Origin of the sequence: Streptococcus sp. SR1 (genome assembly GCF_000526075.1) — a bacterium.
Classification (GTDB): domain Bacteria; phylum Bacillota; class Bacilli; order Lactobacillales; family Streptococcaceae; genus Streptococcus; species Streptococcus halitosis.
On record NZ_JATR01000029.1, the window covers coordinates 1 to 55,047 of the forward strand.

Annotated in this window: 70 protein-coding genes and 1 riboswitch (1 of these 71 only partly in view); of the genes, 64 read left to right on the forward strand and 6 right to left on the reverse strand. The window is 42.0% G+C overall.

All coding sequences use genetic code 11. The features are described from left to right. Positions 1-243: IS3 family transposase (locus tag HMPREF1518_RS10075; protein ID WP_156025224.1), on the forward strand; the 243-nt coding region annotated here is incomplete at its 5' end. 66 nt (positions 244-309) lie between these two features. Here HMPREF1518_RS10075 and HMPREF1518_RS10080 read toward each other — a convergent pair. From HMPREF1518_RS10080 to HMPREF1518_RS10100, 5 genes are all read right to left on the reverse strand, one after another. Next, entirely contained in the window at positions 310-573 is a 264-nt protein-coding gene (locus tag HMPREF1518_RS10080) for a SemiSWEET family transporter (RefSeq protein ID WP_033585832.1), read from the reverse strand. Positions 574-678: 105 nt separating this feature from the next. Then, on the reverse strand, positions 679-1,713 hold the full coding sequence (locus tag HMPREF1518_RS10085) for a S66 family peptidase (protein WP_033585833.1): 1,035 nt from the start codon (positions 1,711-1,713) through the stop codon (positions 679-681). Between the two features lie 161 nt (positions 1,714-1,874). Further along, positions 1,875-2,222, reverse strand: coding sequence for a TfoX/Sxy family protein (locus tag HMPREF1518_RS10090; RefSeq protein WP_000331822.1), 348 nt, complete (start codon positions 2,220-2,222; stop codon positions 1,875-1,877). A 15-nt stretch (positions 2,223-2,237) separates the two neighbouring features. Beyond that, a complete protein-coding gene (locus HMPREF1518_RS10095) occupies positions 2,238-2,915 on the reverse strand; it encodes a DUF1129 domain-containing protein (RefSeq protein ID WP_033585834.1) in 678 nt (225 codons plus the stop codon). Between the two features lie 11 nt (positions 2,916-2,926). Then, positions 2,927-3,871, reverse strand: coding sequence for a magnesium transporter CorA family protein (locus tag HMPREF1518_RS10100; RefSeq protein ID WP_033585835.1), 945 nt, complete (start codon positions 3,869-3,871; stop codon positions 2,927-2,929). A gap of 136 nt (positions 3,872-4,007) precedes the next feature. Here HMPREF1518_RS10100 and uvrA point away from each other — a divergent pair, with 136 nt between their 5' ends. The 56 genes from uvrA (at position 4,008) to HMPREF1518_RS10375 (ending at position 47,259) form a co-directional block, all read left to right on the forward strand. Beyond that, a complete protein-coding gene (gene uvrA, locus HMPREF1518_RS10105; RefSeq protein ID WP_033585836.1) occupies positions 4,008-6,839 on the forward strand; it encodes an excinuclease ABC subunit UvrA in 2,832 nt (943 codons plus the stop codon). Continuing rightward, positions 6,832-7,893, forward strand: coding sequence for a M24 family metallopeptidase (locus HMPREF1518_RS10110; protein WP_033585837.1), 1,062 nt, complete (start codon positions 6,832-6,834; stop codon positions 7,891-7,893). The genes uvrA and HMPREF1518_RS10110 overlap by 8 nt, the downstream gene beginning before the upstream one ends. 53 nt (positions 7,894-7,946) lie before the next feature. Then, positions 7,947-8,097: riboswitch (M-box (ykoK) riboswitch) on the forward strand. Positions 8,098-8,292: 195 nt separating this feature from the next. Then, the gene (gene mgtA, locus HMPREF1518_RS10115; RefSeq protein WP_033585838.1) at positions 8,293-10,953 is read left to right on the forward strand and encodes a magnesium-translocating P-type ATPase; all 2,661 of its coding nucleotides are present in this window, start codon (positions 8,293-8,295) and stop codon (positions 10,951-10,953) included. Positions 10,954-11,087: 134 nt separating this feature from the next. Then, entirely contained in the window at positions 11,088-11,486 is a 399-nt protein-coding gene (gene spx / locus HMPREF1518_RS10120) for a transcriptional regulator Spx (protein ID WP_000591165.1), read from the forward strand. A 66-nt stretch (positions 11,487-11,552) separates the two neighbouring features. Next, positions 11,553-12,122: an SP0191 family lipoprotein gene (locus HMPREF1518_RS10125; protein ID WP_007518958.1), complete on the forward strand. Its 570-nt coding sequence runs from the start codon at positions 11,553-11,555 to the stop codon at positions 12,120-12,122. Between the two features lie 86 nt (positions 12,123-12,208). Continuing rightward, positions 12,209-12,475: an IreB family regulatory phosphoprotein gene (locus HMPREF1518_RS10130; RefSeq protein WP_000507059.1), complete on the forward strand. Its 267-nt coding sequence runs from the start codon at positions 12,209-12,211 to the stop codon at positions 12,473-12,475. Positions 12,476-12,478: 3 nt separating this feature from the next. Then, a complete protein-coding gene (ruvX, locus tag HMPREF1518_RS10135) occupies positions 12,479-12,898 on the forward strand; it encodes a Holliday junction resolvase RuvX (protein ID WP_002876031.1) in 420 nt (139 codons plus the stop codon). A gap of 15 nt (positions 12,899-12,913) precedes the next feature. Next, on the forward strand, positions 12,914-13,219 hold the full coding sequence (locus HMPREF1518_RS10140) for a DUF1292 domain-containing protein (RefSeq protein ID WP_000017624.1): 306 nt from the start codon (positions 12,914-12,916) through the stop codon (positions 13,217-13,219). Positions 13,220-13,525: 306 nt separating this feature from the next. Beyond that, a complete protein-coding gene (locus HMPREF1518_RS10145) occupies positions 13,526-14,776 on the forward strand; it encodes a bifunctional folylpolyglutamate synthase/dihydrofolate synthase (RefSeq protein WP_033585839.1) in 1,251 nt (416 codons plus the stop codon). Between the two features lie 87 nt (positions 14,777-14,863). Continuing rightward, positions 14,864-15,322, forward strand: coding sequence for an SP_0198 family lipoprotein (locus HMPREF1518_RS10150; protein ID WP_033585840.1), 459 nt, complete (start codon positions 14,864-14,866; stop codon positions 15,320-15,322). Positions 15,323-15,507: 185 nt separating this feature from the next. Continuing rightward, positions 15,508-16,659, forward strand: a complete 1,152-nt coding sequence (locus HMPREF1518_RS10155; RefSeq protein ID WP_000190430.1) for an iron-containing alcohol dehydrogenase — start codon at positions 15,508-15,510, stop codon at positions 16,657-16,659. Between the two features lie 87 nt (positions 16,660-16,746). Then, on the forward strand, positions 16,747-18,015 hold the full coding sequence (locus HMPREF1518_RS10160) for a glycosyltransferase (protein ID WP_025170437.1): 1,269 nt from the start codon (positions 16,747-16,749) through the stop codon (positions 18,013-18,015). A 3-nt stretch (positions 18,016-18,018) separates the two neighbouring features. Next, entirely contained in the window at positions 18,019-18,999 is a 981-nt protein-coding gene (locus tag HMPREF1518_RS10165) for an NAD-dependent epimerase/dehydratase family protein (RefSeq protein WP_000757309.1), read from the forward strand. Next, positions 18,974-19,789, forward strand: a complete 816-nt coding sequence (locus HMPREF1518_RS10170; protein ID WP_000034628.1) for an MBL fold metallo-hydrolase — start codon at positions 18,974-18,976, stop codon at positions 19,787-19,789. Before HMPREF1518_RS10165 ends, HMPREF1518_RS10170 begins: the two co-directional genes overlap by 26 nt. Continuing rightward, the gene (locus HMPREF1518_RS10175) at positions 19,767-21,029 is read left to right on the forward strand and encodes a F390 synthetase-related protein (protein ID WP_000724372.1); all 1,263 of its coding nucleotides are present in this window, start codon (positions 19,767-19,769) and stop codon (positions 21,027-21,029) included. Before HMPREF1518_RS10170 ends, HMPREF1518_RS10175 begins: the two co-directional genes overlap by 23 nt. A gap of 14 nt (positions 21,030-21,043) precedes the next feature. Then, complete coding sequence (locus HMPREF1518_RS10180; RefSeq protein WP_033585841.1) at positions 21,044-21,988, forward strand: 3-oxoacyl-[acyl-carrier-protein] synthase III C-terminal domain-containing protein; 945 nt, start codon at positions 21,044-21,046, stop codon at positions 21,986-21,988. A 135-nt stretch (positions 21,989-22,123) separates the two neighbouring features. After that, the gene (gene cls / locus HMPREF1518_RS10185; protein WP_033585842.1) at positions 22,124-23,656 is read left to right on the forward strand and encodes a cardiolipin synthase; all 1,533 of its coding nucleotides are present in this window, start codon (positions 22,124-22,126) and stop codon (positions 23,654-23,656) included. Positions 23,657-23,731: 75 nt separating this feature from the next. Then, complete coding sequence (locus HMPREF1518_RS10950) at positions 23,732-23,875, forward strand: hypothetical protein (RefSeq protein ID WP_000933182.1); 144 nt, start codon at positions 23,732-23,734, stop codon at positions 23,873-23,875. 35 nt (positions 23,876-23,910) lie between these two features. Beyond that, positions 23,911-25,428, forward strand: a complete 1,518-nt coding sequence (locus HMPREF1518_RS10190) for a hypothetical protein (protein WP_033585843.1) — start codon at positions 23,911-23,913, stop codon at positions 25,426-25,428. A 128-nt stretch (positions 25,429-25,556) separates the two neighbouring features. Then, complete coding sequence (nrdD, locus tag HMPREF1518_RS10195) at positions 25,557-27,764, forward strand: anaerobic ribonucleoside-triphosphate reductase (protein WP_033585844.1); 2,208 nt, start codon at positions 25,557-25,559, stop codon at positions 27,762-27,764. An 11-nt stretch (positions 27,765-27,775) separates the two neighbouring features. After that, entirely contained in the window at positions 27,776-27,916 is a 141-nt protein-coding gene (locus HMPREF1518_RS10200; protein WP_000521625.1) for a hypothetical protein, read from the forward strand. Positions 27,917-27,959: 43 nt separating this feature from the next. Next, on the forward strand, positions 27,960-28,460 hold the full coding sequence (locus HMPREF1518_RS10205; protein ID WP_033585845.1) for a GNAT family N-acetyltransferase: 501 nt from the start codon (positions 27,960-27,962) through the stop codon (positions 28,458-28,460). Between the two features lie 4 nt (positions 28,461-28,464). Next, positions 28,465-29,061: an anaerobic ribonucleoside-triphosphate reductase activating protein gene (gene nrdG, locus HMPREF1518_RS10210; RefSeq protein WP_033585846.1), complete on the forward strand. Its 597-nt coding sequence runs from the start codon at positions 28,465-28,467 to the stop codon at positions 29,059-29,061. Then, positions 29,058-29,684, forward strand: a complete 627-nt coding sequence (locus tag HMPREF1518_RS10215) for a uridine kinase family protein (RefSeq protein WP_033585847.1) — start codon at positions 29,058-29,060, stop codon at positions 29,682-29,684. Before nrdG ends, HMPREF1518_RS10215 begins: the two co-directional genes overlap by 4 nt. Positions 29,685-29,949: 265 nt before the next feature. Continuing rightward, positions 29,950-30,258, forward strand: coding sequence for a 30S ribosomal protein S10 (rpsJ, locus tag HMPREF1518_RS10220; RefSeq protein ID WP_001284513.1), 309 nt, complete (start codon positions 29,950-29,952; stop codon positions 30,256-30,258). 82 nt (positions 30,259-30,340) lie between these two features. Beyond that, complete coding sequence (rplC, locus tag HMPREF1518_RS10225; RefSeq protein WP_033585848.1) at positions 30,341-30,967, forward strand: 50S ribosomal protein L3; 627 nt, start codon at positions 30,341-30,343, stop codon at positions 30,965-30,967. 24 nt (positions 30,968-30,991) lie between these two features. Continuing rightward, complete coding sequence (rplD, locus tag HMPREF1518_RS10230) at positions 30,992-31,615, forward strand: 50S ribosomal protein L4 (RefSeq protein ID WP_000024537.1); 624 nt, start codon at positions 30,992-30,994, stop codon at positions 31,613-31,615. After that, positions 31,615-31,911 carry a 50S ribosomal protein L23 gene (locus tag HMPREF1518_RS10235; protein WP_001055347.1) on the forward strand — a complete coding sequence of 99 codons (297 nt, stop codon included), beginning with the start codon at positions 31,615-31,617 and terminating at the stop codon, positions 31,909-31,911. The genes rplD and HMPREF1518_RS10235 overlap by 1 nt, the downstream gene beginning before the upstream one ends. Positions 31,912-31,928: 17 nt before the next feature. Beyond that, positions 31,929-32,762, forward strand: a complete 834-nt coding sequence (gene rplB / locus HMPREF1518_RS10240; protein WP_033585849.1) for a 50S ribosomal protein L2 — start codon at positions 31,929-31,931, stop codon at positions 32,760-32,762. Between the two features lie 102 nt (positions 32,763-32,864). Next, a complete protein-coding gene (gene rpsS, locus HMPREF1518_RS10245) occupies positions 32,865-33,146 on the forward strand; it encodes a 30S ribosomal protein S19 (RefSeq protein WP_000533766.1) in 282 nt (93 codons plus the stop codon). 11 nt (positions 33,147-33,157) lie between these two features. Further along, positions 33,158-33,502: a 50S ribosomal protein L22 gene (gene rplV, locus HMPREF1518_RS10250; protein WP_000818137.1), complete on the forward strand. Its 345-nt coding sequence runs from the start codon at positions 33,158-33,160 to the stop codon at positions 33,500-33,502. Positions 33,503-33,514: 12 nt separating this feature from the next. After that, positions 33,515-34,168 carry a 30S ribosomal protein S3 gene (gene rpsC, locus HMPREF1518_RS10255; RefSeq protein ID WP_000529936.1) on the forward strand — a complete coding sequence of 218 codons (654 nt, stop codon included), beginning with the start codon at positions 33,515-33,517 and terminating at the stop codon, positions 34,166-34,168. Positions 34,169-34,171: 3 nt separating this feature from the next. Beyond that, positions 34,172-34,585 carry a 50S ribosomal protein L16 gene (rplP, locus tag HMPREF1518_RS10260; protein ID WP_000960947.1) on the forward strand — a complete coding sequence of 138 codons (414 nt, stop codon included), beginning with the start codon at positions 34,172-34,174 and terminating at the stop codon, positions 34,583-34,585. Positions 34,586-34,594: 9 nt separating this feature from the next. Further along, positions 34,595-34,801 carry a 50S ribosomal protein L29 gene (gene rpmC, locus HMPREF1518_RS10265; protein WP_000772918.1) on the forward strand — a complete coding sequence of 69 codons (207 nt, stop codon included), beginning with the start codon at positions 34,595-34,597 and terminating at the stop codon, positions 34,799-34,801. Positions 34,802-34,825: 24 nt separating this feature from the next. Continuing rightward, positions 34,826-35,086, forward strand: a complete 261-nt coding sequence (gene rpsQ, locus HMPREF1518_RS10270; protein ID WP_000440801.1) for a 30S ribosomal protein S17 — start codon at positions 34,826-34,828, stop codon at positions 35,084-35,086. A gap of 25 nt (positions 35,087-35,111) precedes the next feature. Then, on the forward strand, positions 35,112-35,480 hold the full coding sequence (gene rplN / locus HMPREF1518_RS10275; RefSeq protein ID WP_000616547.1) for a 50S ribosomal protein L14: 369 nt from the start codon (positions 35,112-35,114) through the stop codon (positions 35,478-35,480). Positions 35,481-35,557: 77 nt separating this feature from the next. After that, entirely contained in the window at positions 35,558-35,863 is a 306-nt protein-coding gene (gene rplX, locus HMPREF1518_RS10280; protein WP_000497691.1) for a 50S ribosomal protein L24, read from the forward strand. A gap of 23 nt (positions 35,864-35,886) precedes the next feature. Continuing rightward, positions 35,887-36,429 (forward strand): 50S ribosomal protein L5, encoded by a 543-nt coding sequence (rplE, locus tag HMPREF1518_RS10285; protein WP_000013542.1) that lies wholly within the window; start codon positions 35,887-35,889, stop codon positions 36,427-36,429. 17 nt (positions 36,430-36,446) lie between these two features. Beyond that, positions 36,447-36,632 carry a type Z 30S ribosomal protein S14 gene (locus HMPREF1518_RS10290; RefSeq protein ID WP_001085697.1) on the forward strand — a complete coding sequence of 62 codons (186 nt, stop codon included), beginning with the start codon at positions 36,447-36,449 and terminating at the stop codon, positions 36,630-36,632. Positions 36,633-36,845: 213 nt separating this feature from the next. After that, positions 36,846-37,244 (forward strand): 30S ribosomal protein S8, encoded by a 399-nt coding sequence (gene rpsH / locus HMPREF1518_RS10295; RefSeq protein ID WP_000245504.1) that lies wholly within the window; start codon positions 36,846-36,848, stop codon positions 37,242-37,244. 187 nt (positions 37,245-37,431) lie between these two features. After that, positions 37,432-37,968: a 50S ribosomal protein L6 gene (gene rplF / locus HMPREF1518_RS10300; RefSeq protein ID WP_033585850.1), complete on the forward strand. Its 537-nt coding sequence runs from the start codon at positions 37,432-37,434 to the stop codon at positions 37,966-37,968. 83 nt (positions 37,969-38,051) lie between these two features. Next, positions 38,052-38,408: a 50S ribosomal protein L18 gene (rplR, locus tag HMPREF1518_RS10305; protein WP_000624044.1), complete on the forward strand. Its 357-nt coding sequence runs from the start codon at positions 38,052-38,054 to the stop codon at positions 38,406-38,408. 17 nt (positions 38,409-38,425) lie between these two features. Beyond that, complete coding sequence (gene rpsE / locus HMPREF1518_RS10310; RefSeq protein WP_000874204.1) at positions 38,426-38,920, forward strand: 30S ribosomal protein S5; 495 nt, start codon at positions 38,426-38,428, stop codon at positions 38,918-38,920. A gap of 13 nt (positions 38,921-38,933) precedes the next feature. Continuing rightward, positions 38,934-39,116, forward strand: a complete 183-nt coding sequence (rpmD, locus tag HMPREF1518_RS10315; RefSeq protein WP_000057241.1) for a 50S ribosomal protein L30 — start codon at positions 38,934-38,936, stop codon at positions 39,114-39,116. Positions 39,117-39,259: 143 nt separating this feature from the next. After that, positions 39,260-39,700, forward strand: coding sequence for a 50S ribosomal protein L15 (gene rplO / locus HMPREF1518_RS10320; protein ID WP_000766089.1), 441 nt, complete (start codon positions 39,260-39,262; stop codon positions 39,698-39,700). A 12-nt stretch (positions 39,701-39,712) separates the two neighbouring features. After that, positions 39,713-41,023: a preprotein translocase subunit SecY gene (secY, locus tag HMPREF1518_RS10325; RefSeq protein WP_000465390.1), complete on the forward strand. Its 1,311-nt coding sequence runs from the start codon at positions 39,713-39,715 to the stop codon at positions 41,021-41,023. Between the two features lie 156 nt (positions 41,024-41,179). After that, the gene (locus HMPREF1518_RS10330; protein ID WP_001050425.1) at positions 41,180-41,818 is read left to right on the forward strand and encodes an adenylate kinase; all 639 of its coding nucleotides are present in this window, start codon (positions 41,180-41,182) and stop codon (positions 41,816-41,818) included. Between the two features lie 116 nt (positions 41,819-41,934). Further along, on the forward strand, positions 41,935-42,153 hold the full coding sequence (gene infA / locus HMPREF1518_RS10335; protein ID WP_001029883.1) for a translation initiation factor IF-1: 219 nt from the start codon (positions 41,935-41,937) through the stop codon (positions 42,151-42,153). A 24-nt stretch (positions 42,154-42,177) separates the two neighbouring features. Next, positions 42,178-42,294, forward strand: coding sequence for a 50S ribosomal protein L36 (gene rpmJ, locus HMPREF1518_RS10340; protein WP_001808836.1), 117 nt, complete (start codon positions 42,178-42,180; stop codon positions 42,292-42,294). Between the two features lie 17 nt (positions 42,295-42,311). Beyond that, the gene (rpsM, locus tag HMPREF1518_RS10345) at positions 42,312-42,677 is read left to right on the forward strand and encodes a 30S ribosomal protein S13 (protein WP_000090786.1); all 366 of its coding nucleotides are present in this window, start codon (positions 42,312-42,314) and stop codon (positions 42,675-42,677) included. 17 nt (positions 42,678-42,694) lie between these two features. Continuing rightward, a complete protein-coding gene (gene rpsK / locus HMPREF1518_RS10350) occupies positions 42,695-43,078 on the forward strand; it encodes a 30S ribosomal protein S11 (protein ID WP_001118385.1) in 384 nt (127 codons plus the stop codon). Between the two features lie 42 nt (positions 43,079-43,120). Next, entirely contained in the window at positions 43,121-44,056 is a 936-nt protein-coding gene (locus tag HMPREF1518_RS10355) for a DNA-directed RNA polymerase subunit alpha (RefSeq protein WP_000568983.1), read from the forward strand. Positions 44,057-44,067: 11 nt separating this feature from the next. Further along, on the forward strand, positions 44,068-44,454 hold the full coding sequence (gene rplQ, locus HMPREF1518_RS10360; protein WP_000331493.1) for a 50S ribosomal protein L17: 387 nt from the start codon (positions 44,068-44,070) through the stop codon (positions 44,452-44,454). A gap of 263 nt (positions 44,455-44,717) precedes the next feature. Beyond that, positions 44,718-44,984, forward strand: coding sequence for an ACT domain-containing protein (locus tag HMPREF1518_RS10365; protein WP_000644114.1), 267 nt, complete (start codon positions 44,718-44,720; stop codon positions 44,982-44,984). A 9-nt stretch (positions 44,985-44,993) separates the two neighbouring features. Next, on the forward strand, positions 44,994-46,331 hold the full coding sequence (locus tag HMPREF1518_RS10370) for a PFL family protein (protein ID WP_000354874.1): 1,338 nt from the start codon (positions 44,994-44,996) through the stop codon (positions 46,329-46,331). Positions 46,332-46,566: 235 nt separating this feature from the next. Continuing rightward, on the forward strand, positions 46,567-47,259 hold the full coding sequence (locus HMPREF1518_RS10375) for a histidine phosphatase family protein (protein WP_033585851.1): 693 nt from the start codon (positions 46,567-46,569) through the stop codon (positions 47,257-47,259). Between the two features lie 296 nt (positions 47,260-47,555). Here the strand turns inward: HMPREF1518_RS10375 and HMPREF1518_RS10380 are convergent, their stop codons facing one another. Then, positions 47,556-48,119, reverse strand: coding sequence for a methyltransferase family protein (locus tag HMPREF1518_RS10380; RefSeq protein WP_033585852.1), 564 nt, complete (start codon positions 48,117-48,119; stop codon positions 47,556-47,558). 168 nt (positions 48,120-48,287) lie between these two features. Between HMPREF1518_RS10380 and leuS the strand changes: the two genes are divergently transcribed. From leuS to HMPREF1518_RS10415, 7 genes are all read left to right on the forward strand, one after another. Next, entirely contained in the window at positions 48,288-50,789 is a 2,502-nt protein-coding gene (leuS, locus tag HMPREF1518_RS10385) for a leucine--tRNA ligase (protein ID WP_033585853.1), read from the forward strand. Positions 50,790-50,962: 173 nt separating this feature from the next. Beyond that, positions 50,963-51,376 (forward strand): YjdF family protein, encoded by a 414-nt coding sequence (locus HMPREF1518_RS10390; protein ID WP_033585854.1) that lies wholly within the window; start codon positions 50,963-50,965, stop codon positions 51,374-51,376. 499 nt (positions 51,377-51,875) lie between these two features. Continuing rightward, entirely contained in the window at positions 51,876-52,742 is an 867-nt protein-coding gene (locus HMPREF1518_RS10395) for an ABC transporter ATP-binding protein (RefSeq protein WP_033585855.1), read from the forward strand. Then, positions 52,742-53,584, forward strand: a complete 843-nt coding sequence (locus HMPREF1518_RS10400) for an ABC transporter permease (RefSeq protein WP_033585856.1) — start codon at positions 52,742-52,744, stop codon at positions 53,582-53,584. The genes HMPREF1518_RS10395 and HMPREF1518_RS10400 overlap by 1 nt, the downstream gene beginning before the upstream one ends. Before the next feature lie 18 nt (positions 53,585-53,602). Next, entirely contained in the window at positions 53,603-54,058 is a 456-nt protein-coding gene (locus HMPREF1518_RS10405) for a LytTR family DNA-binding domain-containing protein (RefSeq protein WP_009729708.1), read from the forward strand. A 9-nt stretch (positions 54,059-54,067) separates the two neighbouring features. Continuing rightward, positions 54,068-54,487: a DUF3021 domain-containing protein gene (locus HMPREF1518_RS10410; RefSeq protein WP_000825486.1), complete on the forward strand. Its 420-nt coding sequence runs from the start codon at positions 54,068-54,070 to the stop codon at positions 54,485-54,487. A gap of 93 nt (positions 54,488-54,580) precedes the next feature. Then, positions 54,581-55,047, forward strand: partial view of a GNAT family N-acetyltransferase gene (locus HMPREF1518_RS10415; protein ID WP_033585857.1) — the 5' portion only. Its footprint extends 229 nt past the window's final position; only the first 467 of its 696 coding nucleotides appear in the window; it begins with the start codon at positions 54,581-54,583; the stop codon falls past the right edge of the window.

Below are 55,047 nucleotides of genomic sequence, written 5' to 3' on the forward strand. Positions count from 1 at the left end.
GAGAGTAAGGGAATTCAAGCATCTATGTCCCGCAAGGGCAACAGCCCAGACAATGGGATGATGGAGTCCTTCTTTGGCATTTTGAAATCCGAAATGTTTTACGGCTATGAGAAGTCGTTTCAGTCGCTTAAGCAATTGGAACAAGCCATTGTAGACTATATCAATTACTACAACAATAAAAGAATTAAAGTCAAACTAAAAGGACTTAGTCCTGTGCAGTACAGAACTAAATCCTTTCAATAATTATTTGTCTAACTTTTTGGGGTCAGTACAATTCCTCTCAGCTTTTTATACATACTATTAGATTTGTTAAAGTGAAGTCAAAAAAGTGATTCCACCTAAAATAACACCAGCTGAATTTGGAATGATTAGTATCCAATCCTTCTTAGGTTCTTTTGTCCATCCATAAATAACCCAAATTAAACAAGATACTGCTGCGGATAAAGGCTGGAATGGTTGAGCTTTGTTGCCTTGTAAATTGGCAAAAATTTGTGGGATGTAGGCGATAAATACAATAATTCCAATAAAGGCCCCGATTGAACCGACAATTCGATTAATTTTTTGTTTTGTCATATATACCTCCTTTAAAAAGATATCATAGAAATTAGCGAAATGCAATAAATTCAGACACAAATTGTAACGAAAATCAATACAAAAGCACAAAAATGGAGAAATTGTTTATTTTTCGTTATAGTCAAAGCGAATGACTTGCTCTTTTGCATCCACATAAGCATAGACGCCAAAGGGCACAATAGCTCTTGGTGTGGCGTGCCCAACGTTTAGATTATAGACAATCGGGATATTGCTATCAATGATGTCCATTAGTGCCTCCTTATAGTCGTCATAGAAGGTTTCATCCATAGGTTTCCCGACCAAGAGTCCACTGATGACCTCAAATACCCCAGTTTCTTTCAAAGCCTGTAACATTCTTTTGAAGTCTTCCGGTTCAGGCTTTTCTTCACTTGTTTCTAGCAAGAGGATCTTTCCTTCCCAGTCGGATAAGTCAGGGAAGAGTTTGTATTTTTGGCAGAGCTCCGTGCTGTCTGCGTATCGAGAATTGTCAAAGATATCATAGAGGGACTCAAGACAACCACCGAGGATTTCTCCCTCAAACTGAGCATTTCCTTGTAACAAGTCAAAGCCTGTATTTACATGACTGATACGAGCTGTTCCCAGAGCCTTGGGACTAAAGTCAGTTCGTTCTTCATACCAAAGGTTGCTAGGGCGGATTTCTGAGATTCTCCCAGTCTCGATCAGTTCTTTAAAGTAGTGAAGGCTATAGGATAACATCTCCTTGTCCAATTCACAAATGTCTGCTAGAAAGGATTGTCCATAAAAAGTCTTGATTCCTAGTTTATGCAACATAAGGTGGTTCATAGTGGTATCCGAGAAACCAAGAAAAATCTTTTGTTTGATAACTTTTTGTAGTTGGTCATTTTCAAAAAGATAAGGTAGCAAGCGATAGGTATCATCTCCACCGATGGCGCAGAGGATCATGTCGATGCTATCGTCCGAAAAGGCCTGCATCAAATCCTCTGCACGCGCCTCAGGATGGTCCTTGATAAAGTCTAATCCTTTTTGCGAATGAGGCAAAAAGATAGGGTTGAGTCCCAGATCCTTGAGACGCTGGACACCTAGCTCCACTTCGTGTTTGACAAAGTCTTCTCCGATAATGCCACTAGACAAGCTCACGATACCAATAGTAGAAACCATATCTCATCCTCCTAGAAATAGATTGAGCCTATTTTATCACAAATGGTGAGAGAAAACTACAAGAATGAGACTCAGAAGTTCTGTTGGATCTTAAGAAAGCAAGTGAAAAAGCAACCGCCTATGCAGTTGCTTTTCGTTTTTCTAATCTCGCTAGATATGAGTTACTTGGTCAACTCTTGATTATAGGAGAGAGCTAAATCAATCCAGTAAGGAAGTTCTTTTTGACCTTCTATATCTAGGTCTATATAGCCATGATAAGGTCTCCCTCTCATCAATGTAGTATGAGCTCCTGTTCGGGGTAGAACTTGCTTTTCTATTTCTTTGCCAATTCTCACCATAACCAGCTCGTCCTTTCTGGAACTGACTGTAAGGACCATTTTCCCACGAATCATAAAGGCAAGACCACCAAACAGCTTCTTTTCTTCTAGCTCTTCTTCGAAAATTTGGGGAGGAAGTTTGAGTGCTAGGATTTTTCGAATCTGCTGAGCTAAGGATTGACTATATGCCATAGCTTTTCACTTTTCTTAATAACGTGATGGGCCCGCGCTTGCACTTCGGATATTGAAACGTTTCTTGAGATAGAAGCGAAGGGCGAGAAGGGCTGCTCCCAGGATAGCCAAAGGCAGTGGAGCAAGGACTGGATTGAGGTTTGCTGGTAGGAAGCTTGTTGCAAAGAAGACAACCAACCAGAGAACCATAGAGGCCAGGATGACGAGGATTGATTTCCAGAAAGGAGGGCGCTGGCTACGATCTGTGTCTGGTCCATAGTACTGGTAGACAAAGTAGTACATCAAGTAGAAGGCAAGTCCTCCTACAAGTCCAACCAACAAGAGGGTAATCAACCCATAGCCAATAGCCTGATCTGTAGAGAAGAAGGTAGTCAGAGCGCTAACCAATGCAAAGAGACTGGTGATAAAAAGGGCTGAGTCCATAATCATGAGTTTTGGATCATCATTTTCTTTTGGATGCTCTTTTTCATATTGCTCCTTGGCAGTGAAGCTGTGAGCCCAGTGGGTTGGAGCTCCATAGAGGGAACGAGCGGTCGTTCCTTTGGCTTGTTCTTCAAGGATTTTAGGAATGACTTCCTCAAAGACAGCCTTGATTTCAGCGTCTGTTTTACCATCTTTGATGAATTGTTGGGTAGCGATGTGGATAAACTCTTGGTTTTTCTTGGTTAGTTTTTGTAAATCAATCTGAGACATAGGGATTCCTCTTAGAACCATTTTTTATGGATGAGATAGAGAGTGAGCGAAACACTCATAGCAAAGGCGATAAAGACGATTAACCAGAAGGCGTGAGGCTCACCGTTCAAAGGGATTTCATTATCCTTGAAGTTCATCCCATAGGCTGAGAAGATCATGGTTGGGATAGACATGACAATGGTTACGAGAGCCAGAGTTTTCATGATGTTGTTCTGGTTATTGGAAATGATGGAGGCAAAGGTCTCTGTCATAGAGTGAAGGACATTCCCATAGATATCTGCCATCTCGATGGCCTGTTGGGTTTCAATCAGGGTGTCTTCGAGTAGGTCTTCGTCTTCTAGGTATTTCTTGATATTGCTAGTTGCGCTAGTCAATTTCTTGATCACGCGCTCATTTGTCTTAAGTGAGGCCTTGAAATAGACGATGGTCTTTTCCAATTCCATGAGCTCGATCAGTTCTTCGTTTCGAGTGGACTTGTGAAGTTGACTTTCAATTTGTTCACTCTTACGGTCAATCGAACGAAGGGCAGTCAGGTAAAGCTCAGCATTGCGATAAAGGAGTTGAAAGATAAAGCGTGACCGCATGAAAGTATAGAAGTTACGCAGTTTGCGGTTGATGAAGACATCGAGAACAGGGAGGGATTCCAAGCAGGTAGTGATAATGGTTTCCTCGGTGATGATAATCCCCAGCGGAATCGTTACGTAGTAGGTGCGGTTGTTTCTCTCCTCTGTGATGGGGACGTCCACGATGATCAAAGTATACTCGTCTTCGATGGTAATACGAGACATTTCTTCCGCATCGAGTGGTGCTCGAAGGTCGGCGATATCAATGTCAAAGGCATTAGCAATTTCCAACGATTCATTTTGTGTAGGATTGACGAGGTTGATCCAAGTACCCGGTTCAAGCGTGTCGATCTCTTTAAATTCAGTTGTTGTTGAGAGAAAAACTTGTTTCATATCCCCTGTCCTTTCCTACTATTCAGTGATTCATTTTTTGCACCGTACTATTATACTACAAAATCAGCTTTTTGGGTAATAGAATTTCACATTTTTTGGTATAATGGAAAGCAATAATGGACTAGAAAGAACAAAGATGCAAGATAAAATTGTGATTCATGGGGCGCGTGCCCATAACTTAAAAAATATCGATGTGGAGATTCCGCGAGACAAGTTGGTTGTCGTAACGGGCTTGTCAGGTTCTGGGAAATCCAGTCTGGCCTTTGATACCCTCTATGCGGAGGGGCAACGTCGCTATGTAGAGAGTCTATCAGCCTATGCTCGACAATTCTTGGGCAATATGGAAAAACCAGATGTGGATGCCATTGATGGCCTCAGCCCAGCTATTTCCATCGACCAGAAAACCACCAGCAAAAACCCTCGCTCGACCGTGGGAACCACGACTGAAATTAATGATTATCTGCGTCTCCTCTACGCACGTGTGGGGACGCCTTACTGTATCAACGGGCATGGAGCTATCAAGGCTTCTTCTGTAGAGCAAATCGTGGATAAGGTCTTGGAATTGCCAGAACGCCAACGTCTGCAAATATTAGCTCCTGTCATTCGTAAGAAAAAAGGGCAACATAAGAGTGTCATTGAAAAAGTTCAGAAAGACGGCTATGTTCGTGTTCGTGTGGATGGGGAAGTTTATGATGTGACCGAAGTGCCAGAGCTGTCCAAGAGCAAGCAACACAATATTGATGTTGTGGTTGACCGTATTGTCATCAAGGAGGGCATCCGTAGCCGTCTCTTTGACTCAATCGAGGCTGCCCTTCGTATCGCAGAAGGATATGTGATTATCGACACTATGGACGATTCGGAGTTGCTATTCTCTGAGCACTATGCCTGTCCAGTTTGTGGTTTTACTGTTCCAGAGTTAGAGCCACGTCTCTTCTCCTTTAATGCTCCGTTTGGCTCTTGTAGTGAGTGTGACGGTTTGGGCATCAAGCTGGAGGTTGATACTGACTTGGTAGTGCCAGATGCCGGCAAAACGCTACGTGAGGGGGCTTTGGCACCTTGGAATCCTATCTCCTCCAACTACTATCCAAATATGCTGGAACAAGCCATGACAGCCTTTGGAGTGGATATGGATAAGTCATTTGAAGACTTGTCAGAAGAAGATAAGAACTTGATTCTCTACGGCTCGGATGGCAAGGAATTCCATTTTCACTATGAAAATGAATTTGGCGGTGTGCGCGATATTGATATTCCTTTTGAGGGGGTTGTCAATAATATCAAGCGCCGTTACCATGAGACTAACAGTGACTACACGCGCACCCAGATGCGCCTCTACATGAATGAGCTGACCTGTGGAACCTGTCATGGCTACCGTCTCAATGACCAGGCCTTGTCTGTCCGTGTGGGTGGCGAGCAAGGGCCACATATCGGAGAAATCTCAGACCTGTCTATCGCAGACCATTTGGAGTTGGTGAGTCAGCTGACCTTGTCTGAAAATGAAGCCATCATTGCTCGGCCCATTCTCAAGGAAATCAAGGATCGCTTGACCTTCCTCAATAATGTGGGACTCAACTATCTGACTCTGGCGCGTTCGGCAGGAACCCTATCAGGAGGGGAGAGTCAGCGTATTCGCTTGGCTACCCAGATTGGATCCAACCTCTCAGGTGTCCTCTATATATTGGATGAGCCGTCAATCGGTCTTCATCAGAGGGATAATGACCGCCTGATTGCCAGTCTAAAAAAGATGCGTGACTTGGGCAATACTCTCATCGTGGTGGAACACGATGAAGATACCATGCGTGAGGCGGATTATCTGATTGACGTTGGTCCGGGTGCCGGTGTTTTTGGTGGCGAGATTGTTGCTGCAGGAACGCCCAAGCAGGTGGCTCGCAACAGCAAATCTATCACTGGTCAGTACTTGTCAGGAAAAAGAGCGATTCCAGTGCCAGCAGAGCGCCGTTCCGGAAATGGTCGCTTTATCGAGGTGACGGGAGCGCGTGAGAACAACTTGCAAAATATTACCGCTCGCTTCCCACTAGGAAAATTCATTGCAGTGACGGGGGTGTCAGGCTCAGGGAAGTCGACCTTAATCAACAGCATCCTCAAAAAAGCCATTGCCCAGAAACTAAACCGCAATTCAGACAAACCTGGTAAGTTTAAGACGATTACAGGGATTGAGCATGTAGACCGCTTGATTGACATTGACCAGAGCCCTATCGGACGGACTCCAAGGTCTAACCCTGCTACCTATACAGGAGTTTTTGACGACATCCGTGACCTCTTTGCCCAGACAAATGAGGCCAAGATTCGAGGCTACAAGAAGGGCCGTTTCAGTTTCAACGTCAAGGGTGGTCGTTGTGAAGCCTGCTCAGGTGACGGGATTATCAAGATTGAGATGCACTTCTTACCAGATGTTTACGTGGCTTGTGAAGTCTGCCACGGAACCCGCTACAACAGTGAAACCCTTGAAGTTCACTACAAGGAAAAAAATATCTCGCAGGTTTTGGATATGACGGTTAATGATGCGGTGGAATTTTTCCAACACATTCCGAAAATTCAACGCAAACTTCAGACCATCAAGGATGTGGGGCTGGGCTATGTGACGCTAGGGCAACCGGCTACTACCCTTTCTGGAGGAGAAGCTCAGCGTATGAAGTTGGCTAGCGAACTCCATAAACGCTCGACAGGAAAATCTTTCTACATTCTGGATGAGCCGACGACAGGACTTCATACGGAGGATATCGCTCGCTTGCTTAAAGTCTTGGCTCGCTTTGTTGACGATGGCAATACCGTCCTCGTTATCGAGCACAATCTGGATGTCATCAAGACGGCAGACCATATTATTGATTTGGGACCTGAGGGCGGTGTCGGTGGTGGAACCATCATCGCAACAGGAACACCAGAGGAAGTAGCGGCCAATGAAGCCAGCTACACAGGACACTATTTGAAAGGAAAGTTACATCATGAATAAACGCGTGCAAGCATTTCTAGCTAAAATGCAAGAAAAAGAACTAGATGGCATCATCATCAACAACCTTAAAAACGTCTATTATTTGACTGGCTTTTGGGGCTCAAACGGGACTGTTTTTATCAGTCGTGACCGTCAGATTTTGGTGACAGACTCTCGCTATATCATTGCAGCCAAGCAAGAAGTGACAGGTTTTGAGATTGTGGCTGACCGTGATGAGTTGACTGTCATTGCAGGCATTGTCAAGGATATGGACTTGTCTCGTATCGGTTTTGAGGATGAGATTTCGGTCTCTTATTACCACCGTATGCAGGCTGCCTTTGCGGGAATCGACTTATTGCCACAGACTCAGTTTGTTGAAGCTCTTCGTATGATTAAGGATGAGAAGGAGATTGCGACTATTCGCAAGGCTTGTTCTATCTCAGACCAAGCTTTCCGCGATGCGCTTGACTTTATCAAACCTGGAAAGACCGAGATTGAGATTGCCAACTTCCTTGACTTCCGTATGCGGGAGCTAGGAGCATTTGGCTTATCTTTTGACACGATTCTAGCCAGTGGTATCAACTCTTCCAAACCACATGCCCATCCAATGCACAAACCAGTAGAGCTGGGAGAAGCCATCACCATGGACTTCGGCTGTCTCTACGACCACTATGTCAGCGATATGACACGGACCATCTATCTAGGACATGTCAGTGACGAGCAGGCAGAGATTTACAATACTGTCCTGAAAGCCAACCAAGCTCTGATTGACCAAGCCAAGGCAGGTCTAGGTTTCCGTGACTTTGACAAAATCCCTCGTGATATCATTGTGGAAGCAGGCTATGGAGAATACTTTACACATGGTATCGGACACGGTATCGGACTGGACATCCACGAAGAACCCTACTTTAGCCAAACTTCCAAAGAAGTCATTAAATCTGGTATGGTCTTGACTGATGAACCGGGCATTTATATTGAAGGTAAATACGGGGTTCGTATTGAAGATGATATCCTAATTACAGATAACGGTTGTGAGTTATTGACACTTGCTCCAAAAGAATTGATTGTTATCTAAAAAATGAGATAAATCGTTGACTTTTATATTTTAAAGGTTTATACTGATAGACGAAAACGGTAGGTGAGGCTACCATAGGGATACGGATGACTACCGCAAAGCAGTGGAGACACTACTCGTTGGTCAACAGTCCTGGTCGTGAAGGCCAAGACTAAGCTCATTTCATTGCCCTATGGAGTTAAAGCTTGAACGAAAAACAGATAATTAGTTTTTTAATCCTGCTATTTTATGGCAGGATTTTCTACTGTTTTAGAACAGGGAAAGGAGACAGACGATGCAAATTGACGACCACCCAGAACCGCACATACACAGCCAATCGCTGATTTGTGTCGTTCTGCCCTTATAAAGTGATTGGTCTCTGTGTATGAAACACATCATTCATACGGATAGGAGAAACCAATGAAAACTACAAAAGAAAGATTAGCAGCAGCTATTCATACACCTTTAAACGAAACTCTATCTTTTTACAAGACAAGTCTAACAGGCTTAACTGAGGAACAGATAGAAAAGAATCGTGATTTATATGGTGAAAACACCATCACCAAGGGTCAAGAAGACAGTATCCTCAAAAAGATTTACGAATCTATTATCAATCCATTTACAATCATCCTTCTTGTCATCGCTATGATTTCCATGGTGACCAATGTCTGGTTGGCGAAGCCTGGGCAAGAAGACCCGACGACCTCTATCATCATCGTCGTTCTCGTTCTAATCTCTGGTGGCATACGCTTTGTCCAAGAATTGCGGAGTGACAAAGCCGCGACCAATCTTTCAAAAATGATTGTGAATACAGCTACGGTTATTCGCGAAGGCCAGAGTTTAGAGGTCGCAATTGAAGATTTGGTCGTTGGAGATATAGTCAAATTAAGTGCTGGGGATATGATACCAGCAGATCTCCTTTTGATTGAATCACGTGATTTCTTTGTCCAACAGTCTGGCTTGACGGGTGAAAGTGATTCGGTTGAAAAATTGGCTTTGTCAAAAATGAGTCAATCAAATTTTGATAGTCTGCTAGAAGCAGAAGCGCTCGCCTTTATGGGAACCAACGTGATATCAGGAAGTGCCAAGGCTTTGATTCTAGCGGTCGGTGATGACACCATGATGGGAGAGATCGAGCAGACTCTCAATACTTATGACGAGCCCACCTCTTTCGAACGGGATATGAACAGTATCTCCTGGCTTTTAATCCGTTTGATGTTGGTCATGGTTCCCATCGTATTTCTTTCCAATGGTTTGACGGATGGAGATTGGTTAGAAGCTGGCGTATTTGCTTTGAGCGTGGGTGTCGGGCTTACACCTGAGATGCTTCCCATGATCATCACGGCCAGTCTAGCAAAAGGCTCCATTATCATGGCCAAGGAAAAAGTCGTCATCAAAAAACTCAATGCCATACAAGATCTAGGTGCTATTGATATCCTGTGTACGGATAAAACCGGAACACTTACCCAAGACGAAATTGTCCTGGAATATCCTTTGGATATACATGGGGATTTGGATTTGTCTGTGTTGAGACGAGCCTACCTCAATTCCTACTTTCAAACCGGTTTGAAAAACTTGATGGACCGTGCCATTATCAGTAGAACCGAAAAAGAAGCTAAAGAACACGCTATTCTACAAAATTTGGATACTAGCTTCCAAAAAATAGATGAATTGCCCTTTGATTTTGAACGTAGACGGATGAGTGTCATCGTCAAGGATGAGAACGAAGCTGTTAGTTTGGTAACCAAGGGTGCCCTAGAGGAAATGCTTGCGATTTCAACCCATGTGGAATATCAAGATCAGATTAGCCCTCTGACGGATGATATCCGAGTGGAAATCTTAAAAGAAGTAGACCAACTCAATCAACAGGGCTTACGAGTCTTGGGAGTCGCTTATAAAACAGGCTTAAAGGAAGGTTTTGCTTACTCTGTTGAAGATGAAAAGGAGATGATTCTAACAGGATATCTTGCCTTCCTAGATCCACCAAAACCATCTGCAGCCCCTGCTATCCAAGCTTTATTAGAGTATGGTGTTCAAACCAAGATCTTGACTGGGGATAATGAGAAGGTAACCCAAGCAGTATGCGAAAAAGTTGGTTTAGACGTTGATCAAATCTTGTTGGGTTCTGATATTGATGCCATGACGGACGAAGAGTTGGCCCAAGCGGTCGAGAAGGTGACTGTATTTGCCAAACTCTCTCCGGATCAAAAAGCACGAATCATTTTACAAATCAAATCTAATGGGCACTGTGTCGGCTATATGGGAGATGGGATCAATGATGCCCCTTCTATGAAAGTAGCAGATGTGGGGATTTCTGTTGATACAGCAGTAGATATTGCCAAAGAGACAGCTGATGTCATTTTGCTAGATAAGGATTTGATGGTGCTTGAAAAAGGTCTGGTTGAAGGACGAAAAGTCTATGCCAATATGACCAAATATATCAAGATGACGGTCAGCTCTAATTTCGGGAATATTCTGTCACTCTTAGTGTCTGGTATCTTTTTACCTTTCCTCCCTATGGCTCCGATTCACTTGATTGTGTTAAACCTCGTCTACGACCTTTCTTGCATTGCCTTGCCATTTGATAATGTGGATGAAGACTTTTTGAAACATCCTCATAAGTGGGAAGCCAAGTCTATTACTCGCTTTATGATTTGGATGGGTCCGATTTCGTCTGCTTTTGATATTTTGACCTTTATCTTGCTCTATTTTGTCATTGTCCCAATGACGACAGGTCAAGCCTATGTTCATGGAGCAGAGTCTGCAACGGGCTTTATCATCCTGTTCCAGACAGGTTGGTTCATTGAATCCATGTGGTCCCAAACCATGGTCATCCATATGCTTCGTTCAGCAAAACTCCCTTTCTTACAAAGCCGTCCGTCATGGTTGGTTCTTGGGACAACCTTGCTAGCAGCCAGTTTTGTGACCTTCCTTCCTTATTCTGCAATTGCTAACCTCCTTCGTTTAACCCCTTTGAAACCAATTTATTTCCTCTTTTTGCTTTTGATAATTATTCTTTATATGATAAGTGTTACAGTTGTGAAACGAATCTATATCAAAAAATTTAGAAGTTGGTTATAAATTGAATTTGTCAAGAAAAAAGTACGAAAATCGTGAAAAAAGTTAAATTTTTTTAAAAATAGGTCGCAAGTCGGATGTTTTTTATGGTATAATAGACTAAACTGATAGTAACATGTAGCGAAAGGGGTAGGTACATGATCAAAATTTATACAGTCTCAAGTTGTACTAGCTGTAAAAAAGCGAAAACCTGGCTCAATGCCCACCAGTTAAGTTATAAAGAACAAAATCTCGGTAAAGAAGGAATTACAAGAGAAGAGTTATTAGATATTCTCACGAAAACAGATAATGGAATTGCCAGTATCGTTTCGTCAAAAAACCGCTACGCTAAAGCACTTGGAGTTGACATCGAGGATTTGAGTGTCAATGAAGTGCTCAACTTAATCATGGAAACACCACGGATCTTAAAGAGTCCGATTCTCGTTGACGAGAAGCGCCTGCAAGTCGGCTATAAAGAAGATGATATCCGTGCCTTCTTGCCACGCTCTGTCCGTAATGTAGAAAATGCAGAAGCACGTTTACGTGCAGCTCTATAAAACATCAAGGCTGGGAGTGACTCCTGGCCTTGTTTTCTCTTTTATTTCAAAATCATGTGAGGAATTATGAAAAAGTTACTAATTGCTAGTTTTGCCCTCCTCTTTTTGCTTGCGGGATGTGGGCAAAAAAAGGAAACCCCTGCTGCTTCTACAACAGCATCTGACCCCATCCAATCAAACCTTCCCGTTTTGGACAATGCCGAAAAGAATACGGTTGTTACCAAGACCTTATTGATGCCGAAGTCAGAAAATGGAACGCAGCAGATTCAGACTATTACCTATAAAGGTAATCAATTTTTGACCTTGACCATTCAGCAAAAACGACCTGTCGGGGATGAACTCAAGAACTTTATCTCTGAAAATGGCCTAGAGGAGACGCAAAAAGCGCTTCAAGAAGCTGAAGAGAAGGATGAGACCATCCAAGAGGCACGCAAACTAGCAGGATTTACACTGGAAACCAAGCTACTCAGCGAGACCGAAATCCAGACAACAACGACTTATGATTTTCAAGTATTGGATGTCAAAAAGGCATCTCAGATCGAATATTTAAAAAATATAGGTCTTGAAAATCTCTTAAAAAACGAACCTAGCCAATATATTGCAGACAGAGTGGCAAATGGGGCGACAGAACAATAGAAAATCCAAATTAATAGACTGACTTATTTGTAGAACGTCAGGGAATGTGCTATAATAGTACTATTCTAAAGAAAGAGGGTGTTAGAATGGGATTTACTGAAGAAACTGTACGGTTTAAATTGGATGATTCCAATAAGAAAGAAATTAGCGAAACGTTGACAGATGTTTATGCTTCTTTGAATGACAAGGGCTACAATCCGATTAACCAGATCGTCGGTTATGTATTGAGTGGAGACCCTGCCTACGTTCCTCGTTACAACAATGCACGAAATCAAATCCGTAAGTATGAGCGTGATGAAATTGTTGAAGAACTGGTACGCTACTACCTTAAAGGACAAGGAGTCGATCTATAATCTATGAGAATTATGGGATTGGACGTCGGTTCAAAAACAGTAGGGGTGGCTATTAGCGATCCCCTAGGCTTCACCGCTCAGGGACTTGAAATCATCCAAATCAATGAGGATCAAGGCCAGTTTGGTTTTGACCGTATCAAGGAATTGGTTGACAGCTATAAGGTAGAACGCTTTGTAGTAGGTTTGCCAAAAAACATGAACAATACCAGCGGTCCGCGAGTAGAAGCCAGTCAAGCTTACGGAGCAAAATTAGAAGAACTCTTTGGTTTGCCAGTAGACTATCAGGATGAGCGCTTGACGACCGTTGCTGCGGAACGTATGTTGATTGAACAAGCAGATATCAGCCGTAACAAACGCAAGAAAGTTATTGATAAGTTGGCTGCTCAGCTGATTTTGCAAAATTATTTAGATAGAAAATTTTAAGACAGAGGAGAAACTATGTCACACGATCACAACCATGACCACGAAGAACGTGAATTGATTACACTAGTAGATGAGCAAGGAAATGAAACCTTGTTTGAAATTCTTTTGACCATCGATGGGAAAGAAGAATTTGGTAAAAACTATGTTCTGCTAGTGCCAGTTAATGCAGAAGAAGATGAAAATGGTGAAGTTGAAATCCAAGCTTACTCATTCATCGAAAATGAAGACGGAACAGAAGGCGAATTGCAACCAATCCCAGAAGACTCAGAAGACGAATGGAACATGATTGAAGAAGTCTTCAACAGCTTTATGGAAGAGTAAAAATGTCCGGGGGACATTTTTAGTTCTGCGCCAGAAATTAGAAACGCAGGAATGTCCGGGGGATATTTTTAGCCCAGTTCCTTAAAATAAGAGAGAACTGGTTTGTTCAGTGAACATTTTTACCCTTACGCTAAAAATAAAGACCGTAAGTAATTCCGGGGGGCGTTTTTAGCCCACGTTGAAATTCATAGTAGCTAGTGATTAGCTAACCAGGTAAGAGGTCGGGATTTTAGTCCCAACCTCGCTTTTTATTTGTAATCATACTTTGATGTGGTAGTTGATTGGACTTTTGTTAAGGAGACATGTATGTTTGAAGTAGAAGAATGGCTGCATAGTCGGATTGGTTTAAACTTTAGATCTGGTCTTGGACGAATGCAGCGAGCTGTGGATTTGCTGGGGAATCCTGAGAAGACTTATCCGATTATCCACGTAACAGGGACTAACGGTAAAGGATCAACTATTGCCTTTATGAGAGAGTTGTTTGTTGCTCATGGTAAAAAAGTTGGTACTTTCACCTCTCCTCATATCATCAGTCTCCATGATCGAATCTGTATTAATGGGCAACCAATCGCTGGTGAAGACTTTGTCCGTATAGCTAACCAAGTCAAGGAGATGGAAAAAACTCTCTTAGAAACACATGATCAATTGTCTTTCTTTGAGTTGTTGACCCTGATTGCTTTGCTTTACTTTAAAGAGCAGGGAGTGGATCTAGTCCTGCTAGAGGTGGGAATTGGTGGTTTGCTTGACACGACTAATGTCGTAACAGGCGAGATTGCAGTTATTACTTCGATTGGTCTAGATCATCAGGAGACCTTGGGCGATAGTCTGGAGGAAATAGCCGAGCAGAAAGCCGGTATTTTCAAGGCTGGAAAGAAGGCGGTCATTGCTAAGCTCGCTCCAGAAGCTGAGCTTGTCTGTCAAAAAAGAGCAAGAGAGTTAGATGTTGAACTTTATCAAGCTGGGCGAGACTTCACTTTGAAAGCTGGGAATTTTTCAAGTAAACTAGCAAGCTTTTCCCAGCTTGAAATCGGGTTGGAAGGTGCTTATCAGCAAGAAAATGCTTCCTTGGCTTTACAAACTTTTCTTCTGTTTATGACGTCAAGAGAGGAAAAAGTCGAAGAAGAGCTTGTCAGACAGGCTTTGAAGGAGACACACTGGGCGGGTCGATTAGAACGGATTCGCCCGCAGATTTACCTAGATGGGGCTCACAATCTTCCAGCTTTAACTCGTTTGGTCGAGTTTATCCAGGGGGAAATCCAGCAAGGATACCAGGTTCATGTCCTTTTTGGCGCTCTTAAACGCAAGGATTACCAAGGGATGTTAGCCTATCTAACAGAGCAGTTGCCTCAGGTGGAACTTAAGGTAACAGGCTTTGACTACCAAGGATCTCTAGAAGAAAGCGATGTTTCTGGTTATAAACTGGTTGACTCTTATCGCGATTTTATCAGCGAATTTGAAGAAAATGCCAACAATCAGGACTTGCTTTTTGTGACGGGCTCTCTCTATTTTATCTCGGAAGTACGAGCGGGTTTGGTGGGAGATCATGAGATTAGTTGACCTTCTAGACTTAAGTTGCTATACTGGGGATAGGAAAACTCGCAAACGATTTCAGAAATACATTAGCACAAAAGAAAGGAAGTCGCTATGAAAACGAAAACATTCACACTTTCTATTGCTTCTTTAGCAATTCTTAGTCTTTTAGCAGCTTGTGGACCTAAGGAACAAGCATCTACCCAGCCATCTGCTCAACAATCATCTACTCAACAAGAATCATCTTCTAGTGCGGTTACCAGTGCTAGTCAACCACAGGCGTCCTCAAGCCAGGACACCGCTGCGGCAGCTCAACCGACTAATATTGATGGTACCTATACTGGAAAAGATGAGAACGACCAGATCACTCTTGTTGTAACAGGCAAAACTGGTACATGGACTGAGGTCGAACCAGGTGGAGATAAGGAAATTAAGCAAGTCACCTTTGAGCCAGAAAATCAACGTGTCATTATCGGAGATGATATTAAAATTTATGCGGTTAATGGTAATCAAATGATTATCGATGACATGGACCGAGAGGCAGCTGACCGAGTAGTCTTAACGAAGCAATAATGATTAAGTAAAAGTTCCAATGAGATGAAAGATATCTTTTTGGAGCTTTTTTTCTTGGAAAAGTAGCTGGCCGTTCTTTACTAACTTTTTACTTAAAACGCTTACAAATATTTGTAAAACTTCTTATAAGGTCGTATACTTATGGTAAATAATCAAATAGCGCAGAGGCGCAGGAGGAAAAGCATATGGCTACATTTTACGTTCCATCAGTTAACCTTATTGGTAAAGGTGTTGTAAATGAAGTAGGTCCGTATATCAAGGAACTGGGGTATAAGAAGGCCCTTTTGGTGACAGACAAGTTCATCGAGGGCAGCGATATTTTACCTAAGGTTCTAAAACCACTAGATGCTGAAGGGATCGAATATGTGATCTTTAGCGATGTGGAGCCAAATCCGACTTGCAAGAACGTCACAGACGGAGTGGCTGCCTTGAAAGAGCATGGATGTGACTTCATCATCAGTCTTGGAGGAGGATCTCCTCAGGATGCGGCTAGCTGTATCTCTATCATCGCTACAAATGGTGGAAAACCACAGGACTATGAGGGTCTCCACAAGTCTGCTGAAAAAGGGTTGCCAGTGGTTGCGATCAATACAACAGCTGGAACTTCTGCAGAAATTACGATTAACTATGTCATTACTGACGAAGAACGCAAGGTCAAGATGGTAATGGTTGATAAGAACAGCCTCGCCCTCATCTCTGTCAATGATCCAGAACTTATGCTTTCAAAACCGAAAGGATTGACAGCGGCGACAGGTATGGATGCTCTTACTCACGCTGTTGAAGCCTTGGTAACACCAGGTGCTTATAATGTGACTAAGAAACTCTCTATCGGAGCTATTGAACTCATCAAGGAGTATCTTCCTCGTGCTGTGGCAAATGGCCAAGATATTGAAGCGCGTGAGGCGATGGTCAATGCCATCTTCCTCGGTGGTATGAGCTTTAACAATGCTGGTTTGGGATATGTTCATTCTATGGCTCACCAACTCGGTGCGGTATATAACTTGCCACATGGTGTCTGCTGTGCCATGCTTCTTCCAGTTGTAGAGCGTGAAAATGCCAAGCGTGTACCAGAAGCTTTTCGCAATGTGGCCAAGGCCTTGGGACTCCATGTTGAAGGGAAAACAGACCAAGAATGTGCTGACTATGCTATTGCTGAAATTGAGAAACTGTCTGAAACAGTAGGTATTCCGAAGAAACTAACTGAACTCGGTATCCAAGAAAAAGACTTTGACTTTGACTACCTTTCTAAGAATGCTTTGATCGATGCCTGTGCACCTGGAAATCCATTTATGCCAACCTTAGAAGAAACTATTGCACTATACAAAGAACTCTTCTGATTCATAAAGTGAAAAAGAAGCTAAATAATGCTGGAAAGAACTATCATTTTGGTAGTTCTTTTTTTAAAAATTTGCTATCCTAGACATATGAGAAAAATCAAAATTGATGTGGTTGTAGTTCCCTTGAGTGGGCATCTCTTCCCAACACTGAATTTACTTGCCCCCTTGTTGAAGGATCCCTTGTATGAGATTCGATTATTTACAGGACCGCAACGAAAAGCTGTCGCAGAGGAGATGGGCTTCCGGGTGATTCCCATTTTAGAAAATTGTGTAGATGAGTTTGAGCGTGTAGCCAACAATGAAGGGCAGTTAAACCTTATTTCTGCTTATCGACAGTTGTCAGCTAGTCTTGATTTGATCAATGTGGTTTCAGATCAATTAGTGCAAGAGTGGCAGGAAAATCGACCTGATATTGTGATTGCGGACTTTATAACCCTCTCTGGAGGACTAGTGGCGGAACAGTTGGATATTCCTTGGATAACCACAATGGCGACACAGTTTGCCATTGAAACGACAGATGGACCGCCTTGTTTCTTTGGAGGAATGGGCAGTCCAAAAACATCTTTCCAATCTGCTCAGCAATGGTTAGGAAGAAAAGGAACTCGTTTAGGGAAACGAATCGTAAGCTTTTTATTGAGAGAACGATTGAAACGTTACAATTTTAAACTCTACAATCAGAAGAATCAGGAAACCATTTATTCACCCTATTCCATCTTGGGAATTGGGATGAAAGAGTTGGAGCTGAAAAGTGGTTTTCCAGAGCACTATCTTTGGGTGGGACCTTTTGGCTCTTCGATTGAGAGGGCAGAAAATTATCCCCTCGATTTGTCTCCTTATGCAGGTTATAAGAAGATCCTTGTATCCTGCGGCACTCAGCTAGCATGGGCCAAAGACAATCTCCTCTATCAGACACAACAATTGGCAGAAGTACATCCAGATTGCCACTTCTTTGTGACTCTGGGGTTTGGTGGACAAGACTTCCGATGTGAGGAGCTCATGGACAATGTTTCTGTGGTATCTTATCTTCCCTATAAGGAATACATTCCCCAGATGGACTATGTGATTCATCATGGCGGTGCGGGCATTTTTTACCAATGTATCATCTATGGCAAGCCTGCCTTGATTCTCCCCCATGACTATGATCAGTATGACTATGCGGTTCGTGGCTTAGAGGCAGGGATTGCCCTGACTGCTAAACGAGAGGATACAGAAGCGATTGGACGCGCTTTTGATGAGTTGTTGGATAGAGATGATTGGTCAGACTTGAACAAACTCAGTCGCGCAGCTCAAATCTATCAGCCAACAGAGATTCTGAAGAGCGAAATACATAGACTCTTAGGGGACAAGGAGAAGTAAAAAATGAAGAAAGTATTGGTAACAGGTGCTACGGGCTTTCTAGGTAAGTATGTTGTTGAAGAGCTCAGTCAGTCGGGCTATCAGGTACGCGCTTTTGGACGCAATCGCAAGATGGGTCAGTCTTTAGAAACTTCTACTGTGGCATTTTTTCAGGGAGATTTGACCAAACAAGAGGACTTAGCTCAGGCTTGTCAAGAGATGGACATGGTTGTGCATGCGGGTGCTCTTTCTACCGTTTGGGGACCTTGGGAGGACTTCTACCAGACAAATGTCTTGGGAACCAAGTATGTTCTGGATGCTTGTCGGGAGGCGGGGATTCAGCGTTTGGTTTATGTATCATCGCCGAGCATCTATGCTGCTCCTCGAGATCAGCTAGCTATCAAAGAAAGCGATGCGCCTCAGGAAAATAATCTGAACAACTACATTCGTAGTAAGCTGGCTTCGGAGAAGCTGTTTAAGGATTATCCCGATGTTCCGAGCATTATCTTACGACCTCGTGGGCTTTTTGGGATTGGGGATACCAGTATTTTGCCCCGAGTTCTCAAACTCAGTCAGAAGATTGGTATTCCCTTGATAGGGGACGGTCGTCAGCTCATGGATATGACCTGTGTGGAAAATGTCGCTCTGGCAATTCGCTTGGCTCTAGAGGCTCCTCAAGCTAGTGGCGAAGTCTATAATATTACCAATGGGGAACCAAGAGCCTTTAAGGATTTGATAGAAGAAACCCTGAGAGGACTGGGCTATCCGATAACATACAGAAAAGTGCCAGCTCCTCTTATTTCAGTTATTGCCAGTAGTTTAGAGTTTCTTTATCAGACCTTGAAACTTAAAGGTGAGCCGGCTCTGACACGCTATACCTATTATTTGCTGCGGTATAGCCAGACGCTGGACATCAGCAAGGCGGAGCTAGACTTGGGGTATCGCCCTCAAATCAGTATTTCGGAAGGGATTGAACAATATGTCCAAGATTATCGAAAGCATTGATTATTTCCCAGCAGGCTACTGTACTAGCTATACAGGTTTGCTATTCAAGGGAGTCAAGAATAAAAAGATGACCTTTCCAGCTGGTGTCTTTCTGATTAAACACAGAGACAAGGGCTATTTGCTATATGATACTGGCTATCACTATGATATTAAGACGAAGCTTCGCTATGGTTTTTATCGTCTAGGAACACCTGTTCAAATGACGGAAAAGGACCAGATTTCATATTTGCTAGAAGCGAAGGGAATCAAACCAGAAGAAATTAACTATGTCCTTCTATCACACCTACATCCAGATCATCTGGGAGGAGCTAGCTTCTTTCCTCATGCAACCTTTATCCTGACAAAAGAAGTGTATGAAGTTTATCAAAAACCCAAGTTGAAAGACCTGATTTTCAAGGAATTTCTACCAACTTCTTTTGAAAAAAATCTAACCATTATCAGAGCTGACCAGCAAGATTCAACCTTTCCCTATCGTCCGATTTGTGATCTTTTTGGAGATGGCAGTATCCTAGTTGCTTCTGTTGACGGGCATGCTAGGGGGCAAGCCTGTCTGTATCTTCCAGACTTTAACCTCCTCATTGCAGCAGATCTTTGTTGGGGAATTGACCTTTTGCCTTACACCAAACAGATGCATCTGATTCCTTCCTTGGTTCAAGATAACAAGGTGGACTATATCAAGGGGACAGAGTTTCTGGAGGAAGTCTTAAAGGACAGTATTGAGGTGCTTGTTAGTCATGACCCTGTAGAAAGGATAGAGTCAATCTTATATGAAAAAAATAACCTTTCTTAAAACCTTTATCCAAACTCGTTGGCTTCATAACTTCAAATCTCGAGAGGCTGTAGAGAGCTATCAGAAAAAGCAATTATCCAACTATATGGATTTTTTAAAGCGAGAGTCTCCCTACTTTAAAAATGGGGTGCCTAGCGACTTTGACCATATGGACAAAGCTTTTATGATGGAACATTTCAACGAACTCAACACCCAAGGAGTGGATCGTGAAGAAGCCTTATCCTTAGCTATTGAAAGTGAGAAAACCCGTGATTTCAGTGAACTTAAAGGCGAAGTAGCAGTCGGTCTGTCTTCAGGGACATCTGGACATCGGGGACTCTTTATCACAACAGAGAAAGAGCGAAGTATGTGGGCGGGAGCTATCTTGGCAAAGATGTTGCCCAAGGGTCAGCTTTTTGGACACCGCATCGCCTTTTTCCTGAGAGCCGATAATGAACTCTATCAGACCATCAATACGGCGCTCATTCGTCTAGAGTATTTTGATATTTTCAAACATACAGATGAGCATATAGAGCGTCTCAATAGCTACCAACCAACTATTGTGGTGGCGCCAGCCTCTATGTTGATTGAATTGAGCAAGCGCCTCAAGGATGGAGAGTTAGCTATTCACCCACAAAAAATCGTTTCGGTGGCGGAAATCTTGGAAGATAGTGATAGGGAACGCATCGCAGAGGCCTTTTCTCTGTCCATCATTGACCAAGTTTATCAGGCAACTGAAGGTTTCCTAGCCTGCACTTGCTCAGTTGGTAATCTGCATCTCAACGAAGACATTATCTTTGTGGAAAAGCGGTATCTGGATGACCGCCGTTTTTATCCAGTGATTACGGACTTTAAGCGAAGCAGTCAGCCTGTTTATCGCTACCAGCTCAATGATATCTTGGTTGAAAATCCGGAGCCTTGTCCCTGTGGCTCCTACTATACACGGATTGACAAGGTCGAAGGACGCTCTGACGATATCTTCTACTTTGAAGGGCAGGATGGGGGACAGGTAACGATCTATCCAGACTTTATCAGGCGTTGCATCCTCTTTGTGGAGAATGTAGGAGATTACCAAGTTAAGCAACATTCCGAGAAATTAGTGGAAGTTTGTCTAAGCCGACGAGATGAGGACGTAGAGACAGCTATTCTAGTTCAGTTTCATCTCTTGGCCCAGCAAAAAGAGTTCATAGTTCCTCAAATCCAATTTTCAGATTATCACTGGGATACTAGCCGTAAACTCAAACGTATCCAACGTTTATGAAAGGAAGAAAGACAATGACAGAAGTAAAAAGACATGTAGAAATCGCAGGTTATGGCATTTGCCTTCCAAAGCATACCGTCCAATTCAAAGACCAAACCCGTTATCGTGTAGTTGAAAATGAAGAAACGCAACTCGACTTGGCAGAAGGAGCTATCCACCGTGCACTTGAACATGCAAATTTGGATATTAAAGATATCGATTGCCTTGTATCAGCTAGTGCAGTTGGTGTTCAGCCTATTCCTTGTACGGCTGCCTTGATTCATGAGCGCGTGGCAAAAGGACTCTCAATTCCAGCAATGGACATCAATACGACCTGTACCAGCTTTATTTCTGCTCTATCGACTATGTCCCACTTGATTGAGGCGGGCGAATACGGTCGTGTCTTGATTGTATCCAGTGAGGTTGGTAGTTTAGGGCTCAATCCCAAGCAAAAAGAAAGTTTTGAACTCTTTAGTGATGGGGCGGCAGCCTTTATTTTCCAAAAAAGTCATCAGGAAAAAGGGGTCATTGCTAGTCTCCAACGTACTTGGTCGGAAGGAGCTCACGATACGGAGATTCGTGGAGGTCTGACTTCTTTTCAACCAAAAGAGTACTCTGAAGCGACTAAGACCAACTATATGTTTGACATGAAGGGGAAGAAAATCCTCCTCTTGTCTGCTCGCAAGATCCCAGTCATGTTTGAAGAGTTTCAAGAAAAAACACGGCTAGCCTTGGCAGACGTGGACTATATCATTCCTCACCAAGCAAGTCGTGCTCTTCCTCTGGTCATGGAAAAACTAGGTGTGGCCGAGGATCAGTACCTCAATCTCGTCACTGACTATGGAAATATGGTGTCAGTCTCTGTACCGTTTGGATTGGCTTATTCTTTAGATCATGGGCTGGTCAAGGAGGGAGATGTCATCTACCTTATGGGGACTGCAGCTGGTATGACGGTCAATATGTTGGCTCTAAAATTGTAACAATTATCTAAATACGGAACGGCTGGAACTTTAGAAAAGGTAAAAGGTTGCCATCTACCCCTGAACTGAGGTATACTAGTAGAAAGATTAGTTTATCAAGCGGTGAGGGAGAATGTTAGAAAAGGAAGGGGATGTATGACAACTAGAAAAATGCAGCTACTCATGTCCAAATATGGTTTTAGTATTACTATCATGTTGGCAGAGTTGTTTATCGTCTTTGGTTTATTTCTCTATCTAGGGCAGATGGCACCGATTATCTGGATTATCCTAGTCATTTTAGTGAGCTTAGCGACCATCGTATCGATTGTCAATCGGTCTATGAATCCTGAGAGTAAGGTGACATGGCTGTTAGTAGCCTTTGTGCCAGTATTTGGTCCCTTGCTCTATATCATGTTTGGAGAACGCCGTTTATCTAAAAAAGAATTGAAGCAACTAAAGCAGCTCCAATCAATGGTTGATAGAGAGGACAATAGCAGAGCTCTCCGTTTGGAGTTAAAAGAACAAGACAAGTCGGCTTACGGAGTTATCAAATCTCTCCTCAGCATGGACACGAATGCAGATGTCTATAATCAAACGGATACCCAATTTTTTGCATCTGGTAAAAGCATGTGGCATCAGATGCTAGAGGATCTCAAGAAAGCAGAGAAGTTTATCTTTCTCGAATACTATATCATCGAAGAAGGTTTGATGTGGAATAGTATTTTGGAGATTTTGGAAGAAAAGGCGGCTCAAGGGGTAGAAGTGAAGCTCCTCTATGATGATATTGGTTGTATGGCAACCTTACCTGGAGATTACACCATCCAGCTTCGTGGTCGAGGGATTGAAGCTCATAAATTTAACAAGGTGATTCCACGTTTGACTGTTGCCTATAACAACCGTGACCACCGTAAAATCATGATTATCGATGGTCAAATTGCCTATACAGGTGGTGCCAATCTGGCCGATGAGTATATCAACCATATCGAACGCTTTGGTTACTGGAAGGATAGCGGTATTCGCCTGGATGGATCGGCGGTTAAGGCTTTTACTAGACTCTTTTTGTCAACCTGGTATATCAACCGTGGGGAAATTAGCGACTTTGACCAATACCATCTCGAAAATCAACCCAAAGATGGGATGGGGCTCTGTATTCCCTATAGTAGTGGACCAAAACCCATCTACCGAGCCCAGGTTGGAAAAACGGTCTATCAAAACCTTATCAATCAATCCACAGACTATGTTTATATCACGACTCCCTATCTGATCGCTGACTATGATCTAACTGAAAGTATCAAAAATGCGGCTCTGAGAGGGGTAGATGTGCGAATTGTGACTCCTTGTATCCCAGATAAGAAGGTTATTCAGTTAGTTACTCGGGGAGCCTATCCAGATTTGTTATCTGCAGGAGTTCGTATTTATGAGTACAGCCCGGGCTTCCTTCATAGCAAGCAAATGCTTGTTGATGGAGAGGCAGCTACTGTGGGGACGATTAATTTTGACTATCGGAGTTTGCTTCATCACTATGAAAATGCCGTCTTGCTTTATAGAACGCAGTCCATCATCGATATTGAAAGGGACTTTGAAGAGATTTTTAAAGTTTCTCAAGAAATTTATCCCCACACCATCAAAACAAGCTGGTATCAAAGCCTGATCAAGGAAATTGTCCAGTTGTTTGCGCCTATGCTTTAACTATCCATCAAGATCTAGCCCAAGGCTGGATCTTATTTTTTTCTTCTTACGAATAGATAAGTAAAGGAGAGAACCATGCTTAATCTAGAAGATGATGATTTTATCAGAGAGTATAGAAATAGTCGATTTCACCGTTTTCGTGAAATCGAACGCTTTGCGATTTTGGATAAGAAATTCAGCAAATATCAATCCCAAGCTGACATTCCTGTAAGATTTTGATATACTAAAACAGATAAACTTAGAGGAGAAATTGAATGAACGTATACGGGAAAATAGATGAGAAACAAGAAGAATCTCATTACCAAGACTGGTCAGTACCAGAAAAACGAGAAGGAGCTCCCATTCCCTTTTTTAGTATTTTGCTTTGGAGTTTAGTGGCCACAGCCATTTCGGTTGCCCTGCCTATTATTTTTGGTGTAGTCAGTCCGCAACAAACTCAGGATCTCTATACCGGTTGGGCCTTGCATCAAAACGGTCAAATGTATACAGATTACTTTGGAACGAATGGATTGCTCTATTACTTGCTAACCTATCTTTCTCTAGGAAGTATTCTGCTTGCTTTGGTTGAGTGGTTGGCCTTGTTTGGAGCAGGAGTTTTTCTTTTTAAGGCTGCGGATACTCTTGCCGGCCAAGAAAAGGAAGCGAAGCGAGTTGTCTTTATTTTATACTTGCTTGTAGCAGGCCTCGCTTTTGGTGGTGGTTATGCTCTCTTGCTAGCCCTACCTTTCCTATTTTATTCATTGAGTATCGTTACAAATTATCTAGCTTTTCCAAAGGATGACAAAGGATTTGTACGAGTGGGGATGAGCCTTGCTCTCGCTTTCTTCCTTGCGCCAATCCCAACAGCCTTATTTGCAGCTACACTAGCCTTGGGCATCATCGGCTTTAACTTAGGAAAAGGTCACTTTGTTCATGGTTTATATCAATTTTTTGCGTCAGCCTTAGGGTTCTCACTCTTATTCTATCCTTTAGGGTACTATACAGTATTAACAGGTAGTTTTGGGGATGCCATTAGCCAGACCTTGTATCCGGTAAATACTCTTAGCCTCTTTTCAAATGCACATTTGCTTGAAAATGCAGCCTTCTATGGCTTACTTGCCATTGGGCTAGGTTCCCTTACTTTGCTCTTTTCTGGTTTATTCCAGTCAAAACCAGCTAAGCAGTATTCCCTATCAATTGCTGCTAGTTTGGGCTTATTGCTTTCTTTGGGGCTCTTGATTTTCTCAAAAGAACCTGTCAACGGTACTCATCTCGTTGCTCTTCTTCCTTTCTTGACTTTGCTCCTTCTGACAGGGATCAAAGAGAATGTTTCTGATGGAGGCAGTCGTCGTAGAAGAAGACGTGAGAACAAAGCCTCTTTCCTCAAAGGAAATTTCTATCTACCACTGATTGCCCTTGCCTACCTTATTGTTCTTCCTATCGTGAGTCGCTACCTTTCTCACCCAGTGACTTATCAGGAGAGAGAACGTCTTGCTGGCGTGGTCAAACAACAAACGAGTTCTGAGGATCGTGTCTATGCTTGGGATGATCGTCCTGATTTCTACCGTGCAAGTGAACGCTTGGCGCCGACTTCTCTATCAACTCCAACACTCTATACTGCAAGCGATGAAAATAAAACCAAACTGATGAATGACCTGAAAGAAAATCAACCGAAGATGATTGTGGTCAATCAAAAAGTTGCCTTGTGGTCAGATGTAGAGAGCTGGCTCAGTGAAAACTATGAGCTTGTTCAGACAGATACTAGCGAGTTTAAACTTTATAAATCAAAATAACAAAAATCAATATCTTGTGTAATTTTAAAAATTTTAGGATTTTTGACACAAGATATTGATTTTTATTTTTAGAGTGGTATAATACTGAATATAAACTATTCAACAACATTTTAGAAAAGAGCATGGATATGATTGTATTAGAAGAAAAGCTTGCAACCGTTCCCACCTTGTTCGTTGAAAAACGAGATGGTAGACGTGTGGTGTTTGATGTAGACAAGATTGACAAGGCTCTCCACAAGGCGGCGGAAAAGGTTATGGACGTTACGCCTCTAGTAGAAAAACGCCTAAATGGTCTAGTTGAAAGAATCGTGACTGAAATTCACAGCCGCTTCCCTCAAGGTGTCAAGATTTACGAAATTCAAAATGTCGTAGAACATGAACTCCTTGAAGCCAAAGAGTATGGGCTGGCTGAGGAGTATATCACTTATCGGACTCAAAGGGATTTTGAGCGCTCAAAAGCGACAGATATCAACTTTAGTATCCATAAACTTCTCAATAAAGATCAGGCAGTTGTCAATGAAAATGCCAATAAAGACAGTGATGTCTTTAATACCCAGCGTGATTTGACAGCAGGGATTGTTGGGAAATCAATCGGACTGCAAATGCTTCCTAAGCACGTAGCCAATGCTCATCAAAAAGGGGATATCCACTATCATGACTTGGACTACAGCCCCTACACTCCGATGACCAACTGCTGTTTGATTGATTTTAAAGGCATGTTGGAAAATGGTTTTAAGATTGGAAATGCAGAGGTAGAGAGTCCCAAGTCTATCCAGACTGCGACAGCTCAGATTTCACAAATCATTGCTAACGTTGCTTCTAGCCAGTACGGGGGCTGCTCAGCTGACCGTATCGATGAAGTATTGGCGCCATATGCAGAGAAGAATTATCAAAAACACCTCAAGGATGCGGAAGAGTGGGTCTTGCCCGAAAAACGGGAAGATTACGCTTGGAAAAAAACCCAAAAAGACATCTACGATGCCATGCAATCTCTTGAGTATGAAATCAACACTCTCTTCACTTCAAATGGACAAACACCTTTTACTTCACTAGGTTTTGGTCTAGGAACTAGTCGTTTTGAACGGGAAATTCAAAAAGCTATCTTGACCATCCGAATCAAGGGACTTGGTTCAGAACACCGTACAGCTATCTTCCCTAAACTCATCTTTACATTGAAAAGAGGACTCAACTTAGAGGAAGGTTCACCTAACTACGACATCAAACAGTTGGCCCTCGAGTGTGCAACCAAGCGGATGTACCCAGATGTCTTGTCCTACGATAAGATTATTGAGTTGACAGGCTCCTTCAAGGTTCCTATGGGCTGCCGTTCTTTCCTTCAAGGCTGGAAAGATGAAAATGGTGTTGAGGTCAATTCAGGCCGTATGAATCTAGGTGTTGTGACAGTCAATCTGCCTCGTATCGCCCTCGAGTCTGAAGGAGATCTGAATAAGTTCTGGGAAATCTTCAATGAGCGGATGAATATCGCGGAAGATGCCTTGGTTTACCGTGTGGAAAGAACCAAGGAAGCAACACCAGCGAATGCCCCTATCCTCTATCAGTACGGAGCCTTCGGTCGCCGTCTCGGAAAAGAAGAAAGTGTTGACCAACTCTTTAAGAATCGCCGTGCGACAGTTTCGCTGGGCTACATCGGTTTGTACGAAGTGGCTACTGTCTTCTTTGGCAACAGCTGGGAAAGCAATCCTGAAGCCAAGGAATTCACTCTGGATATCATTCGCGATATGAAACGTCGTGTGGAAGAGTGGTCTGACCAATATGGTTACCATTTCTCTATCTACTCCACACCGTCTGAAAGTCTGACAGACCGCTTCTGTCGCTTGGATACAGAGAAGTTCGGCTCTATTCCTGATATTACAGACAAGGAATACTACACCAACTCGTTCCACTATGATGTCCGTAAAAATCCAACACCGTTTGAAAAACTGGATTTTGAAAAAGTTTATCCAGAAGCAGGTGCGTCAGGTGGTTTCATCCACTATTGTGAGTATCCAGTTCTTCAACAAAATCCTAAGGCCCTGGAAGCTGTCTGGGACTATGCCTATGACCGTGTCGGCTATCTAGGAACCAATACTCCGATTGATCGTTGCTACAAGTGCGACTTTGAAGGGGATTTTGAACCAACTGAGAGAGGATTTGCTTGTCCCAACTGTGGCAATAGCGACCCTAAAACAGTAGATGTGGTCAAACGTACGTGTGGTTATCTGGGCAATCCTCAAGCACGCCCGATGGTTAACGGACGCCACAAGGAAATCGCTGCGCGTGTCAAACACATGAATGGCTCTACTATCAAAACAGCTGGACATGAAGTAACAAATTAGAAGGAAACGGAATGGGGAAATACCAATTAGACGATAAGGGACGCGCACAAGTGACCCGTTATCACGAGAAACACTCTAAAGGTGGGACAGGTAAAAAAGAACGCTTGCTCAACCTCAGAGAACAGTTTTTAAACAAGAACAAGAAAAAATAAAAGTGAGAGTCCGCTCTCGCTTTTCTCTTAGCGGGAGGTAAGGATGGAATTACGTAGACCAAGATTAGCAGATAAAGAAACAGTTTTAGAGATGATGGCAGAGTTTGAACAGACTCAATCAGCCCACGATGGCGGATTTTGGGATGCTGAGAATTTTGTTTATGAAGAGTGGCTAGAAGAAAATCTTCAAGCGGAAGCGGGACTCAATATTCCTGAAAACTGGGTTCCTGCTATCCAGCTGGTTAGTTTTGACGTAGCAGGCCAGGCTCTTGGCTTTCTCAACCTTCGTCTCCGATTAAATGACTACTTACTAGAAAATGGGGGCCATATTGGCTACTCCATTCGTCCATCTGAAAGAGGTAAGGGTTATGCCAAAGAATCCCTCCGACAAGGTCTACAAGTTGCCAAGGAGAAGAACATAAAAAAAGCACTTGTGACCTGTAGTACGGAAAATCCTGCTAGTAGGGCGGTGATTGTGGCAAATGGTGGGGTGTTTGAGGATGTTCGCAATAGTGTAGAACGTTACTGGATAGATTTGGAGTAAAAGGATGACATGGAATACACCAAAACCAGGTGAATGGAAAAGTGAGGAACTTAGTAAAGGGCGTATCATTGATTATAAGGCCTTTAACTTTGTCGATGGAGAAGGTGTGCGAAACTCTCTCTATGTATCAGGTTGCATGTTTCACTGCGAGGGGTGCTATAATGTTGCGACTTGGTCTTTCAATGCAGGGATTCCTTATACGGCAGAATTAGAAGAACAAATCATGGAAGACCTTGCCCAACCCTATGTTCAAGGATTGACCCTGCTGGGAGGAGAACCTTTTCTTAATACAGGTATCCTCTTACCTCTCGTTAAGCGCATTCGAAAGGAATTGCCAGACAAAGACATCTGGTCCTGGACGGGCTACACGTGGGAAGAAATGATGCTGGAGACTCCAGACAAATTGGAACTCTTGTCGCTGATTGACATCCTTGTCGATGGACGGTATGATAAAAGCAAGCGCAATCTCATGCTCCAGTTTCGAGGTTCGTCCAATCAACGGATTATTGATGTGCAAAAATCCCTCAAAAGAGGGCAAGTGGTGATTTGGGACAAGCTTAATGACGGAAAAGAAAGCTATGAACAGGTGAAGAGAGAATGAAGAAAAAAGACCTGATAGAACAACTGGTTTCAGAGATCGAAACGGGAGGAATTAGGACGCTGGGAATATACGGTCATGGAGCTTCAGGCAAGTCATCCTTCGCTCAGGAATTATATCAAGCCCTAGATTCTACTAGAGTAAATTTGCTAGAAACAGATCCCTATATCACTTCAGAACGTCACCTGGTAGTGCCAAAGCAAGCGCCAGATCAAAAGGTGACAGCTTGTCTGCCAGTGGCGCATGAACTGGCAAGTTTGCAGAGAGATATTCTCGCCTTGCAGGCAGGTATGGATATCTTAACAATCGATGAACCTTGGAAGGCTAGCGAGATCTTATCTGGAGCCAAACCGATTCTGATTGTTGAAGGGATGTCTGTGGGTTTTCTAACCAAGGAACTCTTTGACAAAACCATCTGTTTCTACACGGATGAAGAAACAGAATTAAAGAGGCGCCTATCTCGAGATACGATTATGAGAAATCGAGATGCTTCCTTTGTGTTAGCTAGCCATCAGATGAGACGGGAGCAGTATCTGCAATACTACAGAGAAACCGAGTCTAAAGCAGATATCTTAGTGGATCAATCAGAAGATAAATTCAAAGTCAAAATGACTCGTATTATATAGAAGAAAAGATTGGTTTTAATAGTCGTAAATTAGTAATTGTATGAAGATGAAATAGGAAAACAGTTTCATCCCCAAAAAACGAAAAAAAGCTCACAAATCCCTTGCAATCGCAGGGGCTTTGTGTTATTCTATTATGGTGCTGTAAATTACAGCCTTAGCTTTGATGCAAGAGGTTGCGACACGCTCGGTTGCATTGCCACGCAACGCGCGTCGGTTTTCTTGTGGAGCTAGCCTATTATCTTAAATAGACGAAAAGGAGAAAAAGATGGCAAACAAAAAAATCCGTATCCGTTTGAAAGCTTACGAACACCGTACGCTTGACACAGCGGCTGCTAAAATCGTAGAATCAGCTACTCGTACAGGTGCACAAGTTGCGGGTCCAATCCCACTTCCAACTGAACGTAGCCTCTACACAATCATTCGTGCGACTCACAAATACAAAGACTCTCGCGAACAATTCGAAATGCGTACACACAAACGTTTGATCGATATCGTTAACCCAACTCAAAAAACAGTTGATGCGTTGATGAAATTGGATCTTCCAAGTGGTGTAAACGTAGAAATCAAACTTTAATCCAAAGTTTGAAACCTTGAGCATGAAAAACGCTCGTTAAAAACTTTTTGAATAAAAAATATAGAAAAGGAACTATTTTCTCATGACAAAAGGAATCTTAGGGGAAAAAGTGGGAATGACTCAAATCTTCACTGAAGCTGGCGAATTGATCCCTGTAACAGTTATTGAAGCAACTCCAAACGTTGTTCTTCAAGTTAAAACTGTAGAAACAGACGGATATAACGCTATCCAAGTTGGTTTCGATGACAAACGCGAAGTATTGAGCAACAAACCTGCTAAAGGACATGTAGCGAAAGCTAACACGGCTCCTAAGCGCTTCATTCGTGAATTCAAAAACGTTGAAGGCTTGGAAGTTGGTGCTGAAATCACAGTTGAAACATTCGCAGCTGGAGACGTTGTTGATGTAACTGGTACTTCTAAAGGTAAAGGTTTCCAAGGTGTTATCAAACGCCACGGACAATCACGTGGACCAATGGCTCACGGTTCTCGTTACCACCGTCGTCCAGGTTCTATGGGACCTGTTGCGCCTAACCGCGTATTCAAAGGTAAAAACCTTGCAGGACGTATGGGTGGCGACCGCGTAACAATTCAAAACCTTGAAGTTGTACAAGTTGTTCCAGAAAAGAACGTTATCCTTATCAAAGGTAACGTACCAGGTGCTAAGAAATCTCTTATCACTATCAAATCAGCAGTTAAAGCTGGTAAATAATAAAGAAAGGGGAAATCAGTCACAATGGCAAACGTAACATTATTTGACCAAACTGGTAAAGAAGCTGGCCAAGTTGTTCTTAACGATGCAGTATTTGGTATCGAACCAAATGAATCAGTTGTGTTTGATGTAATCATCAGCCAACGCGCAAGCCTTCGTCAAGGAACACACGCTGTTAAAAACCGCTCTGCAGTATCAGGTGGTGGACGCAAACCATGGCGTCAAAAAGGAACTGGACGTGCTCGTCAAGGTTCTATTCGCTCACCACAATGGCGTGGTGGTGGTGTTGTCTTCGGACCAACTCCACGTTCATACGGCTACAAACTTCCACAAAAAGTTCGTCGCCTAGCTCTTAAATCAGTTTACTCTGAAAAAGTTGCTGAAAACAAATTCGTAGCTGTAGACGCTCTTTCATTTACAGCTCCAAAAACTGCTGAATTTGCAAAAGTTCTTGCAGCATTGAGCATCGATTCAAAAGTTCTTGTTATCCTTGAAGAAGGAAATGAATTCGCAGCTCTTTCAGCTCGTAACCTTCCAAATGTGAAAGTTGCAACTGCTACAACTGCAAGTGTTCTTGACATCGCAAATAGCGACAAACTTCTTGTCACACAAGCAGCTATCTCTAAAATCGAGGAGGTTCTTGCATAATGAATTTGTATGATGTTATCAAAAAACCTGTCATCACTGAAAGCTCAATGGCTCAACTTGAAGCAGGAAAATATGTATTTGAAGTTGACACTCGTGCACACAAACTTTTGATTAAGCAAGCTGTTGAAGCTGCTTTCGAAGGTGTTAAAGTTGCCAATGTTAACACAATCAACGTAAAACCAAAAGCAAAACGTGTTGGACGTTACACTGGTTTTACTAACAAAACTAAAAAAGCTATCATCACACTTACAGCTGATTCAAAAGCAATCGAGTTGTTTGCTGCTGAAGCTGAATAATCTAAGGAGGAAATATCGTGGGAATTCGTGTTTATAAACCAACAACAAACGGTCGCCGTAATATGACTTCTTTGGATTTCACTGAAATCACAACAAGCACTCCTGAAAAAACATTGCTTGTTGCTTTGAAGAGCAAGGCTGGTCGTAACAACAACGGTCGTATCACTGTTCGTCACCAAGGTGGTGGACACAAACGTTTCTACCGTTTGGTTGACTTCAAACGTAACAAAGACAACGTTGAAGCAGTTGTTAAAACTATCGAGTACGATCCAAACCGTTCTGCAAACATCGCTCTTGTACACTACACTGACGGTGTGAAAGCATACATTATCGCTCCAAAAGGTCTTGAAGTAGGTCAACGTATCGTTTCAGGTCCAGAAGCAGATATCAAAGTCGGAAACGCTCTTCCACTTGCTAACATCCCAGTTGGTACTTTGATCCACAACATCGAGTTGAAACCAGGTCGTGGTGGAGAATTAGTTCGTGCAGCTGGAGCTTCTGCTCAAGTATTGGGTCAAGAAGGTAAGTACGTTCTTGTTCGTCTTCAATCTGGCGAAGTTCGTATGATTCTTGGAACTTGTCGTGCTACAGTTGGTGTTGTCGGTAACGAACAACATGGACTTGTGAACCTTGGTAAAGCAGGACGTAGCCGTTGGAAAGGTATCCGCCCAACAGTTCGTGGTTCTGTAATGAACCCTAACGATCACCCACACGGTGGTGGTGAAGGTAAAGCACCAGTTGGTCGTAAAGCGCCATCTACTCCATGGGGCAAACCTGCTCTTGGTCTTAAAACTCGTAACAAGAAAGCGAAATCTGACAAACTTATCGTTCGTCGTCGCAACGAGAAATAATAGTAAACTAGTCGCCTAAGCAACTAGGAAATCCGCCAGCTCGGTAGCGCTCTATGTGAGCGCAAGCCGCTGTGGTACAACATTTAAAGGAGAAAATATAAAATGGGACGCAGTCTTAAAAAAGGACCTTTCGTCGATGAGCATTTGATGAAAAAAGTTGAAGCTCAAGCTAACGACGAAAAGAAAAAAGTTATCAAAACTTGGTCACGTCGTTCAACGATCTTCCCAAGTTTCATTGGTTACACTATCGCAGTTTATGACGGACGTAAACACGTACCTGTTTACATCCAAGAAGACATGGTAGGTCACAAACTTGGTGAATTTGCACCAACTCGTACTTACAAAGGTCACGCTGCAGACGACAAGAAAACACGTAGAAAATAAGGAGAACATAAATGGCAGAAATTACTTCAGCTAAAGCAATGGCTCGTACAGTACGTGTTTCACCTCGTAAATCACGTCTTGTTCTTGACAACATCCGTGGTAAAAGCGTAGCCGATGCTATTGCAATCTTGACATTCACTCCAAACAAAGCTGCTGAAATCATCTTGAAAGTTTTGAACTCAGCTGTAGCTAACGCTGAAAACAACTTTGGTTTGGACAAAGCTAACTTGGTAGTATCTGAAGCATTCGCAAACGAAGGACCAACTATGAAACGTTTCCGTCCACGTGCGAAAGGTTCAGCTTCACCAATCAACAAACGTACAGCTCACATCACTGTGGCTGTTGCAGAAAAATAAGGAGGTAACATCGTGGGTCAAAAAGTACATCCAATTGGTATGCGTGTCGGCATCATCCGTGATTGGGATGCCAAATGGTATGCTGAAAAAGAATACGCGGATTACCTTCATGAAGATCTTGCAATCCGTAAATTCGTTCAAAAAGAACTTGCTGACGCAGCAGTTTCAACTATCGAAATTGAACGCGCAGTAAACAAAGTTAACGTTTCACTTCACACTGCTAAACCAGGTATGGTTATCGGTAAAGGTGGTGCTAACGTTGATGCACTCCGTGCAAAACTTAACAAATTGACTGGAAAACAAGTACACATCAACATCATCGAAATCAAACAACCTGATTTGGATGCTCACCTTGTAGGTGAAGGAATTGCTCGTCAATTGGAGCAACGTGTCGCTTTCCGTCGTGCACAAAAACAAGCAATCCAACGTGCAATGCGTGCTGGAGCTAAAGGAATCAAAACTCAAGTATCAGGTCGTTTGAACGGTGCAGATATCGCCCGTGCTGAAGGATACTCAGAAGGAACTGTTCCACTCCACACACTTCGTGCAGATATCGATTACGCTTGGGAAGAAGCAGATACTACATACGGTAAACTTGGTGTTAAAGTATGGATCTACCGTGGTGAAGTTCTTCCAGCTCGTAAAAACACTAAAGGAGGTAAATAACCAATGTTAGTACCTAAACGTGTTAAACACCGTCGTGAATTCCGTGGAAAAATGCGCGGTGAAGCAAAAGGTGGAAAAGAAGTAGCATTCGGTGAATACGGTCTTCAAGCTACAACTAGCCACTGGATCACTAACCGCCAAATCGAAGCTGCTCGTATCGCCATGACTCGTTACATGAAACGTGGTGGTAAAGTTTGGATTAAAATCTTCCCACACAAATCATACACTGCTAAAGCTATCGGTGTGCGTATGGGATCTGGTAAAGGGGCACCTGAAGGTTGGGTAGCACCAGTTAAACGTGGTAAAGTGATGTTCGAAATCGCTGGTGTATCTGAAGAGATTGCACGTGAAGCGCTTCGTCTTGCTAGCCACAAATTGCCAGTTAAAACTAAATTCGTAAAACGTGAAGCAGAATAAGGAGAAGGCATGAAACTTAATGAAGTAAAAGAATTTGTTAAAGAACTTCGTGGTCTTTCTCAAGAAGAACTCGCGAAGCGCGAAAACGAATTGAAAAAAGAATTGTTTGAACTTCGTTTCCAAGCTGCTACTGGTCAATTGGAACAAACAGCTCGCTTGAAAGAAGTTAAAAAACAAATCGCTCGTATCAAAACAGTTCAATCTGAAGCGAAATAATAGACTAGGGAAGGAGAAATTTCAATGGAACGCAATAATCGTAAAGTTCTTGTTGGACGTGTTGTATCTGACAAAATGGACAAGACAATCACAGTTGTAGTTGAAACAAAACGTAACCACCCAGTCTATGGTAAACGTATTAACTACTCTAAAAAATACAAAGCACATGATGAAAACAATGTTGCCAAAGAAGGCGATATCGTACGTATCATGGAAACTCGCCCGCTTTCAGCTACAAAACGTTTCCGTCTTGTAGAAGTTGTTGAAGAAGCGGTTATCATCTAATCAAGCCTGAAAGGAGAAAACTGAAATGATTCAAACAGAAACTCGTTTGAAAGTCGCAGACAACAGCGGTGCACGCGAAATCTTGACTATCAAAGTTCTTGGTGGTTCTAAACGTAAATTTGCGAACATCGGTGATGTCATTGTGGCATCTGTAAAACAAGCTACTCCTGGTGGTGCGGTTAAAAAAGGTGACGTTGTAAAAGCTGTTATCGTTCGTACTAAATCAGGTGCTCGTCGCGCTGATGGTTCATACATCAAGTTTGACGAAAATGCAGCTGTTATCATCCGTGATGACAAAACTCCTCGCGGAACACGTATCTTTGGCCCAGTTGCACGTGAATTGCGTGAAGGTGGCTTCATGAAGATCGTGTCACTTGCTCCAGAAGTACTTTAATTTTTAGAAACAAACTAGTCCCCTAGCTTCAAGCTAGGGTGCCCTTGTGGGCGTAAGAAAAATTAAGGAGAAACCTAATGTTTGTAAAAAAAGGCGACAAAGTTCGCGTAATCGCTGGTAAAGATAAGGGAACAGAAGCTGTTGTCCTTACTGCCCTTCCAAAAGTAAACAAAGTTATCGTTGAAGGTGTTAACATCGTTAAGAAACACCAACGTCCAACTAACGAGCTTCCTCAAGGTGGTATCATCGAGAAAGAAGCAGCTATCCACGTATCAAACGTTCAAGTATTGGACAAAAATGGTGTAGCTGGTCGTGTTGGTTACAAATTTGTAGACGGTAAAAAAGTTCGCTACAACAAAAAATCAGGCGAAGTGCTTGATTAATCACGAAGGAAAGGAGAAGTATAATGGCAAATCGTTTAAAAGAAAAATATCTTAATGAAGTAGTTCCTGCTTTGACAGAACAATTCAACTACTCATCAGTGATGGCTGTGCCTAAAGTAGATAAGATCGTTTTGAACATGGGTGTTGGTGAAGCTGTATCAAACGCTAAAAGCCTTGAAAAAGCTGCTGAAGAATTGGCGCTTATCTCAGGTCAAAAACCACTTATCACTAAAGCTAAAAAATCAATCGCCGGCTTCCGTCTTCGTGAAGGTGTAGCGATCGGTGCAAAAGTTACCCTTCGTGGGGAACGTATGTACGAATTCTTGGATAAATTGGTTTCAGTTTCACTTCCACGTGTGCGTGACTTCCACGGTGTTCCAACAAAATCATTTGATGGACGCGGAAACTACACTCTTGGTGTGAAAGAACAATTGATCTTCCCAGAAATCAACTTTGATGACGTTGACAAAACTCGTGGTCTTGACATCGTTATCGTAACAACTGCTAACACTGACGAAGAGTCACGTGCATTGCTTACAGGCCTTGGAATGCCTTTTGCAAAATAATATAGGAGGTAAATCTAATGGCTAAAAAATCAATGATTGCTAAGAACAAACGTCCAGCGAAGTTCTCTACTCAAGCTTATACTCGTTGTGAAAAATGTGGTCGTCCACATTCAGTTTACCGCAAATTTAAACTTTGCCGTGTTTGCTTCCGTGAATTAGCTTACAAAGGACAAATTCCTGGTGTAACAAAAGCATCTTGGTAATATCATGATACAAAGAGCGTAACAACCACAGCAAAAATAGGAAATTTGGTGAGGGAGCGATGCTCCAAAACAAATTTATCTTTTTTGCACAGGTTGTAGCTCGTGTTCAAATAAGAGTTCTCTCATTTGAATGTGTCAATACTATCTGAGCCCAGCTCAATCATTAACTAGCAAGTGCAACTTGCAAACTACTAGTAAGAGGAGAAAAACAAAATGGTTATGACTGACCCAATCGCAGACTTCCTAACTCGTATTCGTAACGCTAACCAAGCGAAACACGAAGTACTTGAAGTACCTGCATCAAACATCAAAAAAGGGATTGCTGAAATCCTTAAACGCGAAGGTTTTGTAAAAAACGTTGAAATCATCGAAGATGACAAACAAGGCATCATCCGTGTATTCCTTAAATACGGACCAAACGGTGAAAAAGTTATCACTAACTTGAAACGTGTTTCTAAACCAGGACTTCGTGTCTACAAAAAACGTGAAGATCTTCCAAAAGTACTTAACGGACTTGGAATTGCTATCCTTTCAACTTCTGAAGGTTTGCTTACTGATAAAGAAGCTCGCCAAAAGAACGTTGGTGGGGAAGTTATCGCTTACGTTTGGTAATATTTAGCTCCCAATTTCTTTGTGACTCTTCGTTATTGTCTCTTGCCTAACCCAAAGTTATGCCTGCGAGACGATGCCTAGATTCACTTTGAAATTGAAACCTAAATGTTCCTTTAAATCGAGAAATCGATTTAACCCCGTGAAAACTGGCCGTCAAGGCCTGACAATTTAACAGGAGAAAATAAACATGTCACGTATTGGTAATAAAGTTATCGTGTTGCCTGCTGGTGTTGAAGTCACTAACAATGACAACGTAGTAACTGTAAAAGGACCTAAAGGAGAACTTACTCGTAAGTTCTCAAAAGATATTGAAATTCGCGTGGAAGGTAATGAAGTAACTCTTCACCGTCCAAACGATTCAAAAGAAATGAAAACTATCCACGGAACTACTCGTGCCCTTTTGAACAACATGGTAATTGGTGTATCAGAAGGATTCAAGAAAGAACTTGAAATGCGTGGGGTTGGTTACCGTGCACAACTTCAAGGATCAAAACTTGTTTTGGCTGTTGGTAAATCTCATCCAGATGAAGTTGAAGCTCCAGAAGGGATTACTTTTGAACTTCCAAACCCAACAACAATTGTTGTTAGCGGAATTTCAAAAGAAGTGGTTGGGCAAACAGCTGCTTACGTACGTAGCCTTCGTTCACCAGAACCTTACAAAGGTAAAGGTATTCGTTACGTTGGAGAGTACGTTCGTCTTAAAGAAGGTAAAACAGGTAAATAATGTTGAGTGGTTGATTTTCAACCACCAACCTATTTTCCAACTTTGTGCATAGCACGCGATTTAAAACTAAAGAGGTGAAAACTGTGATTTCTAAACCAGATAAAAACAAACTCCGTCAAAAACGCCACCGTCGCGTTCGCGGAAAACTCTCTGGAACTGCTGATCGCCCACGTTTGAACGTATTCCGTTCTAATACAGGCATCTACGCTCAAGTGATTGATGACGTAGCGGGTGTAACGCTCGCAAGTGCTTCAACTCTTGACAAAGAAGTTTCAAAAGGAACTAAAACTGAACAAGCCGTTGCTGTCGGTAAACTCGTTGCAGAACGTGCAAACGCTAAAGGTATTTCAGAAGTGGTGTTCGACCGCGGTGGATATCTATATCACGGACGTGTGAAAGCTTTGGCTGATGCAGCTCGTGAAAACGGATTGAAATTCTAATAGGAGGACACTAGAAAATGGCATTTAAAGACAATGCAGTTGAATTAGAAGAACGCGTAGTTGCTGTCAACCGTGTTACAAAAGTTGTTAAAGGTGGACGTCGTCTTCGTTTCGCAGCTCTTGTTGTTGTCGGTGACCACAACGGTCGTGTAGGATTTGGTACTGGTAAAGCTCAAGAAGTTCCAGAAGCAATCCGCAAAGCAGTAGAAGATGCTAAGAAAAACTTGATTGAAGTTCCTATGGTTGGAACAACAATCCCACACGAAGTTCTTTCAGAATTCGGTGGAGCTAAAGTATTGTTGAAACCTGCTGTAGAAGGTTCTGGAGTTGCCGCTGGTGGTGCAGTTCGTGCCGTTGTGGAATTGGCAGGTGTGGCAGATATTACATCTAAATCACTTGGTTCTAACACTCCAATCAACATTGTTCGCGCAACTGTTGAAGGTTTGAAACAATTGAAACGCGCTGAAGAAGTTGCTGCCCTTCGTGGTATTTCAGTTTCTGATTTGGCATAAGAAAGGGGATAAAATGGCTCAAATTAAAATTACTTTGACTAAGTCTCCAATCGGACGCATTCCATCACAACGTAAAACTGTTGTAGCACTTGGACTTGGCAAATTGAACAGCTCTGTTATTAAAGAAGACAATGCTGCTATCCGTGGTATGATCACTGCAGTATCTCACTTGGTAACAGTTGAAGAAGTAAACTAATGATTTTTAGGGGATGTGGCAATACTCATCCCCTAAAACTAGATATAGTCATCTAAGATGACGATGTATAGGCGAGTTGATAAGGGAGACAACCTTTTCTCTCTTATCGGCGCTAGCATTTTACAAAAGAGGAGAAAATAATAATGAAACTTCATGAATTGAAACCTGCAGAAGGTTCTCGTAAAGTACGTAACCGTGTTGGTCGTGGTACTTCATCAGGTAACGGTAAAACATCTGGTCGCGGTCAAAAAGGTCAAAAAGCTCGTAGCGGTGGCGGAGTTCGCCTTGGTTTTGAGGGTGGACAAACTCCATTGTTCCGTCGTCTTCCAAAACGTGGATTCACTAACATCAACGCTAAAGAATACGCAATTGTAAACCTTGACCAATTGAACGTCTTTGAAGATGGTGCTGAAGTGACTCCAGTTGTGCTTATCGAAGCAGGAATTGTGAAAGCTGAAAAATCAGGCGTTAAAATTCTTGGTAACGGTGAATTGACTAAGAAATTGACTGTTAAAGCAGCTAAATTCTCTAAATCAGCTGAGGAAGCTATCACTGCTAAAGGTGGTTCTGTAGAAGTCATCTAAGAGAGGTGACCCATGTTTTTTAAATTATTAAAAGAAGCTCTCAAGGTTAAACAAGTTCGATCAAAAATTCTCTTTACAATTTTTATCATTCTTGTTTTCCGTATTGGGACAAGTATTACTGTTCCAGGGGTGAATGCAAAAAGTTTAGAAGCTCTCAGTGGTTTATCTTTCTTAAACATGCTTAGTCTTGTTTCAGGGAATGCCATGAAGAACTTCTCCGTTTTTGCACTTGGTGTAAGTCCGTACATCACTGCTTCTATCGTTGTTCAATTGCTACAAATGGATATTTTACCGAAGTTTGTAGAATGGGGCAAACAAGGGGAAGTAGGACGGAGAAAACTAAACCAGGCTACTCGTTATATTGCACTGGTGCTTGCATTTGTTCAATCTATCGGGATTACAGCAGGGTTTAATACTCTATCTGGAGCGAAATTATTAACGACAGATTTAACTCCACAAGTCTTTGTTACCATTGGGATCATCCTAACAGCAGGTAGTATGATAGTAACTTGGCTTGGGGAGCAAATTACAGATAAAGGATATGGTAATGGTGTTTCCATGATCATCTTTGCAGGTATTGTCGCTTCAATTCCTGAGATGATTAAGGGTATCTATGTTGACTACTTTGTCAATATCCCAAGTAGCCGATTGACTTCATCTATTATCTTTGTTGTTATTTTGATTATCGCTGTCTTGTTGATTGTTTACTTTACAACATATGTTCAACAGGCAGAATATAAAATCCCAATCCAATATACAAAAGTTGCTCAAGGAGCCCCATCAAGTTCATACCTCCCTTTGAAGGTAAACCCAGCAGGGGTTATCCCAGTTATCTTTGCAAGTTCCATTACAGCAGCACCTGCAGCTATCCTTCAATTTTTGAGTGCTACAGGTCATGATTGGGCTTGGGTACGTACAGCACAGGAAATGTTATCTACAACATCTCCAACAGGTGTTGCTATGTATGCCTTGTTGATCATTCTCTTTACATTCTTCTATACATTTGTACAGATCAATCCAGAGAAGGCAGCAGAAAACTTGCAAAAGAGTGGAGCCTACATTCATGGGGTCCGTCCTGGTAAAGGGACAGAAGAATACATGTCGAAACTTCTTCGTCGTCTTGCGACTGTCGGCTCTCTCTTCTTAGGTGTTATTTCTATCTTACCTATCGTAGCTAAAGATGTATTTGGCCTTTCAGAAGTTGTTGCTTTTGGGGGAACAAGTCTACTAATCATTATCTCGACAGGTATTGAAGGAATTAAACAATTGGAAGGGTATCTATTGAAACGTAAGTATGTTGGTTTCTTAGACACAACAGAATAGTTGTAATAGGAAATAAAATTGACTATTGCTCAGAGAGTGGAGTGTAAAAATCGAAGACTTTGTCAGATTTTTATCTCCTCTCTTCTATTTTGTTTTTAAATAGGGGTTGAAATAGATTTCTGCTTCTATTTAAATACAAAATAAGGAGATCCTATCATGAATCTTTTGATTATGGGCTTACCTGGAGCAGGTAAGGGAACGCAAGCAGCTAAAATTGTGGAGAAATTCCATGTTGCACATATTTCAACAGGTGATATGTTCCGTGCTGCAATGGCTAATGAAACTGAAATGGGTGTACTTGCAAAGTCATACATTGACAAAGGTGAGTTGGTCCCAGACGAAGTTACAAATGGTATTGTTAAAGAACGCCTTTCACAGGACGATATCAAAGAAACAGGTTTCTTGTTAGATGGTTACCCACGTACGATTGAACAAGCTCATGCCTTGGATGAAACATTGGCTGAACTTGGTATTGAACTTGAAGGAGTAATCAACATCGAAGTGAATCCAGACTGTCTCTTGGAACGCTTGAGTGGCCGTATCATTCACCGTAAAACAGGTGAAACTTTCCACAAAGTTTTCAATCCACCAGTTGACTACAAAGAAGAGGATTACTACCAACGCGAAGATGATAAACCTGAGACAGTGAAGCGTCGTTTGGATGTCAATATTGCACAAGGTGAACCAATCATTGCTCACTATCGTGCTAAAGGTTTAGTTCATGATATCGAAGGAAATCAAGATATCAATGATGTGTTCAAAGACATCGAAAAAGTATTGACAAATTTGAAATAAAGCGTTTTTCATACTTGCAAAAAATCGCGACAAATGTTATACTGAGATAGTCTGACTTATAATTGTTGCCTCTGTGTCTTGAGGCATCGAATCGAAATTTATGGAGGTGCTTTTGCGTGGCAAAAGACGATGTGATTGAAGTTGAAGGCAAAGTAGTCGATACAATGCCGAACGCAATGTTTACGGTTGAACTTGAAAATGGACATCAGATTTTAGCAACAGTTTCTGGTAAAATTCGTAAAAACTATATTCGTATTTTAGCGGGAGATCGTGTTACTGTCGAGATGAGTCCATATGACTTGACACGTGGACGTATCACTTACCGCTTTAAATAATCGAAAAACTTGGAGGGATAAGAAATGAAAGTAAGACCATCGGTCAAACCAATTTGCGAATACTGTAAAGTAATTCGTCGTAATGGTCGTGTTATGGTAATTTGCCCAGCAAATCCAAAACACAAACAACGTCAAGGATAAGATAGAAAGGAGAAAACATGGCTCGTATTGCTGGAGTTGACATTCCAAATGACAAACGCGTAGTAATCTCATTGACTTACGTTTATGGTATCGGACTTTCAACATCTAAGAAAATTTTGGCTGCTGCTGGAATCTCAGAAGATGTTCGTGTACGTGACCTTACATCAGATCAAGAAGATGCTATCCGTCGTGAAGTGGATGCAATCAAAGTTGAAGGTGACCTTCGTCGTGAAGTAAACTTGAACATTAAACGTTTGATGGAAATCGGTTCATACCGTGGTATTCGTCACCGTCGTGGACTTCCTGTCCGTGGACAAAACACTAAAAATAACGCTCGCACTCGTAAAGGTAAAGCTGTTGCGATTGCTGGTAAGAAAAAATAATATAGGAGGTAAAAGTCTTGGCTAAACCAACACGTAAACGTCGTGTGAAAAAGAATATCGAATCTGGTATTGCTCATATTCACGCTACATTTAATAACACTATTGTTATGATTACTGATGTGCATGGTAATGCAATTGCTTGGTCATCAGCTGGTGCTCTTGGTTTCAAAGGTTCTCGTAAATCTACACCATTCGCTGCTCAAATGGCTTCTGAAGCTGCTGCTAAATCTGCACAAGAACACGGTCTTAAATCAGTTGAAGTTACTGTAAAAGGTCCAGGTTCTGGTCGTGAGTCAGCTATTCGTGCGCTTGCTGCCGCTGGTCTTGAAGTAACAGCAATTCGTGATGTGACTCCAGTGCCACACAATGGTGCTCGTCCTCCAAAACGTCGCCGTGTATAATCATCGCATTACACTGCTTTTCGTTTAAGAGGGAGTAACTAAATGATTGAGTTTGAAAAACCAAATATAACAAAAATTGATGAAAATAAAGATTATGGCAAGTTTGTAATCGAACCACTTGAACGTGGCTACGGTACAACTCTTGGTAACTCTCTTCGTCGTGTACTACTAGCTTCTCTACCAGGGGCAGCTGTGACATCTATCAACATTGATGGTGTGTTACATGAGTTTGACACAGTTCCAGGTGTTCGTGAAGACGTGATGCAAATCATTCTGAACATTAAAGGGATTGCAGTGAAATCATACGTTGAAGACGAAAAAATCATTGAGCTTGACGTTGAAGGTCCTGCTGAAATTACAGCTGGAGATATTTTGACTGACAGTGATATTGAGATTGTAAATCCAGATCATTATCTCTTTACAATCGGTGAAGGTTCTTCTCTAAAGGCGACAATGACTGTTAACAGTGGTCGTGGATATGTGCCTGCTGATGAAAACAAAAAAGATAATGCGCCAGTTGGAACACTTGCTGTAGATTCTATTTATACACCAGTTACAAAAGTCAACTATCAAGTTGAACCTGCTCGTGTAGGTAGTAACGATGGTTTTGACAAATTAACCCTTGAAATCTTGACAAATGGAACAATTATTCCAGAAGATGCTTTAGGGCTTTCAGCACGTATCTTGACAGAACATCTTGATTTGTTTACAAATCTTACAGAGATTGCTAAATCTGCAGAAGTGATGAAAGAAGCTGATACTGAATCGGATGACCGTATTTTGGATCGTACGATTGAGGAACTGGACTTGTCTGTGCGTTCATACAACTGTTTGAAACGTGCCGGTATCAACACTGTGCATGATTTGACAGAAAAATCTGAAGCAGAGATGATGAAAGTACGAAATCTTGGACGCAAGAGTTTGGAAGAAGTGAAACTCAAACTCATTGACTTGGGTCTTGGATTAAAAGATAAATAAAGGAGGAATACATGGCTTACCGTAAACTAGGACGCACTAGCTCACAACGTAAAGCAATGCTTCGCGATTTGACAACTGACCTTTTGATCAACGAATCAATCGTGACAACTGAAGCTCGTGCTAAAGAAATCCGTAAAACTGTTGAAAAAATGATTACTCTAGGTAAACGTGGTGATTTGCATGCACGTCGTCAAGCAGCTGCTTTCGTACGTAATGAAATCGCATCTGAAAACTATGATGAAGCAACTGATAAGTACACTTCTACTACAGCACTTCAAAAATTGTTCTCAGAAATCGCACCTCGTTATGCTGAACGTAACGGTGGATACACTCGTATCCTTAAAACTGAACCACGTCGTGGTGATGCTGCGCCAATGGCAATCATCGAATTAGTATAAAATCATCAATTTTGTTGAGTGTTATGATGATGGAGTCTTGTGCTCTTAGTCTAGCTCTGGTCTACCGCTGGGACTTTGGTCCTAGCGGGAACACTCATCATCATTTGATAGGGTAGACGCTTGTTTACGAAATTGTTTTTTTCTTAAGAACAACTTCGTAAGCAGGCGTTTTTTAGTATTTTTTTCGGAAATATGCTATACTAGGAAAAAAGAAAATCAAAAACGTTCAGGTTTTCTAATAATCGTAGAAATGGGGTATAAGAATGAAGGCTATTATTACAGTGGTTGGTAAGGACAAGGCTGGGATCGTTGCAGGCGTGTCTACTAAGATTGCAGAGTTGGGTTTGAATATTGACGATATTTCTCAGACGGTGTTGGATGAATACTTTACCATGATGGCGGTCGTTTCTAGTAACGAAAAACAGGATTTCACTTATCTGCGAAATGAGTTTGAAACTTTTGGTCAGACCTTGAATGTTAAAATCAATATTCAGAGTGCAGCGATTTTTGATGCTATGTACAATATCTAGGAGGTTATCATGGATATTAGACAAGTTACGGAAACCATTGCCATGATCGAAGAGCAGAACTTCGATATCAGAACCATCACCATGGGGATTTCCCTTTTGGACTGTATTGATCCAGATATTGAACGTGCTGCTGAAAAAATTTACCAAAAAATTACTACTAAAGCTGCAAATCTAGTGGCTGTAGGAGATGAAATTGCTGCAGAACTTGGTATTCCTATTGTCAATAAACGGGTATCGGTGACTCCGATTTCCTTGATTGGTGCTGCGACTGATGCGACGGACTATGTCGTTTTGGCAAAGGCTCTTGACAAGGCTGCCAAGGAGATTGGTGTTGACTTTATCGGTGGATTCTCAGCTTTGGTACAAAAAGGCTACCAAAAAGGAGATGAAATTCTCATCAATTCTATCCCACGCGCTCTAGCTGAGACAGACAAGGTTTGTTCGTCTGTTAATATTGGCTCAACCAAGTCAGGTATCAACATGACTGCGGTTGCAGATATGGGACGTATCATCAAGGAGACAGCGAACTTATCAGATATGGGAGCGGCTAAGTTGGTCGTATTTGCTAACGCTGTTGAGGACAATCCTTTTATGGCGGGGGCCTTCCATGGTGTCGGTGAAGCAGATGTCATCATCAATGTTGGTGTTTCAGGTCCTGGTGTTGTCAAACGCGCCTTGGAGAAAGTTCGTGGTCAGAGTTTTGATGTAGTAGCGGAAACAGTCAAGAAAACAGCCTTCAAGATTACTCGTATCGGTCAGCTGGTCGGTCAAATGGCGAGCGAACGCCTTGGAGTTGACTTTGGGATTGTAGACCTAAGTTTGGCACCAACTCCTGCAGTTGGAGACTCTGTGGCACGTGTCCTTGAGGAAATGGGATTAGAAACAGTTGGTACGCATGGGACGACGGCTGCCCTCGCTCTTTTGAATGACCAAGTTAAGAAGGGTGGAGTGATGGCTTGTAACCAAGTCGGTGGCTTGTCAGGTGCTTTTATCCCCGTTTCTGAAGATGAGGGGATGATTGCTGCGGTGCAAAATGGCTCTCTGAATTTAGAGAAACTAGAAGCCATGACAGCTATCTGTTCTGTTGGACTGGATATGATTGCCATTCCAGAAGATACGCCTGCTGAAACCATTGCAGCTATGATTGCGGATGAGGCGGCCATCGGTGTTATTAACATGAAAACAACGGCTGTCCGTATTATTCCAAAAGGCAAAGAAGGCGATATGATTGAGTTTGGTGGCTTGCTAGGAACAGCTCCAGTGATGAAAGTTAACGGGGCTTCGTCTGTTGATTTCATCTCTCGCGGTGGCCAAATTCCTGCGCCAATCCATAGTTTTAAAAATTAATAAAAAGTGAGAGGATTTAAGTTGAGTTTAAGGATGACGGTGTATACTATAATCATTAAATAAAGACCTCCTAACTTTATTTAATAGAAATCCTAAACTTTTTCATAATAATCTCCTAGGGAAGCTACCATGAGGGTAGCTTTTCTTTTGGATAATTTACAAATGTTGGCTTCGCTTTTGAAAGCCAAATATTTCTTTGATCCATGATATAATAGAAGAAAATGGAGGATAGAAAATGTCTAAAGTAAGATTGTACTTGGTCCGTCATGGGAAAACGATGTTTAACACGATTGGACGTGCACAAGGATGGAGTGATACGCCTCTAACCGAAGAAGGTGAGTTGGGAATCCATGAACTGGGAATTGGCTTGAGAGAGTCTGGTTTACAATTTGACCGCGCTTATTCCAGTGATTCAGGGCGCACCATTCAAACTATGGGAATTATCCTAGAAGAACTTGGCTTGCAGGGAAAAATCCCTTACCGCATGGACAAGCGAATCCGTGAGTGGTGTTTTGGTAGTTTTGATGGAGCCTATGATGGGGACCTCTTTATGGGATTGATTCCGAGAATTTTCAATGTGGACCATGTTCACCAATTGTCTTATGCTGAACTGGCTGAGGGTTTGGTAGAGGTTGATACAGCTGGCTGGGCTGAAGGTTGGGAAAAACTCAGTGGTCGAATCAAGGAAGGCTTTGAAGCTATTGCTAAAGAAATGGAAGAACAAGGTGGGGGTAATGCCCTCGTTGTGAGCCATGGAATGACGATTGGTACCATTGTTTATCTGATCATTGGTATGCATCCGCATGGTCTCGATAATGGTAGCGTGACGATTCTTGAATATGAGGACGGTCAGTTTAGCGTTGAGGTTGTTGGTGACCGTAGCTATCGAGAGCTCGGACGTGAGAAGATGTTAGAGACAAATAGTTAATAGAAGTTAGCTCCGATTAGGAGCTAATTTTGAGTTAAAGGATATGATTTAAATCAATAGTTCCGAAAAAGTAAAAATTTTTGGGGGATGTGATGTTATGAAAGGAAGGCTAGAATTATTTTGGAGCAATAATACTCTAAAGTCCAACATAGTGGCATCCGATATAAACAGAGTGAAATCAAACTAAAAAGATTGAATCTTGCATAACGCAAAACTCAATCCTTCATTAAAAAAATATTTATCATGTTTAGCAATCAGTCAAACCTAGTTGAAAGATATGTTATATTTGAATGAAATTACCAAATATAAGGGAAAATTTGATAGCGAACCTTTTGACAGTATGTTTCATATGCTTTTCCAAAATGATTGTATAAGGCTTTTTCTTCTACTTTTAATCGAATACTGTAACCAACTACCAATAGAATGAGACAAATAATAATTGTGAGAGGATTTAATGAAACAATTGACAAGCCAAGTATGGATACGATGCTACCAGTATAGGCAGGATTTCTTACTATAGAATAGGGCCCTGCTTCTACCAACTGCTGACTATCTGTTGTTTGAACCGCAAGTGTAAAATTCTTCCCAAGATAATTAACTGCATAGATACGTAATACAAAGCCGGCTAGAGAAAGGAGAATTCCAATATAGATCAAAAAATGTGGCAATTGAGCTATAGAAGGTAGAAGTTGTTCATTCATTAATAGAAGACAACAAACAACACTACCAATAATGATGTAACGACTTCCTTTGTCTTCAGAGTTATTTTCATTGTTTGATTTTGTTTTCCTTTTAATCCACGTTTCTGTGATGATGAAAATGAGAATGAACCCATATGCAAAAATAGTTTGTAAATCCATGATTATTCCCTCCAGCTAGCATTATACAACTTTCAATTTTGGTGGTCAATTAAAAGGAAATAGTTAGAGTATGTTTTGTAATAGGTATCAATGGAAACTTCATGATTTCATCTGTAAAAATCTCTTGAAAATGGTATAATAGTAACATCATAAAATTGGAGAGAGACCATGAGTTTTTACAATCATAAAGAAATTGAGCCTAAGTGGCAGGGCTACTGGGCAGAACATCATACATTTAAGACAGGAACAGATGCATCAAAACCGAAGTTTTATGCTCTCGATATGTTCCCATATCCTTCAGGAGCTGGATTGCACGTAGGACACCCAGAAGGCTATACAGCGACAGATATCCTCAGCCGTTACAAACGTGCGCAAGGATACAACGTCCTTCACCCAATGGGATGGGATGCCTTTGGTTTGCCAGCTGAGCAGTATGCTATGGATACGGGGAATGACCCAGCTGACTTTACAGCAGAAAACATTGCTAACTTCAAACGTCAAATCAATGCGCTTGGATTCTCTTACGACTGGGATCGTGAAGTCAACACAACAGATCCAAACTACTATAAGTGGACTCAGTGGATCTTTACTAAGCTTTACGAAAAAGGCTTGGCCTATGAAGCGGAAGTACCAGTAAACTGGGTGGAAGAATTGGGAACAGCCATTGCCAACGAAGAAGTCCTTCCTGACGGAACTTCTGAGCGTGGAGGCTATCCAGTTGTCCGCAAACCAATGCGCCAATGGATGCTCAAAATTACGGCCTATGCAGAGCGCTTGCTTAACGACTTGGATGAGTTGGACTGGCCAGAGTCTATCAAGGATATGCAACGTAACTGGATCGGGAAATCAACTGGTGCCAATGTCACCTTTAAAGTGAAAGGGACTGACAAGGAATTTACCGTCTTTACCACTCGTCCTGATACGCTTTTCGGTGCGACCTTCACCGTTTTGGCTCCTGAGCATGACTTGGTTGACGCTATCACAAGTCCAGAGCAAACTGATGCAGTTGCAGACTACAAACACCAAGCTAGTCTTAAGTCTGACTTGGCTCGTACTGACCTTGCTAAGGAAAAAACTGGTGTTTGGACGGGCGCTTATGCCATTAACCCTGTAAATGGCAAGGAAATTCCAATCTGGATTGCCGACTATGTTCTTGCTAGCTATGGTACAGGTGCGGTAATGGCTGTACCTGCCCATGACCAACGTGACTGGGAATTTGCCAAACAATTTGACCTTCCAATCGTAGAAGTGCTAGAAGGTGGAAATGTAGCAGAAGCTGCTTACACAGAAGATGGTCTTCATGTCAATTCAGACTTCCTAGATGGCCTTAACAAAGAAGACGCTATTGCTAAGATTGTGGCTTGGTTGGAAGAAAAAGGCTGCGGTCAAGAAAAAGTCACCTACCGTCTCCGTGACTGGCTCTTTAGCCGTCAACGTTACTGGGGTGAGCCAATTCCAATCATTCATTGGGAAGATGGAACTTCAACAGCTGTCCCTGAAAATGAATTGCCACTTGTCTTGCCTGTAACCAAGGACATTCGCCCTTCAGGTACTGGGGAGAGTCCATTGGCTAACTTGACTGACTGGTTGGAAGTAACTCGTGAAGATGGCGTCAAAGGTCGTCGTGAAACCAACACCATGCCACAATGGGCAGGTTCGAGTTGGTACTACCTCCGCTATATCGACCCACATAACACAGAAAAATTGGCTGATGAGGACCTCCTCAAACAATGGTTGCCAGTAGATATCTATGTGGGTGGTGCAGAGCATGCTGTACTTCACTTGCTTTACGCTCGTTTCTGGCACAAATTCCTCTATGACCTCGGTGTTGTTCCGACTAAGGAACCATTCCAAAAACTCTTTAACCAAGGAATGATTTTGGGAACAAGCTACCGTGACCACCGTGGAGCTCTTGTGGCAACTGACAAGGTTGAGAAACGTGACGGTTCCTTCTTCCATGTGGAAACAGGAGAAGAGTTGGAGCAAGCGCCAGCCAAGATGTCTAAATCGCTCAAGAACGTTGTCAACCCAGACGACGTAGTGGAACAATACGGTGCCGATACCCTTCGTGTTTATGAAATGTTCATGGGGCCGCTGGATGCATCTATCGCTTGGAGCGAAGAAGGGTTAGAAGGCAGCCGTAAATTCTTAGACCGTGTTTATCGTTTGATTACAAGTAAAGAAATCACTGCGGAAAACAATGGTGCTCTTGACAAGGTTTACAATGAAACAGTTAAATCTGTCACTGAGCAAATCGAGTCCATGAAATTCAATACAGCCATTGCCCAACTTATGGTCTTTGTCAACGCTGCTAATAAGGAAGACAAACTCTATGTGGACTACGCCAAAGGCTTTATCCAATTGATCGCCCCATTTGCACCTCACTTGGCAGAAGAACTCTGGCAAACTGTTGCAGCAACAGGTGAGTCCATCTCTTACGTGGCTTGGCCAACATGGGACGAAAGCAAATTAGTTGAAGATGAAATCGAAATCGTCGTCCAAATCAAAGGTAAAGTCCGTGCCAAACTCATGGTCGCTAAAGACCTGTCACGTGAAGAATTGCAAGAAATCGCTCTAGCGGATGAAAAAGTTAAAGCGGAGATTGACGGTAAGGAAATCGTGAAGGTGATTGCGGTACCTAACAAACTCGTTAATATCGTTGTGAAATAAGATAGGAATCCTTCAGAGTAGAATCTGGAGGATTTTTAAATTGGATTATGCTATAATAGTCCCAACTAAGATAAAAACACAGTTCTGGTTGGTAGTCCAGACGTAGGTAAGCCTATCAGTAACCTTCCTCCTTGGTTGTCCATTCTTAGGGATAGATTTAAGGAGGTGCTGTCGTGGAAATCGTTTCAATTGGCTTGACAGTGTATTTTGAAGATGGATTTTGGCATGGATTGTTTGCACAAGAGTATGAGGAAACTTATCAAGTTTGTCGTGTGACATTTGGTCAGGAACCAAAAGAGGATGAAATTTTGGGACTTATACAGACTCAGTTTGTTCGGTTATCTTTTAGTCCAGAGGCAACAGTCAAACAGCATGTGAAGATTAAGAATCCGAAGCGTCTGCAGCGGGCTGTAAAGAAACAGGTGAAGCAGAAAGTTTCTTCTAAGTCACAAGAGCTTTTACAGTTGCAGTACGAGGAACGAAAAAAGCATTCAAAACAACAGTCCAGTCTCCAAAAGCAATTGCTCAAGCAAGAGAAATTTGAACGCAAACAGCAAAAACGTAGAGAGAAGCACAAGGGGCACTAGTAGCTTTCTCTTTCATAAAATAGAACAGCTCTTCTTGGATAACAAGAGCTGTTTTTGCTTGTATTGAAGATTTCTTTCCTAATAGATAGACTTATCGTTAATGGCAGTTTCAAATTCAGGACCATACTTGCTTACTTCAAATTTAATCCTGCCCCATTCAGCATTTTCATTTTACTAGAAGGGAGTGTGTGCTATGATTTCTGATTCATTTTTTATTGTTTGGTTTAGCGAGAACAATACTATTGACTCTTGGATTTTTCTGCCGGATGCTATAAAACACCTCTTTTATAGCACATGTTTAAAAATATAATGTGTGGTTGTAAGTGTTTTTCAACATCCTCTAGTGATTCGATAGGAGAAAAACGGTTGCAGCCTGCTCTACTTTAATTTAACCCCCATTATTTTACCACTTGGCCTTTCATTTTAACTGCTTATCTCAAAAGTCGATTTTTCTTTCATTCTTTTTGTTAAACTAGTGTGGTTAAGAGGAGGAAAAAATATGATTTTACAAGCTAAACATTTGACTAAACGGTACGGCAATCATATGGCTGTCGATGATATTCAGTTAGAGTTTGAAAAAGGAAGTTTCAATGCTATTTTGGGACCCAATGGTGCAGGGAAATCAACCACCATTTCCATGTTAATCGGTTTGAAAAAGCCGACACAAGGTCAGATTCGATATGCGCCAAATACGAAAATCGGAGTTGTTTTTCAAGCTAGTGTACTGGATGAGATGTTGACGGTTAGGGAAAATCTCACGATTCGTGCTCAACAGTATAAGGAGATTGCAGCAAGTCGTGTGGATGATTTGATCCATCAACTGGGTTTGACTGCTTTCCAGAAACAACTCTATGGAACTTTGTCAGGTGGGCAAAAACGTCGGGTTGATATTGCGCGTGCTCTTCTTTCGCGACCAGATATTCTTTTCTTGGATGAACCAACGACAGGTCTTGATATTCAGACTCGCAAATCCATCTGGGATCTGCTGTATCGACTACAAAAGGATGAAGGTATGACGATTATCTTAACGACTCATTATCTGGATGAAGCAGATGAAGCGGATCAGATCTATATCGTTGATCATGGCAAAGTGATCGCGCAAGGTTCTGCGACTGCTATCAAAAGTCAGTATGCATCTAATATCCTAAAAATTCGTTTTAAGGAAATGAAGGATCTAGAAAAATTGCGACAGACCGGAATGACAGTCGAGGAAGAAAACGAGTTGGAATATCTTTTTTATCCAAGGACGTCACAGGAAGCCATTGAATATTTGGCAAAAGTTCGAGAAGAAATTGATTCTTTTGAGTTTCGCCCAGGTACTATGGATGATGCCTTTATTGCACTTACAGGAAGAGAGGTTCGCTAATGCTAGCTTTATTGAAACGGAATTTTATCTTATATTTTCGTAATCGTTCGGGAGTATTTTTCTCATTATTGGGGGCATTGATTTCCTTCCTCCTTTATATCATTTTTTTGCAGAAGAACCTGACGGATTCTTGGTCCCAACTCCCTGATAATACGAACCTTTTAAATGACTGGCTGATGGGTGGGACCTTGGCTGTGACTGGGATGACAACCAGTTTTACGGCTCTTACACAAATGGTACAGGATCGTGAAAATCAAGTGGATCAAGATCTCTTCTTGACAGATTTAGGTAACTGGGGCTTACAGGCGTCCTATCTAATCAGTAGTATTGTCATTTCTTTTATCATGCAGGTGTTTATGTATGCTGTTATGAGTTTTTATTTTAAAGAGAGCCCAGTTATCAGTCATTTACCGGAAATCGCTTTGATTATGTTGTTAAGCAGTCTGCTTTCAAGTTTGGTAAATGTTCTCTTGATTTATCGTTTTCAATCTGTAGATAGCCTTGGTAAACTGGCAACGATAGTGGGAACTGCTTCTGGATTTTTAGTAGGAACTTATATTCCCATTGGAGTATTACCTGATTCTGCACAGCTTTTCATGAAATGTACCCCTGCAACTTATATTGCTTCTCTCTATCGACAAGTCTTGATGAAAGAGCAGTTAGAGACCGCATTTTCAGGAAATAACAGTCTGTTACAGGAATTTCAAGACAAAATGGGAATCCAAATCAACTGGCAAGAACTATTGACAAAGGAAGAAACATACTTTATAGTGGTTATTATCAGTCTCGTCGCTATTCTTCTTTGGATGTTATTTGTTAAAGTGTTTAGCAAGAGAAAATAAAGGTGTATTGGAGAGAAAATGAAGATTCGTTTTGAAATGAAGACAGAGTTTTCAGAAAAAGACCCACACATTTTAATTCAGGCAGCTCAGTTAACTGACCAAGCAAGAGAAGTCATGGAGTATTTAGAACAATTTTCAACGACTAATCAGGTGGTCATTCCTATTCGAACGGATGATCATCTGGTTATGGTAAAAATTGAGGATCTTATTCTAGCAGATATCGATAAGAATTTGTTGACCATTTATACGGTAGACGGGATTTATAAAACTAAGGAAACATTGACAAACTTTCAGAATCGGATTAACCGGCGTAACTTTATACAGATATCACGTCATTCAATTATAAACATTGACCATCTAGAGTCATTATCGGATAGCTTTTCAGGAAACATGATGGCTAAGATGACTCGGGGTATCAAATCGAGTGTGAGTCGGAAATACGTTAAGTCCTTAATGGATTATCTAGGTTTATAGGAGAAAATCATGAAGCGATTGATTGCTTATTTTGTATCGGGAATGCGGACGGCCTCCTTTGTTTATTTGAGTTTGGTGTTGTTGGCTCAGTTTTATTCAGGTATTACCTATCCCGCACCAACGACAAAAAATATTCTAGCTTTGTTTTTGATGAGTGGAATTATGGGGGTATTGACCTTAATCCTTGAAAGGCTAGAGTTTCTCGCTTATAGTATGCGTGTAGGAGTTCATTTGTTAGCGACAGCTACTATTTTAGTATTGACCTACCTATTTTTTGGCTGGGGTTCAGCATTGTTGAGTCCCTTGCTTTGGTTCTTTTTCTTGTTAATTTATGGACTGATATGGTTGTACCAGATCTGGCAAACTCACAAACTCACCCAACGAATTAATCAAGCCTTAGAAGATAAAAGAAAGAAAACGAATCACTAATGTAGTGTTGAGGATGAAGTTTGGGGAGAGTGCTAGTTTCCATATAGAGCAAATTATGATATAGTATTTTCAGCGTAAAACAAGGAGAAAGCTATGCCAGTAAATGAATATGGTCAGATAATTGGTGAGTCAATGAAAGGTTATACACCAGGTGAATTGCCTTCCATTGATTTCTTAGAAGGGCGCTACGCTCGGATAGAGGCTCTTTCGGTGGAAAAGCATGAAGAGGATTTGCTAGCTGTTTATGGACCCGATACTCCTCGGGAGATGTGGACCTACCTCTTTCAGGAGCCAGTGGCAGATATGGAGGAACTGGTTACCGTCTTAAATCAGATGTTGGCTCGTAAGGACCGTTTTTACTATGCGATTATAGACAAGGCAACTGGTAAGGCTTTGGGAACTTTTTCTCTCATGCGCATTGACCAGAATAACCGAGTAATAGAAGTGGGAGCTGTCACTTTTTCTCCAGAACTCAGGGGAACACGTATAGGGACAGAGGCTCAATATCTCCTAGCTCGCTATGTTTTTGAAGAGCTTAACTATTGTCGCTATGAGTGGAA

Bases quoted from the DNA above. Each gene is read 5' to 3' on its own strand.
- HMPREF1518_RS10080 (WP_033585832.1), bottom strand. From the start codon at position 573: ATGACAAAACAAAAAATTAATCGAATTGTCGGTTCAATCGGGGCCTTT.
- HMPREF1518_RS10085 (WP_033585833.1), bottom strand. From the start codon at position 1,713: ATGGTTTCTACTATTGGTATCGTGAGCTTGTCTAGTGGCATTATCGGA.
- HMPREF1518_RS10090 (WP_000331822.1), bottom strand. From the start codon at position 2,222: ATGGCATATAGTCAATCCTTAGCTCAGCAGATTCGAAAAATCCTAGCA.
- HMPREF1518_RS10095 (WP_033585834.1), bottom strand. From the start codon at position 2,915: ATGTCTCAGATTGATTTACAAAAACTAACCAAGAAAAACCAAGAGTTT.
- HMPREF1518_RS10100 (WP_033585835.1), bottom strand. From the start codon at position 3,871: ATGAAACAAGTTTTTCTCTCAACAACAACTGAATTTAAAGAGATCGAC.
- uvrA (WP_033585836.1), top strand. From the start codon at position 4,008: ATGCAAGATAAAATTGTGATTCATGGGGCGCGTGCCCATAACTTAAAA.
- HMPREF1518_RS10110 (WP_033585837.1), top strand. From the start codon at position 6,832: ATGAATAAACGCGTGCAAGCATTTCTAGCTAAAATGCAAGAAAAAGAA.
- mgtA (WP_033585838.1), top strand. From the start codon at position 8,293: ATGAAAACTACAAAAGAAAGATTAGCAGCAGCTATTCATACACCTTTA.
- spx (WP_000591165.1), top strand. From the start codon at position 11,088: ATGATCAAAATTTATACAGTCTCAAGTTGTACTAGCTGTAAAAAAGCG.
- HMPREF1518_RS10125 (WP_007518958.1), top strand. From the start codon at position 11,553: ATGAAAAAGTTACTAATTGCTAGTTTTGCCCTCCTCTTTTTGCTTGCG.
- HMPREF1518_RS10130 (WP_000507059.1), top strand. From the start codon at position 12,209: ATGGGATTTACTGAAGAAACTGTACGGTTTAAATTGGATGATTCCAAT.
- ruvX (WP_002876031.1), top strand. From the start codon at position 12,479: ATGAGAATTATGGGATTGGACGTCGGTTCAAAAACAGTAGGGGTGGCT.
- HMPREF1518_RS10140 (WP_000017624.1), top strand. From the start codon at position 12,914: ATGTCACACGATCACAACCATGACCACGAAGAACGTGAATTGATTACA.
- HMPREF1518_RS10145 (WP_033585839.1), top strand. From the start codon at position 13,526: ATGTTTGAAGTAGAAGAATGGCTGCATAGTCGGATTGGTTTAAACTTT.
- HMPREF1518_RS10150 (WP_033585840.1), top strand. From the start codon at position 14,864: ATGAAAACGAAAACATTCACACTTTCTATTGCTTCTTTAGCAATTCTT.
- HMPREF1518_RS10155 (WP_000190430.1), top strand. From the start codon at position 15,508: ATGGCTACATTTTACGTTCCATCAGTTAACCTTATTGGTAAAGGTGTT.
- HMPREF1518_RS10160 (WP_025170437.1), top strand. From the start codon at position 16,747: ATGAGAAAAATCAAAATTGATGTGGTTGTAGTTCCCTTGAGTGGGCAT.
- HMPREF1518_RS10165 (WP_000757309.1), top strand. From the start codon at position 18,019: ATGAAGAAAGTATTGGTAACAGGTGCTACGGGCTTTCTAGGTAAGTAT.
- HMPREF1518_RS10170 (WP_000034628.1), top strand. From the start codon at position 18,974: ATGTCCAAGATTATCGAAAGCATTGATTATTTCCCAGCAGGCTACTGT.
- HMPREF1518_RS10175 (WP_000724372.1), top strand. From the start codon at position 19,767: ATGAAAAAAATAACCTTTCTTAAAACCTTTATCCAAACTCGTTGGCTT.
- HMPREF1518_RS10180 (WP_033585841.1), top strand. From the start codon at position 21,044: ATGACAGAAGTAAAAAGACATGTAGAAATCGCAGGTTATGGCATTTGC.
- cls (WP_033585842.1), top strand. From the start codon at position 22,124: ATGACAACTAGAAAAATGCAGCTACTCATGTCCAAATATGGTTTTAGT.
- HMPREF1518_RS10950 (WP_000933182.1), top strand. From the start codon at position 23,732: ATGCTTAATCTAGAAGATGATGATTTTATCAGAGAGTATAGAAATAGT.
- HMPREF1518_RS10190 (WP_033585843.1), top strand. From the start codon at position 23,911: ATGAACGTATACGGGAAAATAGATGAGAAACAAGAAGAATCTCATTAC.
- nrdD (WP_033585844.1), top strand. From the start codon at position 25,557: ATGATTGTATTAGAAGAAAAGCTTGCAACCGTTCCCACCTTGTTCGTT.
- HMPREF1518_RS10200 (WP_000521625.1), top strand. From the start codon at position 27,776: ATGGGGAAATACCAATTAGACGATAAGGGACGCGCACAAGTGACCCGT.
- HMPREF1518_RS10205 (WP_033585845.1), top strand. From the start codon at position 27,960: ATGGAATTACGTAGACCAAGATTAGCAGATAAAGAAACAGTTTTAGAG.
- nrdG (WP_033585846.1), top strand. From the start codon at position 28,465: ATGACATGGAATACACCAAAACCAGGTGAATGGAAAAGTGAGGAACTT.
- HMPREF1518_RS10215 (WP_033585847.1), top strand. From the start codon at position 29,058: ATGAAGAAAAAAGACCTGATAGAACAACTGGTTTCAGAGATCGAAACG.
- rpsJ (WP_001284513.1), top strand. From the start codon at position 29,950: ATGGCAAACAAAAAAATCCGTATCCGTTTGAAAGCTTACGAACACCGT.
- rplC (WP_033585848.1), top strand. From the start codon at position 30,341: ATGACAAAAGGAATCTTAGGGGAAAAAGTGGGAATGACTCAAATCTTC.
- rplD (WP_000024537.1), top strand. From the start codon at position 30,992: ATGGCAAACGTAACATTATTTGACCAAACTGGTAAAGAAGCTGGCCAA.
- HMPREF1518_RS10235 (WP_001055347.1), top strand. From the start codon at position 31,615: ATGAATTTGTATGATGTTATCAAAAAACCTGTCATCACTGAAAGCTCA.
- rpsS (WP_000533766.1), top strand. From the start codon at position 32,865: ATGGGACGCAGTCTTAAAAAAGGACCTTTCGTCGATGAGCATTTGATG.
- rplV (WP_000818137.1), top strand. From the start codon at position 33,158: ATGGCAGAAATTACTTCAGCTAAAGCAATGGCTCGTACAGTACGTGTT.
- rplP (WP_000960947.1), top strand. From the start codon at position 34,172: ATGTTAGTACCTAAACGTGTTAAACACCGTCGTGAATTCCGTGGAAAA.
- rpmC (WP_000772918.1), top strand. From the start codon at position 34,595: ATGAAACTTAATGAAGTAAAAGAATTTGTTAAAGAACTTCGTGGTCTT.
- rpsQ (WP_000440801.1), top strand. From the start codon at position 34,826: ATGGAACGCAATAATCGTAAAGTTCTTGTTGGACGTGTTGTATCTGAC.
- rplN (WP_000616547.1), top strand. From the start codon at position 35,112: ATGATTCAAACAGAAACTCGTTTGAAAGTCGCAGACAACAGCGGTGCA.
- rplX (WP_000497691.1), top strand. From the start codon at position 35,558: ATGTTTGTAAAAAAAGGCGACAAAGTTCGCGTAATCGCTGGTAAAGAT.
- rplE (WP_000013542.1), top strand. From the start codon at position 35,887: ATGGCAAATCGTTTAAAAGAAAAATATCTTAATGAAGTAGTTCCTGCT.
- HMPREF1518_RS10290 (WP_001085697.1), top strand. From the start codon at position 36,447: ATGGCTAAAAAATCAATGATTGCTAAGAACAAACGTCCAGCGAAGTTC.
- rpsH (WP_000245504.1), top strand. From the start codon at position 36,846: ATGGTTATGACTGACCCAATCGCAGACTTCCTAACTCGTATTCGTAAC.
- rplF (WP_033585850.1), top strand. From the start codon at position 37,432: ATGTCACGTATTGGTAATAAAGTTATCGTGTTGCCTGCTGGTGTTGAA.
- rpsE (WP_000874204.1), top strand. From the start codon at position 38,426: ATGGCATTTAAAGACAATGCAGTTGAATTAGAAGAACGCGTAGTTGCT.
- rpmD (WP_000057241.1), top strand. From the start codon at position 38,934: ATGGCTCAAATTAAAATTACTTTGACTAAGTCTCCAATCGGACGCATT.
- rplO (WP_000766089.1), top strand. From the start codon at position 39,260: ATGAAACTTCATGAATTGAAACCTGCAGAAGGTTCTCGTAAAGTACGT.
- secY (WP_000465390.1), top strand. From the start codon at position 39,713: ATGTTTTTTAAATTATTAAAAGAAGCTCTCAAGGTTAAACAAGTTCGA.
- HMPREF1518_RS10330 (WP_001050425.1), top strand. From the start codon at position 41,180: ATGAATCTTTTGATTATGGGCTTACCTGGAGCAGGTAAGGGAACGCAA.
- rpmJ (WP_001808836.1), top strand. From the start codon at position 42,178: ATGAAAGTAAGACCATCGGTCAAACCAATTTGCGAATACTGTAAAGTA.
- rpsM (WP_000090786.1), top strand. From the start codon at position 42,312: ATGGCTCGTATTGCTGGAGTTGACATTCCAAATGACAAACGCGTAGTA.
- HMPREF1518_RS10355 (WP_000568983.1), top strand. From the start codon at position 43,121: ATGATTGAGTTTGAAAAACCAAATATAACAAAAATTGATGAAAATAAA.
- rplQ (WP_000331493.1), top strand. From the start codon at position 44,068: ATGGCTTACCGTAAACTAGGACGCACTAGCTCACAACGTAAAGCAATG.
- HMPREF1518_RS10365 (WP_000644114.1), top strand. From the start codon at position 44,718: ATGAAGGCTATTATTACAGTGGTTGGTAAGGACAAGGCTGGGATCGTT.
- HMPREF1518_RS10370 (WP_000354874.1), top strand. From the start codon at position 44,994: ATGGATATTAGACAAGTTACGGAAACCATTGCCATGATCGAAGAGCAG.
- HMPREF1518_RS10375 (WP_033585851.1), top strand. From the start codon at position 46,567: ATGTCTAAAGTAAGATTGTACTTGGTCCGTCATGGGAAAACGATGTTT.
- HMPREF1518_RS10380 (WP_033585852.1), bottom strand. From the start codon at position 48,119: ATGGATTTACAAACTATTTTTGCATATGGGTTCATTCTCATTTTCATC.
- leuS (WP_033585853.1), top strand. From the start codon at position 48,288: ATGAGTTTTTACAATCATAAAGAAATTGAGCCTAAGTGGCAGGGCTAC.
- HMPREF1518_RS10395 (WP_033585855.1), top strand. From the start codon at position 51,876: ATGATTTTACAAGCTAAACATTTGACTAAACGGTACGGCAATCATATG.
- HMPREF1518_RS10400 (WP_033585856.1), top strand. From the start codon at position 52,742: ATGCTAGCTTTATTGAAACGGAATTTTATCTTATATTTTCGTAATCGT.
- HMPREF1518_RS10405 (WP_009729708.1), top strand. From the start codon at position 53,603: ATGAAGATTCGTTTTGAAATGAAGACAGAGTTTTCAGAAAAAGACCCA.
- HMPREF1518_RS10410 (WP_000825486.1), top strand. From the start codon at position 54,068: ATGAAGCGATTGATTGCTTATTTTGTATCGGGAATGCGGACGGCCTCC.